At 40.6% G+C, this 57,671-nt stretch carries 49 protein-coding genes, 1 tRNA gene, 1 rRNA gene and 1 pseudogene (1 of these 52 running past the window's edge); 33 read left to right on the forward strand and 19 right to left on the reverse strand.

The features are described 5' to 3' along the window. From rrf to BVH04_RS17880, 8 genes are all read left to right on the forward strand, one after another. Nucleotides 1–91: ribosomal RNA gene (gene rrf / locus BVH04_RS17840) — 5S ribosomal RNA — on the forward strand; the annotation flags it as partial. 861 nt (nt 92–952) lie between these two features. After that, nucleotides 953–3,379, forward strand: coding sequence for a heavy metal translocating P-type ATPase (locus tag BVH04_RS17845; RefSeq protein WP_086542835.1), 2,427 nt, complete (start codon nt 953–955; stop codon nt 3,377–3,379). 1 nt (nt 3,380) lies between these two features. Next, nucleotides 3,381–3,569 (forward strand): cbb3-type cytochrome oxidase assembly protein CcoS, encoded by a 189-nt coding sequence (ccoS, locus tag BVH04_RS17850; RefSeq protein ID WP_086542836.1) that lies wholly within the window; start codon nt 3,381–3,383, stop codon nt 3,567–3,569. Continuing rightward, a complete protein-coding gene (gene ccoN / locus BVH04_RS17855; RefSeq protein ID WP_086542837.1) occupies nt 3,562–5,688 on the forward strand; it encodes a cytochrome-c oxidase, cbb3-type subunit I in 2,127 nt (708 codons plus the stop codon). The genes ccoS and ccoN overlap by 8 nt, the downstream gene beginning before the upstream one ends. 190 nt (nt 5,689–5,878) lie before the next feature. After that, nucleotides 5,879–6,811, forward strand: a complete 933-nt coding sequence (locus BVH04_RS17865) for a cbb3-type cytochrome c oxidase N-terminal domain-containing protein (RefSeq protein ID WP_086542839.1) — start codon at nt 5,879–5,881, stop codon at nt 6,809–6,811. Nucleotides 6,812–6,863: 52 nt separating this feature from the next. Beyond that, entirely contained in the window at nt 6,864–8,276 is a 1,413-nt protein-coding gene (ccoG, locus tag BVH04_RS17870) for a cytochrome c oxidase accessory protein CcoG (RefSeq protein ID WP_086542840.1), read from the forward strand. A 24-nt stretch (nt 8,277–8,300) separates the two neighbouring features. Further along, nucleotides 8,301–8,726 (forward strand): FixH family protein, encoded by a 426-nt coding sequence (locus tag BVH04_RS17875; protein ID WP_086542841.1) that lies wholly within the window; start codon nt 8,301–8,303, stop codon nt 8,724–8,726. Then, complete coding sequence (locus BVH04_RS17880; RefSeq protein WP_086542842.1) at nt 8,727–9,428, forward strand: sulfite exporter TauE/SafE family protein; 702 nt, start codon at nt 8,727–8,729, stop codon at nt 9,426–9,428. Here BVH04_RS17880 and BVH04_RS26500 read toward each other — a convergent pair. Together BVH04_RS26500 and hemN are read right to left on the reverse strand one after the other, a co-directional pair. Continuing rightward, the gene (locus tag BVH04_RS26500; RefSeq protein ID WP_317045507.1) at nt 9,425–9,667 is read right to left on the reverse strand and encodes a hypothetical protein; all 243 of its coding nucleotides are present in this window, start codon (nt 9,665–9,667) and stop codon (nt 9,425–9,427) included. The two genes, BVH04_RS17880 and BVH04_RS26500, sit on opposite strands and share 4 nt — an antisense overlap. A gap of 93 nt (nt 9,668–9,760) precedes the next feature. Beyond that, nucleotides 9,761–10,783, reverse strand: a complete 1,023-nt coding sequence (hemN, locus tag BVH04_RS17885) for an oxygen-independent coproporphyrinogen III oxidase (protein ID WP_317045508.1) — start codon at nt 10,781–10,783, stop codon at nt 9,761–9,763. Nucleotides 10,784–10,948: 165 nt separating this feature from the next. Here hemN and BVH04_RS17890 point away from each other — a divergent pair, with 165 nt between their 5' ends. Then, complete coding sequence (locus tag BVH04_RS17890) at nt 10,949–12,043, forward strand: alkane 1-monooxygenase (protein WP_086542843.1); 1,095 nt, start codon at nt 10,949–10,951, stop codon at nt 12,041–12,043. Here BVH04_RS17890 and BVH04_RS17895 read toward each other — a convergent pair. Genes BVH04_RS17895 through BVH04_RS17905 form a run of 3 tightly spaced genes read right to left on the reverse strand, consistent with a single transcriptional unit; the run spans nt 12,032 to nt 14,823 of the window. Continuing rightward, nucleotides 12,032–13,075, reverse strand: a complete 1,044-nt coding sequence (locus BVH04_RS17895; protein WP_086542844.1) for a vWA domain-containing protein — start codon at nt 13,073–13,075, stop codon at nt 12,032–12,034. The genes BVH04_RS17890 and BVH04_RS17895 overlap by 12 nt on opposite strands. Beyond that, nucleotides 13,056–13,952, reverse strand: coding sequence for a hypothetical protein (locus BVH04_RS17900; protein WP_086542845.1), 897 nt, complete (start codon nt 13,950–13,952; stop codon nt 13,056–13,058). Before BVH04_RS17900 ends, BVH04_RS17895 begins: the two co-directional genes overlap by 20 nt. Beyond that, entirely contained in the window at nt 13,945–14,823 is an 879-nt protein-coding gene (locus BVH04_RS17905) for a DUF58 domain-containing protein (RefSeq protein ID WP_086542846.1), read from the reverse strand. Before BVH04_RS17905 ends, BVH04_RS17900 begins: the two co-directional genes overlap by 8 nt. A gap of 106 nt (nt 14,824–14,929) precedes the next feature. On the opposite strand from BVH04_RS17905, the gene BVH04_RS17910 reads away from it, so the two are divergent. Together BVH04_RS17910 and BVH04_RS17915 are read left to right on the forward strand one after the other, a co-directional pair. Further along, entirely contained in the window at nt 14,930–15,280 is a 351-nt protein-coding gene (locus BVH04_RS17910; protein WP_086542847.1) for a DUF4296 domain-containing protein, read from the forward strand. Then, on the forward strand, nt 15,280–17,667 hold the full coding sequence (locus BVH04_RS17915) for an endonuclease MutS2 (RefSeq protein ID WP_086542848.1): 2,388 nt from the start codon (nt 15,280–15,282) through the stop codon (nt 17,665–17,667). The genes BVH04_RS17910 and BVH04_RS17915 overlap by 1 nt, the downstream gene beginning before the upstream one ends. A gap of 100 nt (nt 17,668–17,767) precedes the next feature. Here BVH04_RS17915 and BVH04_RS17920 read toward each other — a convergent pair whose 3' ends face one another. From BVH04_RS17920 to BVH04_RS17945, 6 genes are all read right to left on the reverse strand, one after another. Continuing rightward, nucleotides 17,768–18,256 (reverse strand): hypothetical protein, encoded by a 489-nt coding sequence (locus BVH04_RS17920; RefSeq protein ID WP_086542849.1) that lies wholly within the window; start codon nt 18,254–18,256, stop codon nt 17,768–17,770. Between the two features lie 59 nt (nt 18,257–18,315). Beyond that, complete coding sequence (locus tag BVH04_RS17925) at nt 18,316–18,933, reverse strand: ABC transporter ATP-binding protein (protein WP_086542850.1); 618 nt, start codon at nt 18,931–18,933, stop codon at nt 18,316–18,318. A gap of 97 nt (nt 18,934–19,030) precedes the next feature. Continuing rightward, entirely contained in the window at nt 19,031–19,810 is a 780-nt protein-coding gene (lpxA, locus tag BVH04_RS17930; protein ID WP_086542851.1) for an acyl-ACP--UDP-N-acetylglucosamine O-acyltransferase, read from the reverse strand. Beyond that, nucleotides 19,807–21,201, reverse strand: a complete 1,395-nt coding sequence (locus tag BVH04_RS17935) for a bifunctional UDP-3-O-[3-hydroxymyristoyl] N-acetylglucosamine deacetylase/3-hydroxyacyl-ACP dehydratase (protein WP_086542852.1) — start codon at nt 21,199–21,201, stop codon at nt 19,807–19,809. Before BVH04_RS17935 ends, lpxA begins: the two co-directional genes overlap by 4 nt. A 39-nt stretch (nt 21,202–21,240) precedes the next feature. Then, the gene (gene lpxD, locus BVH04_RS17940; RefSeq protein WP_086542853.1) at nt 21,241–22,263 is read right to left on the reverse strand and encodes a UDP-3-O-(3-hydroxymyristoyl)glucosamine N-acyltransferase; all 1,023 of its coding nucleotides are present in this window, start codon (nt 22,261–22,263) and stop codon (nt 21,241–21,243) included. 18 nt (nt 22,264–22,281) lie between these two features. Next, on the reverse strand, nt 22,282–23,514 hold the full coding sequence (locus tag BVH04_RS17945; protein WP_086542905.1) for an HD domain-containing protein: 1,233 nt from the start codon (nt 23,512–23,514) through the stop codon (nt 22,282–22,284). Between the two features lie 59 nt (nt 23,515–23,573). Here BVH04_RS17945 and porX point away from each other — a divergent pair, with 59 nt between their 5' ends. Genes porX through BVH04_RS17960 form a run of 3 tightly spaced genes read left to right on the forward strand, consistent with a single transcriptional unit; the run spans nt 23,574 to nt 26,771 of the window. Continuing rightward, nucleotides 23,574–25,130: a T9SS response regulator signal transducer PorX gene (porX, locus tag BVH04_RS17950; RefSeq protein ID WP_086542906.1), complete on the forward strand. Its 1,557-nt coding sequence runs from the start codon at nt 23,574–23,576 to the stop codon at nt 25,128–25,130. Nucleotides 25,131–25,138: 8 nt separating this feature from the next. Then, complete coding sequence (gene tsaE, locus BVH04_RS17955) at nt 25,139–25,570, forward strand: tRNA (adenosine(37)-N6)-threonylcarbamoyltransferase complex ATPase subunit type 1 TsaE (RefSeq protein WP_317045509.1); 432 nt, start codon at nt 25,139–25,141, stop codon at nt 25,568–25,570. Beyond that, complete coding sequence (locus tag BVH04_RS17960; protein ID WP_086542854.1) at nt 25,560–26,771, forward strand: alanine dehydrogenase; 1,212 nt, start codon at nt 25,560–25,562, stop codon at nt 26,769–26,771. Before tsaE ends, BVH04_RS17960 begins: the two co-directional genes overlap by 11 nt. Before the next feature lies 1 nt (nt 26,772). On the opposite strand, the gene BVH04_RS17965 is transcribed toward BVH04_RS17960, so the two are convergent. Continuing rightward, nucleotides 26,773–27,246, reverse strand: coding sequence for a response regulator (locus BVH04_RS17965; RefSeq protein ID WP_086542855.1), 474 nt, complete (start codon nt 27,244–27,246; stop codon nt 26,773–26,775). Nucleotides 27,247–27,623: 377 nt separating this feature from the next. Between BVH04_RS17965 and BVH04_RS17970 the strand changes: the two genes are divergently transcribed. From BVH04_RS17970 to BVH04_RS17990, 5 genes are all read left to right on the forward strand, one after another. Further along, complete coding sequence (locus BVH04_RS17970) at nt 27,624–28,721, forward strand: ThiF family adenylyltransferase (RefSeq protein WP_240510975.1); 1,098 nt, start codon at nt 27,624–27,626, stop codon at nt 28,719–28,721. Then, on the forward strand, nt 28,705–29,412 hold the full coding sequence (locus BVH04_RS17975) for a hypothetical protein (RefSeq protein WP_086542857.1): 708 nt from the start codon (nt 28,705–28,707) through the stop codon (nt 29,410–29,412). The genes BVH04_RS17970 and BVH04_RS17975 overlap by 17 nt, the downstream gene beginning before the upstream one ends. After that, on the forward strand, nt 29,409–31,538 hold the full coding sequence (locus tag BVH04_RS17980) for a sensor histidine kinase (protein ID WP_116116592.1): 2,130 nt from the start codon (nt 29,409–29,411) through the stop codon (nt 31,536–31,538). The genes BVH04_RS17975 and BVH04_RS17980 overlap by 4 nt, the downstream gene beginning before the upstream one ends. Beyond that, on the forward strand, nt 31,531–32,616 hold the full coding sequence (locus BVH04_RS17985) for a hybrid sensor histidine kinase/response regulator (RefSeq protein WP_086542858.1): 1,086 nt from the start codon (nt 31,531–31,533) through the stop codon (nt 32,614–32,616). Before BVH04_RS17980 ends, BVH04_RS17985 begins: the two co-directional genes overlap by 8 nt. Before the next feature lie 90 nt (nt 32,617–32,706). Further along, nucleotides 32,707–33,246, forward strand: a complete 540-nt coding sequence (locus tag BVH04_RS17990) for an inorganic diphosphatase (RefSeq protein WP_086542859.1) — start codon at nt 32,707–32,709, stop codon at nt 33,244–33,246. 128 nt (nt 33,247–33,374) lie between these two features. Here the strand turns inward: BVH04_RS17990 and BVH04_RS17995 are convergent, their stop codons facing one another. Together BVH04_RS17995 and BVH04_RS18000 are read right to left on the reverse strand one after the other, a co-directional pair. Continuing rightward, entirely contained in the window at nt 33,375–33,830 is a 456-nt protein-coding gene (locus BVH04_RS17995; RefSeq protein WP_086542860.1) for a hypothetical protein, read from the reverse strand. Then, nucleotides 33,817–34,422: an acyl carrier protein phosphodiesterase gene (locus BVH04_RS18000; RefSeq protein ID WP_086542861.1), complete on the reverse strand. Its 606-nt coding sequence runs from the start codon at nt 34,420–34,422 to the stop codon at nt 33,817–33,819. Before BVH04_RS18000 ends, BVH04_RS17995 begins: the two co-directional genes overlap by 14 nt. Nucleotides 34,423–34,484: 62 nt before the next feature. On the opposite strand from BVH04_RS18000, the gene BVH04_RS18005 reads away from it, so the two are divergent. The 3 genes from BVH04_RS18005 (at nt 34,485) to BVH04_RS18015 (ending at nt 38,076) form a co-directional block, all read left to right on the forward strand. After that, the gene (locus tag BVH04_RS18005) at nt 34,485–36,413 is read left to right on the forward strand and encodes an AAA domain-containing protein (RefSeq protein WP_086542862.1); all 1,929 of its coding nucleotides are present in this window, start codon (nt 34,485–34,487) and stop codon (nt 36,411–36,413) included. A gap of 126 nt (nt 36,414–36,539) precedes the next feature. Beyond that, nucleotides 36,540–36,755 carry a hypothetical protein gene (locus BVH04_RS18010; protein ID WP_086542863.1) on the forward strand — a complete coding sequence of 72 codons (216 nt, stop codon included), beginning with the start codon at nt 36,540–36,542 and terminating at the stop codon, nt 36,753–36,755. Between the two features lie 130 nt (nt 36,756–36,885). Beyond that, a complete protein-coding gene (locus BVH04_RS18015) occupies nt 36,886–38,076 on the forward strand; it encodes a 6-bladed beta-propeller (RefSeq protein WP_086542864.1) in 1,191 nt (396 codons plus the stop codon). A gap of 24 nt (nt 38,077–38,100) precedes the next feature. Here the strand turns inward: BVH04_RS18015 and BVH04_RS18020 are convergent, their stop codons facing one another. Continuing rightward, complete coding sequence (locus tag BVH04_RS18020; protein WP_086542865.1) at nt 38,101–38,640, reverse strand: DUF4924 family protein; 540 nt, start codon at nt 38,638–38,640, stop codon at nt 38,101–38,103. Between the two features lie 653 nt (nt 38,641–39,293). Between BVH04_RS18020 and lepA the strand changes: the two genes are divergently transcribed. The 6 genes and pseudogenes from lepA to BVH04_RS18050 all read left to right on the forward strand — a co-directional run bounded on the left by lepA (nt 39,294) and on the right by BVH04_RS18050 (nt 46,399). Continuing rightward, nucleotides 39,294–41,087 (forward strand): translation elongation factor 4, encoded by a 1,794-nt coding sequence (gene lepA, locus BVH04_RS18025; RefSeq protein WP_086542866.1) that lies wholly within the window; start codon nt 39,294–39,296, stop codon nt 41,085–41,087. Nucleotides 41,088–41,480: 393 nt separating this feature from the next. After that, a pseudogene (locus BVH04_RS26185) lies at nt 41,481–41,843 on the forward strand (four helix bundle protein). A 62-nt stretch (nt 41,844–41,905) separates the two neighbouring features. Continuing rightward, entirely contained in the window at nt 41,906–42,790 is an 885-nt protein-coding gene (locus tag BVH04_RS18035) for a bifunctional 5,10-methylenetetrahydrofolate dehydrogenase/5,10-methenyltetrahydrofolate cyclohydrolase (RefSeq protein ID WP_086542867.1), read from the forward strand. Between the two features lie 126 nt (nt 42,791–42,916). Next, nucleotides 42,917–43,000: transfer RNA gene (locus BVH04_RS18040), tRNA-Leu, on the forward strand. A 294-nt stretch (nt 43,001–43,294) separates the two neighbouring features. Next, on the forward strand, nt 43,295–43,837 hold the full coding sequence (locus BVH04_RS18045; protein ID WP_086542868.1) for a DsrE family protein: 543 nt from the start codon (nt 43,295–43,297) through the stop codon (nt 43,835–43,837). Nucleotides 43,838–43,882: 45 nt separating this feature from the next. Further along, nucleotides 43,883–46,399, forward strand: coding sequence for a hybrid sensor histidine kinase/response regulator (locus BVH04_RS18050; protein ID WP_086542869.1), 2,517 nt, complete (start codon nt 43,883–43,885; stop codon nt 46,397–46,399). On the opposite strand, the gene BVH04_RS18055 is transcribed toward BVH04_RS18050, so the two are convergent. Continuing rightward, the gene (locus BVH04_RS18055; RefSeq protein WP_086542870.1) at nt 46,396–47,805 is read right to left on the reverse strand and encodes a sigma-54-dependent transcriptional regulator; all 1,410 of its coding nucleotides are present in this window, start codon (nt 47,803–47,805) and stop codon (nt 46,396–46,398) included. The two genes, BVH04_RS18050 and BVH04_RS18055, sit on opposite strands and share 4 nt — an antisense overlap. A 704-nt stretch (nt 47,806–48,509) precedes the next feature. Here BVH04_RS18055 and BVH04_RS18060 point away from each other — a divergent pair. The 5 genes from BVH04_RS18060 (at nt 48,510) to BVH04_RS18080 (ending at nt 54,463) form a co-directional block, all read left to right on the forward strand. Beyond that, nucleotides 48,510–50,393: an amidophosphoribosyltransferase gene (locus BVH04_RS18060; protein ID WP_086542871.1), complete on the forward strand. Its 1,884-nt coding sequence runs from the start codon at nt 48,510–48,512 to the stop codon at nt 50,391–50,393. Between the two features lie 140 nt (nt 50,394–50,533). Continuing rightward, nucleotides 50,534–51,586: a M42 family metallopeptidase gene (locus BVH04_RS18065; protein WP_086542872.1), complete on the forward strand. Its 1,053-nt coding sequence runs from the start codon at nt 50,534–50,536 to the stop codon at nt 51,584–51,586. A gap of 33 nt (nt 51,587–51,619) precedes the next feature. Next, nucleotides 51,620–52,657, forward strand: a complete 1,038-nt coding sequence (locus BVH04_RS18070) for a phosphatase domain-containing protein (protein ID WP_086542873.1) — start codon at nt 51,620–51,622, stop codon at nt 52,655–52,657. Between the two features lie 16 nt (nt 52,658–52,673). After that, nucleotides 52,674–53,573: a diacylglycerol/lipid kinase family protein gene (locus BVH04_RS18075; RefSeq protein ID WP_086542874.1), complete on the forward strand. Its 900-nt coding sequence runs from the start codon at nt 52,674–52,676 to the stop codon at nt 53,571–53,573. 89 nt (nt 53,574–53,662) lie between these two features. Next, a complete protein-coding gene (locus BVH04_RS18080; protein WP_086542875.1) occupies nt 53,663–54,463 on the forward strand; it encodes a 3-keto-disaccharide hydrolase in 801 nt (266 codons plus the stop codon). Nucleotides 54,464–54,654: 191 nt separating this feature from the next. Here BVH04_RS18080 and BVH04_RS18085 read toward each other — a convergent pair whose 3' ends face one another. The 3 genes from BVH04_RS18085 to BVH04_RS18095 form a co-directional block, all read right to left on the reverse strand. Next, entirely contained in the window at nt 54,655–55,758 is a 1,104-nt protein-coding gene (locus tag BVH04_RS18085) for a Gfo/Idh/MocA family protein (protein WP_086542876.1), read from the reverse strand. Nucleotides 55,759–56,002: 244 nt separating this feature from the next. Beyond that, nucleotides 56,003–56,773, reverse strand: a complete 771-nt coding sequence (locus tag BVH04_RS18090) for a 3-ketoacyl-ACP reductase (protein WP_086542877.1) — start codon at nt 56,771–56,773, stop codon at nt 56,003–56,005. Beyond that, nucleotides 56,770–57,671, reverse strand: the 3' portion of a protein-coding gene (locus tag BVH04_RS18095) for an oxidoreductase (RefSeq protein WP_086542878.1). Its footprint extends 544 nt past the window's final position; 902 of the gene's 1,446 nt are visible here — the last part of the coding sequence; the start codon falls outside the window, past its right edge; the stop codon is at nt 56,770–56,772. The genes BVH04_RS18090 and BVH04_RS18095 overlap by 4 nt, the downstream gene beginning before the upstream one ends.

The following is a 57,671-nucleotide window of genomic DNA, read 5'->3' on the forward strand; positions in this document are numbered from 1 at the left end:
TTCCACCTCTTCCCATCCCGAACAGAGAAGTTAAGCCCTGCAGCGCCGATGGTACTGGGGTTACACCCGGGAGAGTAGGTCGCCGCCTCATTTATTACAAAGCCTTTCAGGAAACTGAAAGGCTTTTTGGTTTTATAGACTTTTTGGCAACGTATCCATCACCCATCCGAGCAGCCACCGACAGTAATCGGGAGCCGGCTCTTTTATTCTATAGCATTTTCAGGAAACTGAAAGGCTTTTTGGTTTTATAGACTTTTTGGCAATGAATCCATCACCCATCCGAGCAGCCACCGATAGTAATCGGGAGCCGCCTCATTTATTCCAAAGCTTTTCAGGAAACTGAAAGGCTTTTTTGGGTTTAAACCCACTTTTTCCAGCACTCTATAACTCACCCACTCGAACAGCCCACGATGGGAATCGGGAGCCGGCTCTTTTATTCCAAAGCCAACTTTTAGAGAAGGCTGTCTTGGTTTGAAGTACAGGGATGATCATTTCATACTCAGAGATGACCATCATGTGTAAGCTGAAGAAAAGGCAGTCACCAATTTTGATCTTTTCGATTACATAATTGATGAGTTGTATTTTTTATAAAAAGCTTTTGCCTTCCTATTTCAGAGTTCATTTTTCATTTTTACAACTGGCTAATATCCATGTAAACTTTTCATATTGACCTTTTATACTTTGGATCATTGGTAACCTATTAGTGCCTTCTTTTTACCGCTAAAAACATGATTTTTGTCAGTAATTGATAAGACTTGCCTCAACTATTCCTCGGTTTTCCGCTAGTAGTTTTGCCTATTCAAATGAGAAGATAGATAGTGTTTCTGAAAAGATTTGCGCTTTATTCAAATTGTTATTTGAAAGTAACCTTATTGCTAAATTGTGTTTCAAATATGATTTTATTTATGATTTTTAGTGTAATTTAAAGTTTGATTTAGTAAAATTAATATTAATGGATCCGAGGTTACCTGCTCAAGAAATAATCACCTGCTTTCATTGTGGTGAAGAATGTGAAGGTGTGCAAATAGTTGTAGATGAGCAGAACTTTTGTTGCCAAGGATGTAAACTCGTATATGAGGTTCTTTCGGAAAATGAGCTTTGCACTTATTATGATATTGCTAATCACCCTGGAGAAAGTCAGAGGAGAAATAAACGCCATTCCAATCGATTTGATTATCTGGAGGATGAGGAGACTGCTAATCGTCTGCTAGATTTTCAGAGTGAAACTGAAAGTCATCTCACTTTTTACATTCCTCTAATTCATTGTGCATCTTGTATTTGGCTTCTTGAGAATCTACATCAGATTCATTCCGGTGTTTTTCATAGTCGAGTTGATTTTATTAAAAAGAAGGTTCAGGTTAAGATTCTTCATGATAAGATCAGTATAAAGGAGTTGGTTATTCTACTATCAACCATTGGATACGAGCCAAAGATCAATTTTTCAGATCTTGATAAGAAGCAAAGTCCGGGACTGGATAAGCGCTTAATCCAACGACTCGCTGTAGCTGGCTTTTGCTTCGGAAATATGATGCTGTTTAGTATTCCAGAATATTTCTCCGAAGCTGAGTTAATTGATTCTTCTTTTCGTGGCTTATTCAGTTATCTGAATGTGATTTTGGCGTTTCCAGTGGTGTTCTATTCAGCTAGTGATTATTATCGGTCAGCATGGAATTCGCTCAAGCAAAAGCAGATCAATATGGACGTTCCGATTGTGCTTGGGATCATCGCGTTGTTTGTTTATTCACTTTGGGAAATATTCGCTTTTCAGCGATCAGGCTATATGGATAGCCTTGGGGGACTTTTGTTTTTCTTGCTTCTGGGGAAAATTTATCAGCAAAAGACATTTTCAACACTTGAGTTCGATAGGGATTACAAGTCTTATTTTCCAATAGCCGTTACTAAAATAGTGAAAAATCAAGAGGACGTGATCCCTCTATCAAAGCTCCAAGTTGGAGATGTTATTTTGGTGAGGGATGAGGAATTAATACCTGCAGATTCTCTTTTGCTAAGCGGCCAAGCTAATATTGATTATAGTTTCGTGACAGGTGAGGAAGTTCCAGCGCCTAGGCAAAAGGGAGAATTGATCTATGCAGGCGGTCGACAAAAAGGCGATGCAATCTTATTAACTGTTCAAAAGTCGCCTTCTCAGGGATATCTTACGGATTTGTGGAACAACGAGACTTTTGAAAAGGGTAAGGGGCGCTTGCTTGAACCGCTATCCACCAGGATCAGTGCAGCCTTTACCTGGTCTGTTTTAGTTATTGCAGTAGCAGGTTTTGCATATTGGGCAGTGACAGATTTATCTATTGCTATTAAAGTTTTTGCCTCAGTGCTGATCGTAGCTTGCCCATGTGCTCTAGCAATGTCTACGCCTTTTACCTTGGGAAATACACTCAGGATTTTCGGGAAAAGTCGGTTTTACCTAAAAAATTCAAATGTGGTAGAAAGACTTGCGCTGATTGATGCTGTCGTTTTTGACAAAACGGGTACACTTACAGATCCGGCAAATGCCAAGATCACCTACATTGGGGAGGAACTTTCGCATGAAACCCAAGCGATCTTGAAATCCATGGTGGGGCGATCTACCCATCCATTGAGTAATAGAATTAATCATTGGCTAGTGAACCAAAGTGGAGTATCTCTTGACCAAGTAAAAGAGATTAAAGGAGCAGGAATTCATGCATTTTATAAAAATCAAGAATTCAGACTTGGATCAGCTGAGTTTACTGGTTATAAAAATTCTATCAAAAACCAAAATGGAAATATCGTTTGTTTGACAGTGGAAGGGCAGGAACTAGGCTATTTCCTGATTGAATCTGGACTTAGGGAAAAGGCTTCAGAAGTAGTGGAGCAACTCAAAGAGGACTATGATCTTCATGTTTTGTCTGGAGACTTTTCTCATGAGCAAAAATACCTAGAGGAAAAGTTAGGTAGCAGTATCAAATTTAACTTTAAGCAAAGTCCAGTAGATAAGCTTACTTATTTAAAGGGTTTGAATGCTACTCACCATACCCTAATGATAGGGGATGGTTTAAATGATGCCGGTGCATTACAAGAAAGCGAGGTCGGTGTAGCTATTTCAGACCGGGTCAGTCATTTCTCTCCAGCTAGTGATGCTATTATGGATTCTGAAGTATTTGGTATGATTCCGAATTTCTTAGGTTTTGCGAAATCTAGCAGACTTATTATCAAAGCGAGTTTTATACTCAGTTTATTATATAACTTACTTGGCCTAGGGCTAGCAGTTCAAGGACTTTTGAGTCCTGTGATTTGCGCTATTTTGATGCCGTTAAGTAGTATTTCTGTGGTGGTATTCACGACGTTGACCACGAATTTTGTAGCCTGGAAAAAGGGCTTGTTAACCTCAAAACTATTATAGCATGGAAGTCATATTTCTATTAATCGCAATCAGTCTACTATTGGCAGGTACATTTCTGTTTTTGTTTTTCAAAGCAATGAAAGACGGCCAGTTTGATGATAATTACACTCCTTCGATAAGAATTCTTTTTGAAAATAGTCCTAAAAAATCTAATAAAAATCAACCAACAAAACCGAAATCCTATGAATGACACTACTCTGGAGAGGTTCCAATATGACAATAAAATTGTCAAGTATTTTGGAGCCGCGACAATTATCTGGGGCGTAATAGGGATGCTGGTCGGCTTACTTGCAGCGACACAGCTTTTCTTACCTGAAGCCAATTTGGGTAATCCCTATACTACTTTCGGGCGAATAAGGCCACTGCATACGAACGCTGTGATTTTCGCTTTCGTTGGAAATGCGATCTTTGCCGGGGTTTATTATTCCATGCCTAGGCTGCTGAAAGCTCCAATGTGGAACAAGACACTTAGCTGGTTTCATTTCTACGGCTGGCAACTGATTATCGTTTCAGCAGTGTTGACTTTGCCCTTAGGACTAACTTCATCTAAAGAATATGCTGAATTAGAATGGCCTATTGATATTGCGATAGCAATTGTTTGGGTGGCTTTTGGAGCCAATATGATCGGTACTATTCTCAAACGTAGAGAGCGCCACATGTACGTAGCTATTTGGTTTTATCTAGCTTCATTCATTACAGTTGCTGTTTTACATATTGTAAACTCTTTTGCATTGCCAGTTACTTTGTTCAAAAGTTATTCTGCCTATGCAGGTGTTCAAGATGCCTTAGTACAGTGGTGGTATGGTCACAATGCAGTTGCATTTTTCCTGACTACACCTTTCTTGGGATTGATGTATTATTTCCTTCCAAAGGCTGCGAATAGACCAGTATATTCTTACAAACTTTCTATTATTCACTTTTGGTCGCTGATCTTCCTATACATGTGGGCGGGTCCTCACCACTTGCTTTATACTTCGCTTCCTGAATGGGCACAAGTACTAGGCACGGTGTTCTCGGTGATGCTTTTGGCTCCGTCTTGGGGCGGTATGGTGAATGGACTACTGACTTTGCGTGGAGCATGGGATAAAGTGACAACAGATCCAGTGCTGAAATTCATGGTCGTAGCAATCACTGCCTACGGTATGGCTACTTTCGAAGGTCCAATGCTTTCATTTAAGAATGTCAGTGCGATTGCGCACTATACCGATTGGATTATAGCTCACGTTCACATAGGTGGATTGGGATGGAATGGCTTCTTGACCTTCGGTATGCTATACTGGATGTGGCCAAGATTATTTAAAACCACTATTTATTCTACCAAAATGGCCAACACACACTTTTGGCTAGGTGTGATGGGAATCATTTTCTATGCATTGCCAATGTATGTGGCAGCATTGACTCAATTCTTGATGCTAAGAGAATTTGATGAAATGGGTAAATTGGCTTATGGTAATTTTCTGCAAACTGTAGTAGAATTAGTGCCAATGTACATGTTGAGAGCATTAGGTGGTTTGATGTATTTAAGTGGTGCTATCCTGATGATGTATAACATGTTTAAGACAGCACAGCAAGGAACTTTTGTAGCCACTGAAGAAGATTCTGCCCCTGCATTAGCCAAGAACTACAATCCTAAAGGGGAATTCTGGCACAGAGCATGGGAGAGAAAGCCTATTTTCTTTGCGGTATTGGCTACCGTAGCGATTTTAATTGGGGGTGTAGTCGAAATAGTACCTACTATTTTGATCAAGTCAAATATACCGACTATCAGTTCTGTCAAACCTTATACAGCGTTAGAATTAGAAGGAAGAGACATATACATCCAAAATGGTTGTGTAGGATGTCATTCTCAGATGATTCGACCATTTAGGTTTGAAACTGAGCGCTATGGTGAATACTCCAAAGCAGGTGAATTTGTGTATGATCGCCCATTCCTATGGGGATCTAAGAGAACAGGCCCTGACCTTCATAGAGTTGGCGGGAAATATCCGGATAGCTGGCATTATTTCCATATGGAAGATCCTCGCAGTATGTCTCCGGGTTCATTAATGCCACCATATCCATGGTTGGCGACTAATGACTTGGATTATTCAGATTTGCCAGCAAAAATCAGGACTATGCAGAAGCTTGGCGTTCCATATCCTGAGGGATACGACCAGCAAGCATCTGCCGATCTAGAAGCCCAAGCAGCACAGATCGCTGAGAATTTAAAGGATGCAGGAGTAGCAGTAATGCCACAAACTGAGATCGTAGCATTAATAGCGTATCTGCAGCGATTGGGTACGGATATCAAAGTTTCATCAGCTAACTAATCAGAGAAATCATGTACAAAGAAGTATTAAGATCAATCGAAAATGTAGAGGTGTTTCCCATAGTTTCACTGATAATATTTGTCCTCTTTTTCATAGGTATTACCATATGGACGATGCGCGTTCCTAAAGATGTCATCGACCATATGAGTTCTTTGCCGATGGATGACAATGAGTTAACCGACAAACAGCCATGAAAAAATATTTAACCTTTTTTGCTTTAAGCTGTCTTTTGTTTTTCAATCCAGTTTTGGCGCAGAACACTTCTGTGTCTGAAGGATTAGGAGCTTTGGACTCTAATCAAATGGCTCTTTTGATTATCATAGGAGTCATCATAGGAGTGATTATTCTGCTCTTGATTCTCATGATCTATCTGATGTCGTTTATTTCGGCTGTCTTCCGTAAGGAAAATCCTGAATTGGTGGAGGAGCCAAGCTGGTGGGAAACCTTTAAACAGCGGTTTGTCACAGGTGACATCAAAGAGGAGCAGACAAAAGATAAGTTGATGGAAGACCATTCTTATGATGGAATTCAGGAGCTGGACAACTTTATGCCACCTTGGCTTCAATATGTCTTTTCCGGGACAGTTATTATTGCAATAGTTTATTTCGGATACTACACCGTTTTGGGCTTTGGTAAGACAGGTGTAGAAGAATATCAAGAAGAAATTCGCATTGCAGCGATTGAAGCTGAAGAGCGAGGTACTAGCGCACTGGCATCTATCGATGAGACCAATGTGGAATTTGATAAGTCTGACGTAGGAATAAGTGCTGGCAAGACGATTTTCGGAGCTAATTGTGCTGCATGCCATGCCGCCGACGGTGGTGGTGGAGTAGGTCCAAATCTGACCGATCAGTATTGGATACATGGAGGTGACATTAAAGATGTGTTCAAAGTGATAAAATATGGAGTCATAGAGAAAGGAATGGTACCTTGGGAAGATCAGTTGAATCCACAGGAAATTCAAGAAGTATCAAGCTACATTCTCAGCATACAAGGAACGAGTCCTGCTGTCGCTAAAGATCCTCAAGGTGAATTGTATTCTGGAGAAGATGAAGCTGCTCCTGCTGATGATTCATCAGCTCCAGCGGATAGCACTGCGGTTGCCGCGGCTGTTACTGAATAAATTAACACTGCCGGGAATTTCATAATTCCCGGCAGAAAATAAGCCTACGATTATGGCCAAGAAGAACCCCCATTTAAATCCTGATACATTCAGAGATTCATTAGCTACTGTCCAAGATGATGGGAAGCGAAATTGGGTCTATCCCAAGAAAGTCAAAGGCTATTTTTACAAATACAGAACTTACTTTTCGTGGCTTTTATTAACCATTTTATTTGCAGGACCATTTATCAAGGTAGATGGAAGACCATGGCTTTTGTTCAATATTTTTGAGCGGAAATTCATCATTTTCGGAGCCGTATTCTGGCCTCAAGATACATACCTGCTCATTTTTCTTTTATTGATTTTCTTTGTTTTCATCATACTCTTTACCGTAGCATTTGGCAGAGTTTGGTGTGGTTGGGCATGTCCGCAGACTTTATTCATGGAGATGGTGTTTAGGAAAATTGAATATGCAATTGAGGGAGATGCCAATCAGCAAAGAGCATTGAATGCTCAACCTTGGACCAGCGAAAAGATCACCAAGAAAACTGTCAAGATCACTATTTTCGCAATAATATCTCTTTTGATCGGACATTTGGTGATGGCTTATCTGATAGGAATAGATGAGGTGATAGAGATCGTATCCTCACCTCCGGCTGCTAATATGGCCGGTTTTCTAGGTCTTTTAGCATTCTCCGGTATTTTCATGTTTGTGTTCACTTGGTTTCGGGAGCAAGCTTGCTTGGTGGTTTGTCCCTATGGACGACTTCAGGGAGTAATGCTGGATAATAACTCCATAAATGTGATGTATGATTACGTCCGAGGAGAGCCAAGAGCACCAATCCGCAAAAATGAAGCTGAGAATATTGATAAAGGGGATTGTGTCGATTGTAGTCTATGTGTTCAGGTTTGCCCAACTGGGATTGATATTCGAAATGGAATTCAGATGGAGTGTGTGAACTGCACCGCCTGCATAGATGCCTGTGATGAGGTGATGGTGAAGGTAGATCGACCAAAGGGTTTGATCCGCTACGCCTCCGAAAATAGCATCAAGGAAGGCTTTGAGAAGCTATTTACTAATAGAGTCAAAGTTTACATCGTCATACTTACTTTGTTGATAGCTGCCTTTATCGCCTTATTATCGACTCGTGATGATATTACTGCCACAGTTACCAGGTTCCCAGGAATGACGTATCAAGAGCGGGAAGATGGTATGGTGACTAATCTTTACCAAATTACGTTGATCAATAAAACTTATGAGCCACAGGAAGTTTCTTTAAAGTCATTGGCTGAAGGAATGGATGTGGAAATAGTCGGAGAGCAGCAATGGGTATTAGAGCCTCAGACTAAGTTTGAAGGAAGATTCTTTCTCGTGAGGAAACAAGATGAGGTCAAAGTAAATCAGGAAAAAGTAGAACTATCAGTTCTTCATTTAAGCAAAGAAATTGATCATATCGAAACTAATTTTACAGCACCGATCAAGTAAGTTGAATGGTTAACTAGGGAAATTATGGATTGGGGAAAAGGAATAACACTTACAATAATAGGCTTCGTAGTATTGATTATGACTATGGTAGTGATATCGGTACGAATGGATGGGATTGAGTTGGTAACTGAAAATTACTATGAAGAGGAAATAAAATATCAGGACAGAATCGATGAGTCGAACTCTGCAATGAAATTGGATAGAGAAGTGATCTCTTACGATGCTCAATCCAAAGTAATCGAACTTGATCTTCCGAATGGGACGGTAGGTACTTTGCAGCTTTTCAGACCTTCTGATTCATCTTTGGATCAGACAATTAAAGTCGAAGTCACCCACTCAGGAAAAACTGCAGTTCCCGTGAAGCAGCTAAAAAGCGGTTATTGGAAGGTTCAACTCAATTGGTCTGAAAATGGAGTGGATCATTATCAGGAGAAAAAAATCACCATATAAATGCTCTGGACTGCCTTTTTACTTGGTTTTTTAGGCTCATTTCATTGTGTCGGAATGTGCGGGCCGATAGCATTGGCCGTTGGTGGCAAAAAAGGCAGATCTTATTTTTCTCATAAAATCCTTTATAATCTTGGAAGAAGTGTGACCTACGCTGTCCTTGGGTTGATAGTAGGTAGTATTGGGTTTTCATTGTCACTTGCTGGTGTTCAGCAGGGTTTTTCTATTGCCATGGGAGTGATAATCTTGATTTTTGCGCTTTCGTATAAGCGGGCAGATCAATTCTTGGCAATTCCCGCTCTTTCAGAGATTGTTATTTGGGTGAAAAGACAACTTAACCGATTTCTGAAAGCAGGAGGATCCTTCGCTTTTTTTGCAACAGGTCTAGCCAATGGACTACTTCCCTGCGGGATGGTATACATGGCTTTAGTAGCCGCTCTAGCTTTGCAAAGCCCATTATTGGGAGCTACTTATATGTTCTTTTTTGGGATAGGGACGATTCCTTTGCTCTTAGTATTGATGTATTCGGGGAATATTTTTTCTGTTCAGGCGAGGCAAAAATTCCAAAAAGCCATTCCTTACCTAGGTGTGCTAATAGGCATGCTCTTTATTTTCCGTGGTCTTGGGTTAGGGATGTTTCTTAGTCCAGATCTGCAAGTGTTTGATTATGGCAGCGAGCAGATTGAAATTACCATGTGTCGTTAAATCGTTTCGCTGAATAGCGCTTTTTTGGTCTGATTTTCAGCCAGCCTAAGGTCAAGTTGAGAGCATATATTTCTAATGACTTTCATTCCTTTCTCTGATACCAAGATTTCATCATTTGTAGTGGAAATAAGCCCGTCTGTTTCCATTTCTTTGAGATTCCATAGCTGATTTTCAGATAGTTTTTCAGAAATTTCTGCTGGGATCACGGCCTGCTTTCTGCAGATTAAATCTAAGATCACCTGTCTGACGGTTATATCCAACTCAGTTTGAATATGTCCTTTTTGGATTGCAAAAGCATCTTGTTTTGCCAGTGACTCATACTTCCCTATGTTCTATTCATTTTGACCATAGGCATAGTACACATCACTAATACTGCTGGCCCCAAGTCCAATGAGGATTTTGGATGGCACAGTCGTGTACCCCATGAAATTTCTGTGTAGTACTCCCTCAGTTTTTGCTACCGTGAGTGCATCCTTTGGTAGAGCGAAGTGATCCATTCCCACTTCTTCGTAGCCCATTTTCACCAACAGATGCCTTCCAAATTCATACAATTCACTCTTCTCTGGTGCAGTTGGCAGGAAATTTTCGAAGCTTTTCTGCGCTGGGAATGCACTTGGCAAGTGAGCGTAACTATAGAATGCAATGCGATCCGGTCTTAAATCCTGTACCTTTTTGAAAGTGTCTTCCATGGTTTGGACAGTTTGATGAGGCAAACCATAGATTAAATCGAAATTAATAGAGGTGTAGCCAAGAATGCGGGCAGAATCTGTGGCATGTTTTACTTTTTCAAACGGCTGAATTCGATGAATTGCTGTCTGAACTTTTAGGTCAAAGTCCTGAATACCATAACTCACGCGATTAAACCCCAAGTCACTTAGAGTTTTCAGATGCTCAAAGCTCGTATTGTTAGGGTGCCCTTCAAAGCTAAACTCAGCATTTGAAGTGATATCTGCCCCTTCAAAAATAGATGAGATCAAATGCTGAAGGTAAGATGGCTCAAAGAATGTGGGCGTTCCCCCACCGAGGAGTATTCCTGCAATCTTCGGCTTTCCGTCAAAAACCTCTTTGTATTTGTTCCACTCGGCGAGAAGTGCCTGGATATATGGGTCTTTGACTGCGTTGTTTTTTGTGATCCGTTTGTTGCATCCGCAATAGGTACATAAACTCTCGCAAAAGGGCAAATGAATATAGATGGATATGCCTTCTTCTTTGCCAAAGTCCTGAAATGCCTTCCTTACAATGCCTTTCCATGTGTTGTTGTCCAGGTTGTTTTCCCAAAGTGGAACTGTAGGATACGAGGTGTATCTGGGGGCTGGAGTATTGTATTTTTGAATCAGAGGGGCAGAAATTGACATGTTTTTTTCTTTCCTCAAAAATCTGAATTTTTATTAAGTAGGGTGGTGATGCAAGCCAGTCAGGGAACTGACAAAAATCATTTTTGCTTTAGCATAATAGAAGTTTAGGATAGTTTTCAGAAGCAAAATTCTATTTAAATTGATGCAGTTTAAATAAAAAATCAGATGTCCATCTTCAAGAAAATCGGTTTTTACTCTGTCCTAATCTTGCCCATATTGCTGATGCTCGGAGTGTATTTGGGCGGGGTAACCTTGTTTTTGATTCATGGTTTTGTATTTATCCTGGTCCCAATTATGGATTATATGATCAGTACTGATCGGGCAAATGTTCCCAAGGAAGCAGTAAGTCAAGTTACTCAAGAGAAGTTCTATAAGCTTGTCACCTTCTTTTGGGTTTATGTACAGTTTGGGATCTTAATTTGGGGATTTTACATCATCAGCGTCAGTGGGTTTTCGTGGTGGGAATGGCTTGCTTTTGCCAGTGGAATGGCGTTGATTACTGGCGGGATTGGAATTACAGTAGCACATGAATTGGGGCATAAACAAAATTCTCTCGAACAATTCTATTCCAAAATGCTCTTAATGACCGTTTCATATATGCATTTTTTCATTGAGCATAATCGAGGTCATCATGTACGTGTCGCAACACCCGAAGACCCAGCCACAAGTAGGTTTGGGGAAAGTTTTTATTCCTTTTGGTATCGATCAGTAGTGCATGGCTACCAAAGTGCTTGGGAATTGGAGCGAGAAAGGCTTTCTAAAAAAGGAATTTCCTTTTGGTCAATAAAGAATCAGATGATTCAATTCACCCTAATGCCATTATTATTTGTGGGGCTAGCCTTTTTGGTTTCTTCGCTAGTTCTAGATCGCCTGGTTTGGGAAGTGCCTTTATTTTTTTTGCTGCAAAGCTTTCTTGGTTTTTCCCTGTTGGAATTGGTAAACTACCTTGAGCATTATGGAATGGAGCGGAAGAAATTAGAATCCGGTCATTATGAGCGAGTGACTCCTATTCATTCTTGGAATGCTAGTCAAGTGGTAAGTAATTTTCTGCTCTTTCAACTGCAGCGGCATTCTGACCATCATGCGAATGCACACAAGCGTTATCAGGTCTTGAATCATTATGATGAAAGTCCTCAATTACCAGCGGGCTATTCAGCTATGATAATTTTGGCATTGTTTCCACCACTTTGGTTTGCGGTCATGGATCCGCGATTAGCACAATGGAAAAAACAGACTTTCGGCGAGGAATTAATCCAATAGGAAGTTATTCAAGAAACTACTCTTCAAACCTAGCCATACAAAGAAAAGTATAAGACCCCAGAACATATAAACCCTATAGTAATCTGCTGTCTCTTTGTAGCGATTTTCGATCACTTCGGTTTTCTCAAGTGTATCAATCCTGTCGAAAATTGATTCTAAAGTCCCACCATCAGCAGCTCTGAAAAACTCCCCGTTTCCGGTTTTGGCAATCTCGCGCAGGGTGGATTCATCCAAATAACTCTCTACCATCTGTGGTCTTCCAAAGAAATCAGTTCCATAAGGAACCAAGCCGTCCTTACCCATAGCGATGGTATAAATCTTAATGTCCAAAGCAGAAGCGAGATTTGCCGCAAACAGCGGATCTACGTTTCCGGCGTTGCTCTCTCCATCACTTAATAAAATCATTACTTTGGATGTTGACTCAGATTCCTTCATTCGGTTGGTTCCTGCAGCGAGCGCAGATCCGATGGCAGTTCCCTTAGCTTCCATCATGCTGAAAGAAATCTCTTCCACTAGATCCGTGAGCAATTCGTAATCATTAGTCAACGGAGCTAATGAATAGGCCTCACCAGCGAAAACCACCATTCCTATGCGATCACCAACACGCCCATTAATAAATTCAATGGCTGTAGCTTTAGCTGCTTCCAGGCGATTTGGAGTGAAATCTTGCAAGTCCATGGATTCCGAAATATCCAGTACAAGCATGATATCTATTCCCTCAGTAAACTGCTCAACACGCTCATTGCTACGCTGAGGTCGAGCCAGAGCTACTACCATCATGATAAGGAAGAGGTAGAAAAAACCTGCTGGAATTAGGCGCAAGTAAGTCCAAGGGTTGTTGTTTGCTATCCGTTTTGGAAGAGAAAGTTCTAGGACTGGATTTTTCAAAAATTTTACAAAATTTCTGAAAAGTATGAAGACTGGAATAATCCACATCAAATTCAGCAAAAGCGGATTTTCCCATTCGTAGCTTTTGAAGGTCTCAGGCAGAAACCAGGACCAGCTAAAGAATTCAGACAGCTGCTCTCTCATGCTTGATTTTGGTTTGTTTTTCCTGATATTTTTCTCTTGCCACTTCTAGTAGGTAAGTAGTTGCTTCTTCACTTTTCGAAGATTCTCCAGCATAGATGATCAAATCTATAGCTCGAAGTGCTTTGAAGATCTCTGGGTTGTCCATTCGCTCTCCTATTTCACTGGAAGTCCATTCTCTCACTGGCAACTTGGTGATGCTTTCCATATAGCCTTTCCACAGACCAATTACCTCATCTGCAGCCCCAATAGATGGGCTTTCAGAAAGAAGTGCAGTTTGAGTCTTCCACCTTTTCTCAAATTGTGCCCAGCGTCTTTTCTCTCTTCTTTCCTTCCAATATTCTTGAACCTTATCTGCGAAAAGGAAATAAAGAGCTCCTAGTAAAAGAAGAATGCCGCCAAGAATAATTCCTATAATTATCCAGTTTAAAGACTTTTCGAGTGGTTGATAGATGTTGTTTTCCTGAAATACCAATTCCTCAGGTATGCTGTCTAAAGTAAATTTTAACTTTAGCTCAGCCTCAAGAGGATAATGCACTACGCTATCGTATCTCGCCAGTTCATATACTGGCAAAGTCAAAAACGAACTCGGGTCCAGTGAGAAATTGGAAAGGTAATAGATCGTACTATCTTGAGTAACGCTGTCCTGAGTATAAGAAATGAAGGTCTTCTTTTCCAGTAATACCAGCGGAGAGAAATCAAAGGTAGAATCTGGGAAAATCAGCTGGGACGATTGTGGGTAGGTTGCTTTCAGGACATAGCCCACACGCTCACCTAGCTTGGCAGAATCTTGCATGAAATAACCATCCACGCTGATCTGCTGAGCATTGCTCAGAAATGGAATGAGTAGAAAGAAAATGAGTTTGAGCGTTTTAGCCACGTTTCATGCTTTTGTTTCGGTACTTAAATAGCTCGAGAAGCGGACCTACGATATCTTGGGTGGTATCGATTGACAGGTAATTTATTTGGTTCTTTTTGCAAATATCTTTCAGATGCTCCCGCTCGGAGGTAAAGGTATCTGCTATTTTTTTAGAAAAGCTTCCAAAGGCAGTGTTCACCCAAGTTGTTTTCCCTTTTTCTTTATCAAAAACAGGAATAATGCCCAGTGAAGGCAAAGCGGATTCCCGTGGATCTGTTAGCTGAATAGCGACTACATCATGACGCTCAGCAAGCGCCCGGAATGGTCTCTCGTATCCTTCGTCTATAAAATCAGAAATTATCACGATCACCGCTCGTCTCTTAATGAGATTGAGTGCAAACATGAACATGGAGTTCAAATCTGTTTTTAAAGAGTTATTCTCATGATTAAATATCCCACGGATCATTTTTACGCCTTGCTTGCTGCCTTTGGATGGTAAAATCAGTTTTTCCTTTTGATCTGAATAACTGATCAGTCCGACTTGACTTCCCTCAAACACAGCCGCTAAAGTCAAAACACCTGCAATGATCTTTCCCTGATCTATTTTCTTGTTGCCCGGCTGACCGATATCCTGACTGCCGCTGATGTCCAGAAGGAAGAAAACTGATTGTTCTTTATCTTCACGAAACGTTTTGACAAAAGTCCCGTGTCCCTTAGCAGATACTTTCCACTCTATCGTACGGATATCGTCTCCATACTGATAAGGACGGAGATCATCAAACTCCAATCCTGACCCTTTGAAAAGTGACTGGTATTCTCCCTGTAGGTGATTATTAGCCACCTTTCGGATCATGATTTCGTATTTTCTGAGCTTCTTGAATAATTCGTTCATGAATGGTGATTTGAACGGCCTAAGTTATGCTTCTAAGCTGAATTATAAAATTTCAGTTACATGAGGGGTGGGGAGATTTTCCGTTAAAAAAACCTAATTTTGACCTGTGAAAAGATTACTGATACTAAGTTTTTGCATCCTTTCCCTTTCAAGTTGTGATTCTGACAATAAGCCAGATGGATTATTATCTCAGGACAAGATGGTAAAAGTGCTGATAGATATCCATCTAACTGAGGGGCTTACAAGCGCAATGCCTGTAACCTATGATTCATCTAAGGTGCTCTATAATTTGCTCGAAAAGGACGTTTTTCTCAAACATGCGGTGAGCGATTCTGTTTTCACTCAAAGTATGTTGTACTACCTCCGCGATCCTGCTGAAATGGAGCAGATTTATTCTCGTGTAGTTGATTCTCTTGTGGTAAGAGAGTCTTCAAACGGAATCATAGACCAATTCTAATGCTATACCCACGCAATCTCGAACAAAAAGTAAATTTCATAAAGATCAAAGAACTGCTGAAAGTGGAGTGTACTTCGCCGCTAGGAATGCAGTATGTGGATCGCTTGCTTTTCTCATCAGATTATAATCTGGTCACCAAGTTACTTGATCAAACGGAGGAGTTTCGTCAGATTCTGATATCTGGGGAGCTTTTTCCCTCTTCTAATTTCACCAATCTTAATCCTTATTTAGAGAAAGCTAAGCTGGAGAATTCCTTTTTAGATGTAGAGGATTTTTATGAAATAAAGCTTTCACTTGACACACTGAGAGGTTGTGTTTCATTTTTTCAGAAAAGAGAAGAAGAATATCCGGTTTTGAGCCAGTTGCTTGGTTTGCTGATGGATCTCGATTTGAGTTTACTCAAAGCCATTGAGTTGATTATCGATGAAAAGGGGAAGATGCGCAGCAATGCAAGTAAAGATTTGCAGCTGATCCGAAGTCAGATTATTTATGAAGAAGGCCGCTTACGCAAAGTAATGGAGCGAGTTTTCAAAGAAGCAAGAACAAAGGGACTTACGCCAGAGGATTCTGCGATTACCGTGCGTTCAGGCAGATTGGTGATACCTGTGGCAGCTGAGAATAAGCGTAAACTTCGTGGCTTTATCCACGATGAATCGGCTACTGGCCAGACGGTGTACATGGAACCTGAGGAAGCGTTGGATATCAATAATGAGATACGAGATCTCGAATACATGGAGCGTCGGGAGATCATCAAAATCCTGACCCAATTGACCGATAGAATTAGGCCTGCTATTCCAGCGTTGAGAAAGGCTACCAATTTCCTTGGCTTGATGGATTTTATTCGTGCCAAAGCAAAATTTGCACAAAAGACTGACAGCTGTAGGCCAGAAATCACCAAGGAAAGGCAACTCATCTGGACCAAGGCTCGACATCCTATTTTGGAAATGGCGCTGAAGTCCCAAGGAAAGAATGTTGTCCCACTTGATGTCAAACTTAGCGGTCATGAGCGATTGCTTGTTATCTCAGGTCCAAATGCCGGTGGAAAGTCTGTCACACTTAAAACTGTTGCTTTGCTACAGTATATGCTACAATGTGGGATTTTGATTCCTGTTCATCCTGATTCCAAAAGTTCGCTTTTTGACAACTTCTTTATCGATATTGGAGATGAGCAAAACTTGGAAAATGATCTGAGCACCTACAGCTCGCACTTGATGAGCATGAAGCATTTTTCGCTTTTTTCGAATAAGAAAACTATCCTTTTTATAGATGAATTTGGTACAGGAACAGAGCCGCAATTTGGTGGAGCGATTGCTGAATCCATCCTATTGGCTCTGAATAAACTGGGAGCATACGGCGTGATTACCACTCACTACGGTAATTTGAAGCAGATAGCCAATAAGAACCAAGGAATGGTGAACGGAGCGATGCGCTACGATGTGGATAAATTGGAACCGCTTTATCAGCTTGAGATAGGTAAGCCGGGTTCTTCTTTTGCTTTGGAGATTGCTTCGAAAATCGGGATTCCAAGAGAAATTTTGGATTATGCCAAAGAGCAAATCGGTGAAGAGCGCGTGCGCTATGATAGACTGCTGACGCAGGTAGAAAATGAGAAGAATCAATATTCGACTTTGTTGGCTGATGTCAAAGCAAAAGAGAGTCTGCTGAAAACTCGACTTCAGGAATACAATGAACTTAAGGAAACGATGGAGACGACCAAAAAGCGCTATCTCCAAGAAGCAAAGCAAGAGGCGAAGCAGCTGCTAGATCAGGCTAATAAGAGAATAGAAGCTACTATACGAGAGATCAAAGAAGGCAAGGCGGAGAAGGAAGCCACTAAGCAGGTACGTAAGGATTTGGAAGAGTTTAAGGAGAAAGTCAAGCCAGAGAAGAACATTATCAAAAGCCCGGAGATCAAAGTTTTGGGAGGGAAGATTGCTGTTGGTGACTGGGTGAGGGTGAAAGACAACGGAGCTATCGCAGAAGTACTTCAGGTCAAAACCAATGAGCTTGAGGTTTCTATAGGCGAGCTAAAATCAAAAGTGAAGCTTTCGAGATTGGAAAAAATATCTCAAGGTGAAGTCAAAAAAGAGAAAAAGGCGGCTGTTTCCAGAAGTGGATATAATAGCAACGAAAAGATGATGGAATTCTCTATGAATCTGGATCTTCGGGGCAAAAGAGGCGAGGAAATACTGTCGCTGATTCAGACATTTATCGATGAAGGATATATGCTTGGTTTGAAAGACCTGAGAATAATCCACGGCAAGGGCAATGGGATCTTGAGGGATTTGACTCGTAATTTCCTGCGAGACATGAGCCAAGTTCGACATATGGAAGATGAACATGCAGATCGGGGTGGGGCAGGAGTTACGCTGGTGACTTTGAAGTAAAGTCTGTGAGATCACCCCGCTTAAATATCAAGCGTAAACTAAAAACAGGCAAGGTTAAGGCAACTTCGGTCACCTGTCTTTTGTCTACCAAAGCAAAGCCCTATTTCTTTACCAGGTTAAAAGTATAATTTCCTGCGACAGCCATAACTCCGTTCACCCTAGCTCCAGGAGCTGGAATCGTAAAAGTGAGTTTCAGATTAGTATTATTCTGGGTGAAGGAGATCTCTCTTCCAGCTGCTGGTTTGGTGCCAGATAGTATAAACTTATCGAAGTTGCTACCTGCAAAACTCCAATTTCCAGAGGCATCGAAAAGGTCATTATTATTTTTGGAAGTGTATGTTTTGGCAGAACCGGATTTCAGAACCAATTCAAATCCTGAATACAATTGTGTCACCGCTACCCCGTCGCGCTCCACGGATCCGCCTCCATCAATGCCCCAAGTTTGAGAGCCTGCGCCAGTCAGGGCTTCAATTGCGATCTCTTCAGCTGTTTTTACTGGTGGATCAGGAACTGGATCGTCACCGCCACAGCCTTGAATTGCAATCACTACGAAAATCAGTAGAAATAATCTAAAAAAAAGAGATTTCATATGCTTAGTAAGTAACACCTGTAAAATTAAAGGTAGGAATTTAAGTTCAAAGCTAATGTTTACTTAAAGTCTTCCAATACTATTTTTTGCTCGCAAAACTCATACTCTCTGGGCTCATTGGAGCAAATCACCAAGATCCTATTCTTGCCATATAGTTTTATCATTTCCTGATACCAGTCTATTCCTTTCCTGTCAAGATTGGAAGTAGGCTCATCTAGAAATATCAACGGAACATCAGAAAAGAGTGCCAAGCCCAGCTTTAAACGCTGCTTCATTCCTGAGGAAAACTGTCCTACTGGCTTTGCAGCATGCTGTGTAAGGTAAAGCTGTTCGATGATTTCTTTTGAGGAAATCCCGTTAAGCGGTTTTTTGAATTTGAAATGGAAATTGAGCAGTTCCTCCAAGCTGAATTCTTCAGGCACTTCCATATAGGGAGCAGAAATAGTCAAGTATGAAAACCAATCAGTTTCTGAGATTAATTTTCCATCAAGCAGATAATCTATTTTTCCTGAAGTGATTGGTATAGCACCGCTAAGACATTTCAGTAAAGTAGATTTTCCCGATCCGTTACTTCCAGTAATAGCCAGGGAATTTCCTTGAGATAGATCAAGGCTTAGATTTCTAAAAATCCATTCGTATTGGAAGCGTTTTGAAGCTTCTTCTAAGTGGATTTTCATGTGTTGAAAATTTGTTTTTTTAAGGTCACATGGAATCTCGCAGTGCTTTTATTCTTCCTAGTTTGCGATGAATGCGTCATGCTCGATTTCAGCATTGTTAATTGATGTAGCCTTTCATCACACCACGTTCGGAAGAGCGAATGAAATTCAGGATTTCATCTCTTTCTTTGGTGGCTGGAAGATTTACTTCGATTTCTTCTAGTGCACGACTGTTGTTCATACTATTGAGGAATAGGTAGCGATATACTTCCTGAATGTGGGAAATAGATTCGCTGGAAAAGCCTCTTCTTCGTAGTCCCAGAGAATTTACCCCTGCATAAGAAAGTGGCTCACGTGCAGCTTTAGTGAAGGGAGGTACATCTTTTCTCACCAAAGAACCACCTGAAACCATGGCGTGCATTCCGATTTTCACAAATTGATGAACCGCACTTGATCCTCCTACAATAGCCCAATCATCTATGGCCACGTGTCCGGCGATTTGCACAGAATTAGCGATGATGACATGACTTCCAATCACACAATCGTGCGCGACGTGTACATAGGCCATTAGCAAGCAATGACTTCCGATGACGGTAGTTTGCTTTTCTACGGTGCCTCTGCTGATTGTAACACACTCTCTGATCGTCGTGTTGTCACCGATCATTACTGTAGAGTCTTCCCCTTGGAATTTCAAGTCTTGAGGAATACCCGCTATCACGGCTCCCGGGAAAATCTTGCAGTTTTTTCCAATATTAGCTCCAGAAAAAATAGTGACGTTTGGTCCGATCCAAGTATTATCACCTATAGTGACATTTTCGCCAATAGTTGTGAATGGTTCAATAGTGACGTTTTTTCCGATTTTTGCTTTCGGATCAATATGGGCTAAAGGACTGATCATGATTCTTTTCGGGTTATGCTTGCTGTCATTACGGCCTCACACACTAGCGTATTACCTACATAAGCTTCACCACGCATTTTCGCTATACCTCTTCTTATCGGGGCCAAAAGTTCACATTTAAAAATTAGAGTATCACCAGGAAGAACCATTTTTCTGAACTTACAGTTTTCGATTCCCAGAAAATAAGTCCAGTAATTTTCCGGATCATCTACTGTACTCAATACTAATATCCCACCTGTTTGAGCCATTGCCTCTACCTGTAATACGCCTGGCATAACGGGATTGGCAGGAAAATGTCCCATAAAGAATGGTTCGTTGATCGTTACGTTTTTCACTCCTGCTACTACAGTATTATCCAGATAGATAATCTTATCGAGCAATTGGAACGGATATCTATGCGGCAAAATGCTGCTGATTTGGTTGATATCCATTACTGGAGGAAGTCTTGGGTCATAATATGGAATATGGGAAGAGCCAGACTTCTCCATAGCACGTTTTATTTTTTTTGCGAAAGCAACATTGGCTGCGTGACCAGGTCTTGCCGCCATAATTTGTGCTTTCAGAGGACGACCCACCAATGCCAAATCCCCAACTACATCAAGTAATTTATGTCTTGCAGGCTCATTGCGGTAGCGTAAGTCCACATTATTTAGAATGCCTTCTTTCTTTACTTCTACTTTTGGCTTGTTAAACATCTTAGCCAAATTAACTAACTCCTTTTCTTCTACAATTCTGTCTACCACTACGATTGCATTGTTCAAATCCCCACCTTTAATGAGGTTTGAATTGTAAAGCATCTCTAGTTCATGCAAAAAGCAAAAAGTACGACAGGAAGCGATTTCTGATTTGAATTGGCTGATGTCGGTGATTGATGCATGCTGGCTACCCAATACTGGCGAGTTATAATCCACCATCACTGTCACTCGATAGTTATCTGTAGGCAAGGCCACCATTTCTACCTCACGAGCAGAGTCTTTGTACTGTATGCTTTCTTGAACTTCAAAGAATCTACGAAGTGCATTTTGCTCTTCGAGCCCTGCTTCTTCCAGTACGTCAATAAATTGAATAGATGATCCGTCCATAATTGGAGGCTCAGGACCGTCTAGTTGAATGAGGACATTGTCTATCTCCAATCCAACTAATGCTGCCAGAACATGCTCTACCGTATAAACACGTGCACCATTTTGCTCTAAAGTAGTACCCCTGGATACATCTACGACCAAGTCGCAATCTGCATCTACAGTTGGTCTACCTTCAAGGTCAATTCGCTGAAACTTATATCCGTGATTTGGGGGGGCAGGGAGAAATGTCATGTTTGAAATAACCCCGGTGTGAAGTCCCACTCCGGATAATTCCACCTGCTTTTTAATGGTGTGTTGTTTTACTTTCATCTGATTTTTGAACCGTTCAGCATGCTAAAGGCTGCAAATTTACTGCTTTTTTTCTAGTTCTCTTATGCGCTCCTCTATTGAGCCTAGCTTTTTAAAAATAGAGTAAGATTTTAGAAAGTTTTTCATTTCGAATCCAATGTATCCAAATAAGGTAGTACCTGATTTTGTAATGGACTTACTTACACCTGTATTGGCACCTATTGTGGTATTATCTGCAATAGTTATGTGACCTACAATTCCCGCTTTGCCTGCGATTACACAGTTTTTTCCAATTGTAGTTGATCCGGATATTCCAACTTGGGATGCGATCACAGTATTTTCTCCTATGATGACATTATGTGCTATTTGCACCAGATTGTCGATTTTTACGCCTTTTTTAATCAAAGTGGATCCCATCGTAGCACAATCTATCGTGCTGTTAGCTCCTACACTTACATTGTCTTCAATGATCACATTGCCGATTTGCGGGATAGTCTTATAGCTGCCGTCTTCCTGAGGAGCAAAACCAAATCCGTCAGAACCAATGACAGCCCCAGGATGAATTTCGCAATTATTGCCAATAACGGTGTCAGTACAGATTTTTGCACCAGTATGGATGATGACATTATCGCCAAGCTTCACCCGGTCTCCAATGTGTACATGACTGTGGATTTTGACAGAATCTCCGATCATACAGTTTTTCCCCACATAAGAAAAAGCTCCCCTGAAAGCCTGCTCACCGATATGAGAGCTGGGATCAAAAAAACAGGGCTCTTCGACTCCCACCATACTGCTTTTCATCATCATGGAATAAGCTTCCAGCAGTTTCGTGAAACCGTTATAAGCATCATCAACACGAATTAGATTGACTTTAAGTGGTTTTGTGGCGACAAAGTTGTTGGAGACGATCACGGCCGTTGCATCTGTTTCATAGATAAATGAAGTGTATTTCTCATTGGCCAGAAAACTTATTCCTCCTTGCTTACCTTCTTGGATTTTGTCCAATCGGGATACTTTTTGGTCTTCATCGCCTTCCACTTTTCCCTGAAGGATCGCCGCAACTTGTCCGAGGGTAAATTCCATAAATAATATAAAACGAAGTTAATAATTCAAATTTAGGCTTTTGGCATTACATACGTAATGTTTCTCCACGATTTTACTCATGACTTTTATATTGGGTAAGTCCGCCGCCTGTGCTACATCAATTACCTTTCCTTTTTTTGTCAGAATGTAAATTTTGTCCTTAACCAGGTAACCATAATTGCTCACCGCCCCATGGGAAAAGAAATAATTCAAATCTTCTATTGGTATTTGCAGTTTTTTAATTGTTTTCTCTTTCAAATGTGTTATTTCTTCCGCAGAAAAAGGTTCATTAGTCAAATTGATTTTGAAAAGATTTCGTGTTAAAAACATCTGAGAAATATTCCTAAGCACATAATCCGGATGATTTTTCCAGAGTTTTATCGCTCCCCAAATATCTAAATCGTCCATTTCAAGGAACAATTGCAAAAAGTCAGGATTAGTTCGAAAGTCCTCTAATGATAAGTTTTGATTCAAAAAGAAATCAAATTCTTCGGTAACCGTAAAATTAGTGCCTGACTGGCGTAGAAATTTTGCCCGCTGGATGAGTTTGATAAGCATTTTCTCTGCGCTTACAGTTGTCTTATGCAAGTAAACTTGCCAGTACATCAAGCGACGGGCGCTCAGGAAATTTTCTATAGAATAAATTCCCTTTTCTTCGATGACCACTTGATCATCTTTCACATCCATCATTTTGATGATTCGGTCTGCACCAATCGTTCCTTCAGATACTCCGGTGAAAAAACAATCGCGTTGTAAATAGTCAAGCCTGTCAATATCCAATTGGCTGGAAACCAGCTGGTGAAAGAATTTTCGCTCGTATTGATTCTTAAAAATTCTTAAAGTAAGGTCTAGTTTGCCACCAAACTCCTGATTGAGGAGTTCTATAGTCAATAGAGATAGTTCTTCATGGGGTACGCCCTTGAGTAAGCTATATTCTAAGGCATGAGAAAAAGGCCCATGCCCAATGTCATGCAAAAGAATAGCGATTAGCGCGGCTTCATATTCCTCTTCTGTGATTTCAGTGCCTTTTATTCGTAGATTGTCTAGTGTAATGCTCATCAAGTGCATTGCCCCGATCGCATGATGAAATCGGGTATGTAGAGCTCCGGGATAGACAAAATCAGTTAGTCCCAGTTGTTTTATCCTCCGCAATCGTTGAAAATAAGGATGGTCGATAATCGTAAAAATCAACTCGCTTGGGATCGTGATAAATCCGTAAACCGGGTCGTTTAGTATCTTCTGGCTTTTCAAGGAGGCCTTTTTTGTTTGGCTCAAAAGTAATTATAATTTTAAAAGAAACGGAACCTGAAATGTCTCAAAAATTCAAGATACTCTGGGCAGACGATGAAATCGACTTGCTCAAACCACATATTCTTTTTCTCGAACAGAAAGGATACGCTATCACTACAGTCAATTCCGGTGTAGATGCTATCGAAGAAGTAGAGAAAGAAAACTTTGATGTAATCTTTTTGGATGAAATGATGCCTGGAATGACGGGTCTCGAAACGCTCCAACAAATCAAGCAGATGAAACCTCAAGTGCCGGTGGTGATGATCACCAAAAGTGAGGAAGAGCATATCATGGATGATGCGATAGGAGGAAAAATTGCAGATTACCTTATCAAACCGATTAACCCCAGCCAGATTTTGCTTTCGGTGAAGAAACTTCTTCAAAACAAGCAGTTGATTGACGAGCGGACTACTCAAAGCTACCAGCAGGATTTCATGAATATCAGCATGGCTTTTGGTGATGCAGAAGATCATCAAGATTGGGCAGACATCTATCGAAAGTTGACGTATTGGGAGATGCAGATCGATGATACAGAAAACAAAAACATGCTTCCCGTACTGGAATCGCAGAAAATAGAAGCAAATGCCAATTTTTGCAAATTCATAAAAGAAAATTACCTGGACTGGATGGAAGAGAAAAATCAGACCAAACCTCTGCTTTCTCATCAGGTGATGAAGAAAAAGGTTTTTCCTCAGCTCAAAGAAAAGAAGCCTCTATTCTTTATTGTAATAGATAATTTCAGACTAGACCAATGGGAAGATATTGAGTCCATCATAGCCCCTTATTTCAATATAAAAGACAAGGATACCTATTATAGCATCTTGCCGACTACCACGGCTTTTGCGCGGAATGCGCTCTTCAGTGGCATGATGCCCATGGATATGGCCAGATTTTATCCCAACTTCTGGGAGGATGAAGATTCTGACGGAGGGAAGAACAACTTCGAGGAAGATTGGCTAAAGATCAACCTGGAGAAAAACCGACTTTCAATCAAATCCAGCTATAATAAAATTATTCAAGCCCATCAGGGGAAAGCAGTTCTGGAACAATTTCACACATTTCTTCAAAATGACCTGAATGTATTGGTCTATAACTTCGTGGACATGGTCTCACATGCACGGACGGATATGAAAATGATTCGGGAATTAGCTCCTGATGAGTCCGCTTATCGGTCGCTGACGACAAGTTGGTTTGAGCATTCATCTTTATTTGAATTATTGAAAAAGATCCATGATGCGGGAGCGGAGGTGATCATCACTACCGATCATGGTACCAAACGAGTGAACAGACCTTATAGAATCATCGGAGATAAAAATGTGACTACAAATCTCCGATATAAGCAGGGGAAGAACTTGAATTTTGAGCAAGGAAAAGTTTTTGAGATCAAAAAGCCTGAAGATGCGAAGTTGCCGAGATTGAATGTGTCCTCTACTTATGTGTTTGCTGTGGAGGATTATTTCTTTGCCTACCCTAATAATTACAATTATTATGTGAACTTCTATAAGGATACTTTTCAGCACGGAGGTGTATCTTTGGAGGAAATGATCATTCCGATCGTTCATTTGTCACCAAAATAATTTAGCATTTGACCCTGTTCACATACGAGCTAGATGAGGTAGAAAAGGCTGCACAGGCTGTGATAGAAGCCGCCGCTAATGAAAAAGTATGGGTGTTTCAAGGCGATATGGGAGCGGGGAAGACCACTTTGATTAAGGCCGTGTCCAGAGCTTTTTCAGTCACTGATCAAGTGAGTAGTCCTACTTTTGGGATTGTAAATCACTATGAAAATCAAAGTGGGGAGATTTTTTACCACTTCGATTTTTATAGAATAGATGATCCCACCGAAGCCTTGGATATCGGAATAGAAGAGTATTTTTATAGTGGAAATTATTGCTGGCTAGAATGGGCTGAAAAAATTGCTGCATTTTTGCCTGAGAAATTTTTCCTCATTCGGATCACCAATGATTCCGTAACAAAACGAATCCTGACCTTACAACACATCGAAAATGCCAGCTGAAATCGATCAACTTACTGCCGTGGGACTGATCCCTAAAGAATTGCCATCGAAGGTGAGGAAAAGAGACCATTCTTTGGTGATTGGCTTGCCAAAGGAAGTCTCAACTCAAGAGAAGAGAATAGTCATCACTCCCGAATCCGTTGGTTTGCTTTCAAACAACGGTATTAGTGTAGTGGTGGAGGCGGGAGCCGGCTTGAAATCCAAGTTCACTGATCAGGATTTTTCTGATGCAGGTGCAAAAGTCACCAGTTCTAAGAAAGAGGTTTTCGAGTCAGAGTTGGTTCTAAAGATTGATCCACCTACAGAGGAGGAGCTGGGGTACATGACTACTGGAAGCTGCTTGATGTCAGCTTTACAGCTCGAACGACAAAGCCAGGAGTTTATACATACGCTGAATCAAAAGAAAATCACGGCTGTAGCATTTGAATACCTGGAAGATAAGGTGGGTGGAATGCCGGTCGTCCGAGCGATGTCAGAGATCGCTGGAAGCACAGTCATGCTTATTGCAGCGGAGTATCTATCTAGCGAAAATGACGGAAAGGGTCTGATTATGGGGGGCGTGACAGGCGTGCCGCCTACTCAAGTCGTGATCATCGGAGCAGGGACTGTGGCGGAATATGCGGCTAGAACAGCTTTGGGATTAGGAGCAAATATTAAGATTTTTGACAATCATATTTACAAATTACGAAGACTGAAGCAACTACTTGGTCAGCAGGTTTATACTTCTACTATTGATAATTTTAGTCTAAATCAGGCTTTATCAGAAGCGGATGTAGTAATAGGTGCCTTGCGAGCAGAAAAGGGTCGAAATAAGATTGTCGTGTCCGAAGAAATGGTAGCAAATATGATGCATGGAAGTATCATTATCGACGTAGCCATTGACCAAGGCGGATGTATAGAGACAGGAAGGATGACTTCACATGATCACCCGGTGTACAAAGTTCACGATATTACGCATTATTGCGTGCCGAATATAGCCTCGCGTGTGGCGCGAACTGCCTCTTATTCTTTGAGTAATATTTTCACTCCTATCATTCTTCAAATGGCAGACTTAGGAGGAGCTGAGGAAATGATATTCAATTACAAATGGTTTTTGAGGGGAGTTTATACCTATCGAGGAAGCTTGACAAATGCTTACATGGGCAGGAAATTTGGCATCAGCCACAAGGAATTGCAGCTTTTGCTAGCGGCGAGGTATTAACTTAAGAAAGTAGATTTTGGCGAAGTAGAAACTCCAGTTGATCATTGGATTTGATCAATGCTGTAGTAAGTTTCTCATTTTCAATGCGGAGCTGATGGATTTCAAATGCATTTTTGATGACTGTCCGTAGGTAGTCTTCCTCCCAGGGTTTTGTAAGGTAATGATAAACCTGCCCTTTATTAATCGCATCAATGACAGCCTGAATATCCGTATATCCGGTGAGTAAAATCCTAATTGGATGGGGGTAAAGTGGAATTATGGATTCCAGAAATTCCACACCAGTTTCCCCTGGCATTCTTTGGTCAGTAACAATGACATCTACCTCTTCTTTTTCAAGAACCTCACGCCCTTCGCTGGCTGATATAGCGATAAAAATCTTATAATCTCTTCTAAATGTAGCTTTAAAGGCCTGAAGGTTATTTTCTTCGTCGTCTACATAGAGAATTCTAATTTTTTCTTGAGGTTTATTTTCCATAGTTCAAAAATCTAAAAAAAACTTCAATTTTGAAGGATTATTCCTTCATTTCCCAAAATGCTTTTATTCATTTTCCTCATTAAGTTAAATTAAAATTACTTTCTAAGCTAACGCAAAGAATTCAATTCATTAATTCTAGTCAAAAGATAATTAGTATTAGTAGTTTTACAGTTCGTAAGATCGTCCTGATGCAAAGTGAATAAGCTTGTCAATTCACTGGAAATCAGCGATAAAAAAGCTGGATTGCTACAATGAATGATAGTGATATGAAAATAAAAGAATATTATTCATTTATCATTAGCTGATTTATTGCATTTTAGTGAATTATTACTCACCCAATAATAAAGCCATTCAGGTATATTTCGATGTCAAAACTAATGGATACTTCTACTAGGGAAGTGTATAGGCCATTGATAATAAATGCTTCAGACGATTTATCAAAAAGTGCACTACAGGAGCTTAAACGAGACACCACCTTACTTATCCACGATGAGATCAAGACACAGGTAGGTGATTTGATCAAGCTCAGAAATCCTCAAAAGAAATTCAGTCCAAGTGAATTGGATGAAGCAATTTCAGATTTCTTTGGCAGCCAATCTCCTTCAAGTTATGGGAATTGGGTTTATTATCCATGGCGCCATTGCCTGGTTCACCTGCTTCCAGAGGATGAGTTTGTTACCGTACGAACGATTAGGAACAAATATGTGATCACAGAGGAGGAGCAAAAGACCTTAGCGCGCAAAAAAATAGGAATAATAGGTTTATCAGTAGGTCAGAGTGTAGCTTTAACATTGGCTTTGGAACGAGGATGTGGAGAACTTCGATTGGCTGATTTCGATACGCTGGAGCTTAGTAATCTGAATAGAATACGCACAGGGGTTCATAATTTGGGAGTTAAGAAGTCGGTAATTGCTGCTCGGGAAATAGCAGAGATAGACCCCTATCTGAATGTTGTGTTATACAATGAAGGCGTTCACGATGATAATATCCATGAATTTTTTACACACGGAGGCAATTTGGATTTATTAATAGAAGAGTGTGATAGTTTGGAGGTGAAAATCAAAAGCAGGATTAAAGCAAAAGAACTAGGAATCCCTGTGTTGATGGATACCAGCGATAGAGGAATGATCGATGTAGAAAGGTTTGATTTAGAACCGAATCGTGCAATTTTCCATGGGATGCTTTCCGGTTTTGGAGCAGAAAATCAGCTACTAGAAAATCTAGAGGAAAATCGGACTAAGTTGATGATGTCCATATTAGATTTTGATAAGCTTTCTGAAAAGGCGAAATTCAGCATTAGTGAAATAGGCAAAACCATAACTTCCTGGCCTCAACTAGCATCTTCGGTAATAATGGGAGGAGCAATGTGTGCCTATTTCTCAAAAAGTATTCTTTGTGGTGAGAGATCATATTCTGGAAGAATATATGTGGATTTAGATAAATTCTTGATAGCAGAACATGAAAGTAAAAATTAGAGTGGTGAGAGCAGTTTCTTCTCCGGATGTAACTGAAAAATACATTGAAGGCCACTTTAACGTTTTAGAGACTTATGGTGTGACCAAAGTTACCTCTGCGGATCGCTCTTGGGTAAATAATCCGAATGTATATCTTCTTTTGGTAGAATCCATGGATGGAGAAAATCGGATTCTAGGAGGTGGCAGAATCCAGCTTCGGAATACCAGTTTCCCTCTTCCTCTAGAAGGAGCAATCTTCGAGAAAGATGTCAAGATCGTAGAATATATGAAAAAATATAAGGATTTGGAGGTTGCGGAGTATTGTGGATTGTGGAATTCCAGAGAAGTTTCAGGTTTTGGACTAGGAAGTATTTACCTTATTAGGATTGGAGTTGCTATTACTTCATTTCTTAATTTAAAGTGTCTAATGGCATTTTGCTCTCCTTTTACAGTTAAAAACTCTCAATCTGTGGGTTTTGAAATAATTTATGGACTTGGAGATAATGGTTCTTTTTTATACCCAAAAGAAGGATTGGTTGCTACTATTATGGAAATACAAGACGTGACAAACTTGCCTCTTTCAGTTCCCGTAGAGAAGGAATATATTGATAATTTAAGAAATAATCCGAAGCAAATTTCATTGGATGAAAGTCCTAAAGGACCACTGGAAATTCATTTCGACTTAAACATTAGCGACTTAACGATAATATGAAGGGGGACGCGAAATTAGGAAGCTTGTATTGGGGTATATTGTTAATGGTGTCATTTTTTTTATTATCTATTATTTTACTTCAAAACAATCTGTTCAATGAAGAATATAAAGTAGAAAATATTAGTTTCTATAAGAAAGAAAAGGGAGAGTTTCAATCTGTTGATTTTACTTCAAATACTGATGGTAAAAGTTATTCATTAGGATTTGTATCAGATACCGTTTGGGCAAAAATTGATCTAACCAATTTTGAACAAAATCAAGTTAATTCTATCCTTGAGGTAGGAAACCCTACCTTCCGCATTGTTGAATTGTATAAGAGTGGTGATGGTGAATCAATTAATCAAATCAAGAGAATCTCAATTGATCATCTCGGTAAATCCAATCCCTTTACTTACCCTTATCCAATTTTCAAAGTAAAAATAAATAGAGGTGATGCTTATTATTTAAAAATATTCTCCACTGAGCCGGTTAATTTTTCGGTAGGAATTGACTCTGAAGACGCATTCTATCATAAATACACAAAGATTATATCTCTCGTGAGTGTGTATATAGGTGTTATGATTGCCTTGTTATTGTATAATCTTTTTCTTTATTTTTCTGTAAAGGACAAAGTCTATTTTTTCTATTGTCTATATATTTTATTTATTTCTGCTGCTCAACTGTCCCTGTTAGGCTATAGTTATTTCTTAATCTTTTTTCAGAATTCAATATGGTATGAGAATAGTATTATCATATTCTCTTCGCTCTCTGGCATATTTGGGGTTCTGTTTTTAAGGAATTTTTTACAAACTAAAAAGCATCTTTCTGGCATTAATAAAGGTTTAACGCTTATTGTGATAGTATACTCTTTTGGAGCAATTTTCAGAGTACTAGGTTTTGTGTCATTGAGTTATAGTTTTACCGATGTAGGTGGGTTGCTAGTAGTGGTATTTTTTATGAGCACTGGTATAATTATGGCCAGAAGAGGATATCGCCCTGCATTTTACTTCTTAGCAGCCTGGGGATTCTTCCTCTTCGGACTTTTGTTATTTGTTTTTCAAAATCAGGGAGTAATTAATTTCGGTTCTTTTTCCAATTTACCGATGCTCGTGGGGACTGCTTTTGAAGCAATTTTGCTTTCACTCGCTTTAGCTGACCGTATAAATATTCTAAAAAAGGAAAAAGAAGATGAACAGAATGAGAAACTTCGAGTTCTCCATGACAATAGGGAGCTGATCAAGCAACAAAACACCATGCTTGAAGACAAGGTTAAAATCAGGACTGATGAATTGGAGCAGGCGCTCCGCAATCTTCAGAATACCCAAAGCCAACTGGTGAATCAAGAGAAAATGGCTTCACTTGGTCAGCTGACTGCAGGTATCGCCCATGAAATCAACAACCCGATCAACTTTGTAAGCTCCAATATTATGCCGTTGAAGCGTGATATTAAAGATATCATGGAGGTGATCGCATTTTATAGAATTACTGGGGCAAAGGAATTTTCCCCTGATTCACAGAAAGAAGCAAAGCAATTAGAGGAAGACTTAGAACTTGATTATGTGCTGGATGAAGTGAATCAATTGCTGAAAGGCATGGATGATGGTGCGAGGAGAACGGTGGAAATTGTGAAAGGACTTCGACTTTTTTCACGTGTAGATGAGCAGGATATGAAGAAAGTGGATATCCACGATGGGATCAACAGTACAATTATCTTGCTGAATAGCACCATGTCTACCAAAATCCGTATAATCCGTGATTTTGAGGAGCTGCCATTGGTTGAGTGTCTTGCTGGTAAAATAAATCAGGTATTTATGAATATCATCAACAACGCGATCCATGCCTTGGCAGATCACATCGATTGTATTTCTGATCCCAAGATTGAGGTTAGAACCAGGTCATTGGGAGAATTTATTACGATTGAAATCATAGATAATGGCTGGGGAATGCCTGAGCACGTGAAGCAGCGGATTTTTGAACCTTTCTTTACCACAAAGGCGGTGGGAAAAGGCACGGGTTTGGGGCTTTCAATAGTTTATTCTATTATTGAAAGTCACAAAGGAACGCTGGAAGTAATTACGAAGGAGAGCCAGGGAACTACATTTAAAATAACGCTTCCAATACATCAAAGTACTCAACGCTATGAATGATAAAATTCATGTCCTCTATATCGATGATGAAGACAACAACTTAAAGTCATTCAAAGCTACTTTAAGAAAAGACTTTAAGATTTTTACAGCCATAGATGCTGACGAAGGATTGAGAATAGCCAGAGAAGAGGAAGTTCATGTCGTAATTGCCGACCAGAGAATGCCGGGTATGACCGGTACTGAGTTTTTTGAGGAGCTGGTGAAGTTCAATCCTGATCCGATCCGTATTTTGCTTACGGGCTATTCAGATATTGCTTCCGTAATAGACGCCATCAATAAGGGGGAGGTATATCGATTTATTGATAAGCCCTGGAATATCGAACAGATCAGAAACTCGATTAAAAATGCTGCTGATATATATTTTATGCGGCGCGAATTAAAGGATAAAAATGTGAAGCTTCAAAAGCTTCATTCAGAGATGAACCAATTTGTTTACAGTTTGTCTCATGAATTAAGAGGGCCTTTGATGAGTATTTCCGGTGTGTCGAAGTTGGCCCAAATGGAACTCAAAGATCAGGAAGCGATGGAGTATTTTGATATGATAGATACAGCAACTGGTAAATTGGATGATTTTATCCACAAAATGCTGGATTTCTATAAATCCACAAAAATTGAAAATAAAATTTCCGAGATCAGTTTTAATGATGTAGTCGCACAACAATTAAGTGCGTGTAAAGCAAAGTTTAATATTGATCATATTCAAGTCGATATCCAGATCAATCAGCAGCATGCATTCTACTCGGATGATTCTAAAATCCGGGTGATTATCAATAACCTCTTTAGCAATTCGGTTCAGTTTCAGAAGTCAGACCAAAGTGATCAGAGGATAAGTTTGACCATTGATGTTACCGAGTCTGAAGCTATTATTACCCTAGCAGATAATGGGATTGGAATAGAAGAAAAGCATCACCCAGATGTGTTTAATCTGTTCTCTCGTGCTACGCAGAAGAACGTAGGCACAGGTTTAGGGCTTTATATGGTGAAAGAAGCGGTAGAACAAATGGGTGGAAAAATTGATTTGGAATCTGTATTTGGAGAAAGAACTACCTTTAAAGTCACCTTGCCAAGTATGAAATAAGAGGAGGTTTCTGGGCATTTACGGGTTAAACCTTATCTTTGCTCGGCCTTTGTGAAAAGCTCAACTTTTTATCAACTAATTCAAAATATTATGATTAATCCCTGGCATGACGTCAACATTGGGAAAAATGCCCCTGAAATCGTAACGGGTGTAATTGAAATACCCAAGGGTAGCAAAGGAAAATACGAGCTGGACAAGACAACGGGGATGCTGATGCTAGACCGTGTACTCTTCTCTGCAGTACATTATCCTGCAAATTATGGCTTTATCCCACAGACTTTCTGTGAAGATCATGATCCATTGGATATTCTGATCATTTCTCAAATAGATATTCCATCGATGTGTTTGGTAGAAGCCAAGGTGATCGGTGTGATGAGAATGATAGATGGTGGTGAAGCTGATGACAAGATTATCGCAGTGGCGGCTGGAGATCAGTCCGTGAATTACATCAATGATATTGACGATCTTCCTCCGCATTTGATGAAGGAAGTTCATAGATTCTTTGAAGACTACAAAAAGCTGGAAAATAAGGAAGTAAAAGTTGAAGACTTTCTCGGCAAAGAAGATGCGATGCGAATCATTAAAGAAAGCGTCGATCTTTATGATGCCAATTTCCGAACTAGAAAATAAACTGAAAGCCTGAGATCGATCTCAGGCTTTTTTTGATTTTAACCACAAAGACCACAAAGGTTTCGCGGAGAGCGCATTTTGTTGGTTCATGCCTGTTTTCTAACTGACAACTGACCACTTTTTACTTACTACTTCTTACTTTTCACCTTCTGCTTCCCAGCTTTTTTAGCCAAATATTCGACTAGATCTTTATAGGCTTCATGCTCATGATTGGATACTGAGATGGATTGCTTATCTGTGAAAGCTATAGTTACCTGACGGAATTCTTTTTTGTTTGCTAGCACGATTTCTTCTTCCCAAGCCAGTATCTGAGAAACGGGATACGTCTTAGTATATCCTCTCAAGGGCAATTTGACGATGATCTGATCCCTTCCTGCGGTGATAAATCTATATCCTGCCAGCATTTTCACCAGTAGCATCAGTATAACCAGCGTGATGAGTGTGCAGGCAATCAGATAAAACCAGATCCCAAAACTCCCTTTATAGGCAAAGTCCCTGAGGATAAATACTAAACCCGAGATGAGGATGAGTAGCACTAGGCTCAATGAAATGTAAGTGGATACTTTTGGTTTAATGACCAGCATTGGAATCTTGAATTTCTAGTAGTTTCTCTCGTGCAAAAGTCTCCAAATCCTCGAAAAAAGCGAAGAATATCACCTGATATTCCTGTTCCTTCTCTACCAAGTCCAGATGGGCCATTTCCATTTTGGATGGAAAGCGGGTTCGGCGTGACATCCCAGTGAGCGTTTTGCGAATACCTTCAATCTGCTTGTATTGTAGAAGCCAATTTTCCTGCTCCATCCACATTAACATGTTTGCGAAGCGATCAGGAAAAAGCAGATGGTAATGTTTTAAGGTAGTAAAGGTTTTTTGTGTAAAATCCAGTAGGGTGATTTCAGAATATCTATCCCAGTTTTTTGCCAGGAAATAGTCAAAATAGATGTCGGTAATTACAGAAGAATAGAGTCTGTATTTTGGTCTCAAATAGCTTTGCCCAGCTCGCACCAAAGGATGTGTGTCAGTGAATTTGTCAATCTCACGATGAAGTTTGATGCCATTCTGGACTTGTTGTGGAAAAGTGTTCATCATTTTTCCTTTCACAAAGTCTCCAATAAAATTACCCACAAGCACTTCGTCCTGACCAAAAGAAAGATATGCGTGAGCTAGGTAGTTCATAGGAGGTGTCGAATTGGGGAAACTCGAGAGGTTTTCATTAGTTTCGCCTAAAATACGGATAGATGCCCAATATCACGGAAGAATTAAAAAATGGATTGAAACTGCTGAAGCAAGAATGGCAGGAAGATCTAGCTCAGTACAAGCAAAAGTTTCTCAATACCTCACTTGCCGATAAGAAAAAGGAAGGGATTACCTGGCATCCCATCCAACTCAAAAAGAGCAAAATCGGTATGGGCGAGCGCATTTTGGTGGAGGTGGAGCGACTCGATCAGGGAAGTTCTTCGGCTTTTGGATCTGGTAAATCCGTTGCTTTTTTCACCACACAGGATAACTATCAATCCAATGATGATCGCATTCATGGCGTGATCAATCAGGTACGCAAAGATTCCATGGTGGTCACCCTCCAATCCGATGAAATCCCGGATTGGATGCACGGCAATCGACTCGGTGTGGATTTGCTTTTTGACGAGGCCAGCTATCGAGAAATGGAATTTGCTTTAAAAAGGGTTATTTCATCAGAAGATAAGCGAGTTAAGGAATTGGCTGAGATTCTTCTGGGAGAAAAAGCTCCTCAAGTTTCTATTCGACAAATTCCCGCAAAACCCAATCTCAATTTCTCCCAAAATCAAGCTTGTGCACTTATCGCGAATGCCAAAGATGTCGCTATTGTCCACGGGCCTCCGGGAACTGGCAAAACCACTACATTGATCGAGGCGATTCAGGATGCAGTGGAAGCAGGCCAAGCGATTTTGGTTTGTGCGCCAAGTAATGCTGCCGTCGATTTACTGGTGGAAAAGCTAATCGATCGGGGAATAGAGACACTTCGAATCGGTCATCCTGCCAGAGTGGAGGAGAAGATTTTGAATCAGACGCTGGATGCCAAGATAGCTTTTCATGACAGTTATCGAGACTTGAAGAAGCTTCGCAAAGAAACTGACCAATACCTGAAGCTGGCGAAACAATACAAGCGAAATTTTGGGCACGAAGAGCGGATGCAGCGAAAACTGATGTATGAGGAGGTTTCCCGACTTCGAGATGCTTCAAAAGCGCTGGAGGAATACATACAGTTTGATATTTTCCAAAAGACAAAAGTTTTTGCAAGCACCTTGGTGGGTGCTTCGTCCTACCATCTGAAAGGAATGAAATTCGATGTGGTATTTATCGATGAAGCAGCTCAAGGACTGGAGGCAGCCACTTGGATTCCGATTTTGAAATCAAAGAAGGTAGTTTTTGCTGGTGATCATTTCCAACTTCCTCCTACGATCAAGTCAAGACAGGCAGCCAAGGAAGGTTTGGCAGAGACACTTTTTGAAAAAGTGATCAAACGCAAGCCGCAAGCCGCGCACATGCTGGAACTTCAGTATAGAATGCCTGAGAAGATTATGGGCTTTTCGAATGAATGGTTTTATCACGGAAATCTGAAAGCGGCGGAAAATACGCTAACTCATACGTTCGAAGGTGAAGCTGCGATAGAGTGGATCGACACTGCTGGTTCTGGCTATACTGAGCAAGTGGAGGAGGAAAGCTTAAGCACCTTCAATCCCGAAGAGGCAAGATTTGCCTGCACGCATCTCAATCGTCTGATTACTTCCATTGGGTTAGCAAAATTCAAGGAGGAAGGCTGGACGATTGGGCTGATTGCACCCTACGGAGCGCAGGTGAGACTAATTCGGAGTTTGGTTTTTGAGTCTTATGATTTCCCAAACTTGAAGTCTCTGGGTGAGTTGATCACGATCGATACGGTAGATGGCTTCCAAGGTCAGGAGCGTGATTTGATGTTGATTTCCCTGACTCGATCCAATGACCGAGGGGAAATAGGTTTCCTGTCCGAAGAGCGTAGAATGAATGTGGCTTTAACCCGCGCGAAGCGCAAACTAGTTCTGATCGGGGATAGCAGCACCTTAGCTCAAAATGCCTTTTTTGATGGATTGCTTGGGTACTTCGAGGAGCATGAAGGGTATAGATCTGTGTGGGAGTTTTTGTTAAATTAAATCTACTGGTTGTCAGGAAGTTGGGGCCATTAATTAGTTTTTCAACTAAGATTAATTTGTAAAAAAAAAAAAAAATTACTTATTATTGATAACTATTATTTTATTAAAAATTAACAACTAAAAATTATGAAAAAAGTAATGATTTTAATGTGTTTATGCATTTTTGGTCTAATTAGTTTTCCAAGTGAAATCCAAATTAATGCAAATGCAGAAGTGCCTTTGCCTTATGAACCATCAGTGATGATGCCAGAGGCAAAACTTTGTCCAAGTAAGATGTCATACTATACAGCATGTGTCCAATATGGTATGGGTTGCAACCCAGATGGATGCCACGATGATTAAGTGACATTGGTTGTTCAAAAAAAATGTAAAAAGGTTAGAGTCGAACTCATCTATCCCTAACCTTTTTTAAAAGCATTAGAACATGTGTCAATATTATTAATTTTTAAATCCATTTTTCAAAAAAAACACGGTGAATAAGCTTAATACCCATTTACATTTCTTCAATTGGAATTTTACAATTGTATTAATTATTGCTTTACTTTCATGTTCCGGAAAAAAAGTTGACGATATCGAAAATGATTCTATAAGGATTATTTCGATTGATGACCCTGATACATTTAGTGAACTCGATTTTCTTGAAATATTTGAATTAATTGACGTGAAGGAACTTGAGAATGATTTAGAGTTCTTTTTAGCAGAAGCAAGTAAGTTGGTGATTTCAGAGAGTGGATATATAGTTCTTGATAATGATTTAGATGCATTGTTAAGGTTCAATGTCAATGGTGAAGTTGAAAATAAGGTTTGCACACTGGGCGATGGGCCTACTGAAATGCAAGCAATTTCTGATTTTGCTTATGATCAAAAGAAAGATGAGATCTATGTAATCGGTCCAGGGAATATGCAGGTGAAAGTATATAAGCCTGATGGCACATTTGTCAGAAATTTTAAAATAGGAAGCCAAGCGGATCATATTGCCTTGCTTGGCGATCAGCCGGTCTTGACACTTACCTACTTTAATCCTTACAACAAATATTTAAGTGTATTAGAACATAATGGAGACACGTTAAAGACTGTTTTTCCTTTCCCAAAAGAGACTTTTCCGATTGGGTTACACCATATTTCAGGGAATTTGACAAACTCTAATTCTGGTGGCATATTGGTCAATGAACCTGCCTCGTCTACGGTTTATGGCATGGATAGTAAGATGAATTTGAAGCCTAAATATAAATTTGTAGCTATAGATGACTTATGGCCAGAGGAAGACCGCCATGAACTAAATGCATACTTCGAAAAGCTTGCTACAGGAGATCTAACTTTTTTGTCAAAATATTACGAGGAAAGTGAATCGTATTTTTTCTTTAACCTCAATGCTAAAAAGAAGGGTGGAAGACTTTATGTGGTAGATCCTAGAATTGGGTATTACGATATTAAGGCAGGAAAAAGTTATTTAGCTAAAAGTGAAAAGTTTCTGATGGAAATGAAAGGTCCATTAGCTGTGGACGGAGATTCCTTTTACGTCTATATTTCTAAAATGGAACTGTCTGAACTTTTGGAATCTGATGATAAATGGAAAGCGATCATGGCTGATTTTCCAGAAATTGAGATTATGGAAAAGGCTGATTACGATACTCCTGTTTTGCTAAAGTTTGGTGTGAAGTAATCTTCCAATCTTCCAATATAAATATCAATTCTTCGAAATCGTATCCTTCACCTGATAATGATAGCTCAGCGTACTGAGAATATCTCCATAAGCTTCGGCAGACTTCAGTTGTTCATCAGATACTTTTCTGCCCAGCAGTCTGCAAAGTAATAAGCCATAAACACCATTCAGGCATATTTGAATCTCATTTCCAAGATCTTGACCATCCGCTTGCATCACCGCGTCAATTATAAATGGCTTGGCTTTGCTATAAGCTTCAAAGTACTTAGGATCGGTCTTGAGTTGACCCCAATGAATTTGCGCCAGCTCCGATACCAAGGAGTTTAATTCTTCCAAGTGCCCTTTTTCCAGAATACCCTGAGTTTTCATCTGATCTAAAAGTGTCAGGTACCATTCAGCAATTTTATTTTTGTCGGCTTCCGAAACAGGATATTTCTCGACTATGAAGGTTTTGATTTCATCGGGATTTCCCTGATAGGATCTGATCAAATCCTCCATTTGATACATATAGATAATGTATTCGGCGATATTATCGTACTTCTTATTTTCGGCTACTGACTGCATGGAACTGGGTTTTGATCCTGCAATTTAGCACATACTATTGGTTCAGGACTTCAGTCTTGGACCCAAAATAATACAGTCTTCAGACTGCCGTTTTGGAATAGTTGGTTTTAAAGTGTTTAGGTATTACTTCTTTGATTCAAAATTTCAAGATATTAAAGAAGCAGTCTGAAAACTGCAATAAGAAAAGTCACAAGTCTGAAGACTTGCGCCAAATGAGTTGGAGAAATTTTCAATGATCAATTAACGATGATCAATTTTCAAGTGGGCTACTGGGAGGTATTTTTCCTTGAACATTGAATTTGAACATTGAGACTTGATTATTTTTAACCTGGCCTTTAGGTGCAAACTATGGGTAATAAATTAATAGGGGTTGTTTTTTTTAGCTGAGGCTTTAGGTACAGCCCTATCACAAACTCTCGATTTCCAAGTTGATGTTTGGGATGATGCTACTTGAGGATTGAACCTTAATGATGACTGCAATAAGGTGTAGTCAATGAACAATTGTCAATTTTTAATTGAATTTACGCTCTTTGTCAAAACTTGTAAATTGAGCATTGAGTTTGACTAGTAAGAATTGATTATGAATTTGAAACTTGATCATTGAGTTTGAAAATTCTCTTATCTCCTAGTTATTTATTACTTTTGCGCCCAGAATGGATATGAAAAATATAAGGAATTTCTGTATCATCGCCCACATTGATCACGGGAAGAGTACATTGGCAGATAGGCTACTGCAGGAAACTGACACGGTCGCCGACCGTGACATGCAGGCTCAGTTGTTGGACAATATGGATCTGGAGCGCGAGCGTGGTATCACGATCAAGTCTCATGCGATCCAAATGAAATATACTCATGAGGGCGAGGAATATACCCTCAATCTGATTGACACCCCAGGTCACGTGGATTTTTCCTACGAGGTTTCTAGATCAATTGCTGCCTGTGAAGGCGCTTTGCTGATCGTGGATGCTTCCCAAGGAATCGAAGCTCAGACTATTTCCAATCTTTATTTGGCCCTAGGTCATGATTTGGAGATTATCCCAGTCCTGAACAAAATTGACCTTCCCGGAGCAGATCCAGAAGCTGTTGCCGATGAGGTGATAGATTTGATCGGTTGCGACAGAGAAGATATTATTTTGGCCTCTGGCAAAACAGGTATTGGTATAGCCGATATCCTGAAAGCTGTGATCAATAGAATTCCAGCTCCAAAAGGAGATCCGGATGCACCACTTCAAGCGATGATTTTTGACTCGGTTTACAATTCATTCCGTGGTGTAGAAGTTATTTTTAGAATTTTCAACGGTACGTTCAGCAAAGGCGATAAGATCAAATTTGTCAATACCGGTAAAGAATACGAGGCGGATGAAATCGGGATTTTGGGTTTAAATCAAATTCCCCAGCAAACCATGAGCGCTGGTAACGTAGGTTACTTGATCTCTGGGGTGAAAGTAGCCAAGGAAATCAAAGTGGGTGATACCATCACGCACATCAAGAGACCTTGTGATAAAGCTATTCAGGGTTTTGAAAACGTAAAACCTATGGTTTTTGCCGGAATCTATCCGGTGGAGACTACGGACTATGAGGAACTTCGTTATTCCATGGAAAAACTCCAGTTGAATGATGCTTCGCTAGTCTGGGAACCAGAAACATCCATGGCGTTGGGTTTTGGATTCCGTTGCGGATTCTTGGGAATGCTTCACATGGAGATTATTCAGGAGCGTTTGGAGCGTGAATTTGACATGACTGTGATCACTACAGTGCCGTCGGTTCAGTTCAAGGCACTTATGACCAACGATACCTATCAGCTTATTAATGCACCTTCCGATATGCCAGATCCTACACGGATGAAGCATATTGAGGAGCCTTATGTGAGAGCTTCCATTATTACTGCGGCAGAATACGTAGGCGCGGTGATTACACTTTGTATGGACAAGCGTGGTCAGATCAAAAACCAAGTTTACCTGACTTCTGAGCGAGTGGAGCTAACATTCGATATGCCGCTGGCAGAGATTGTTTTTGACTTCTTTGATAAATTGAAAACTATTTCCAGAGGATATGCTTCTTTGGATTATGAGTTGAAAGGATACGAAGTGTCGCACATGGTGAGACTTGACGTGATGCTAAACGGTGAGCCAGTTGATGCACTTTCCGCGGTAGTTCACAGAGATAAAGCATACGATTGGGGTAGAAGACTTTGTGAGAAACTCAAAGAACTGGTGCCGCGCCAAATGTTTGAAATCGCTATTCAGGCCGCGATTGGTCAGAAGATCATTGCCAGAGAAACGGTAAAAGCCTTGCGCAAAAACGTATTGGCGAAGTGCTATGGTGGGGATATTTCCCGTAAGCGTAAACTCCTAGAAAAGCAGAAAAAAGGCAAGAAGCGAATGAGACAAGTCGGAAACGTCGAGGTTCCTCAGGAGGCATTTATGGCGGTTTTAAAATTAGATTAAGTTTTGTTTACGAAGCTAAGAAGCTTCGCTATTCATCTTTCAAGTGCTATGGTTGGATCAGGAGAATTAAATCTGGATTAATCAATTTTGCGGGTGTTTGAAAACTTCGAACTTCACCATTCATCATTCGGCGTTCGTCATTCAAGTGATATCGTCTGATTAGGAGACTTTTATCTAGATTAGTCAAGTTTGTGAGATTTTGAATCACTTCGAAATTCAAAATTCATCATTAGACATTCATTACTAAAAAATTAATTTCGAATGTAGAGTGAAGAAGTTCGAATAATGAAGTATGCGCCCGGTTCAAGAGCTTTGGAGTATAGAAGTTAAAAAGTATAATCACGAGGTCTCGAATACTTAAGTGCTGAGAGTTCAAAACTATATCTAGTTGCTATGGAAAGGAAGTACGATCTAGAGGCTCGACTAATCAAATTCGCTGCGGATATTATTTCTTTTACTGATTCCATGATAAACGCCAAAGCTGGAAATCACATGAGCAACCAGCTTCTCCGAAGCGGAACTTCGCCAGCTTTGAATTATGGGGAAGCTCAATCTGGATAATCTAGAAAGGATTTTATCCATAAGATGCAAGTGGTTTTGAAGGAATTGAGAGAAAGTGGAGTAGCAATAAAGATTATAGAAAAATCTAAACTTCATCTCGACATCGAAGCAATAGCTTATCTTCAAAATGAATGCTATCAGTTTATTTCAATCTTTGTCAAAAGTGTTGAAACTGCTGAACGAAATAATAATTGAATAATGAATGTCGAACATCGAATGTTGAATATCGAAGTTTGATTTACAAAATCAGAAAAACAATGCCTACTCTAATAGACGGAAAACTAACCTCATCACAAATCAAATCAGAAATAGCTATTCGCGTAGCCGAAATAAAAGAAGAAGGTGGGAAAACTCCTCATTTGGCAGCTATTCTAGTAGGAAGCGACGGAGCTAGCCAGACCTATGTGAGCGCGAAAGTGAAGGCCTGTGGTGAATGTGGTTTTGAATCCACTTTGGTGAGATTGGAGGACAATGTCTCTGAAGAGGAACTTCTGAAAGTAGTAGCAGATATCAATGATAATCCTTCAATCGATGGATTGATCGTACAACTTCCGCTTCCCAAACATATTTCCGTAGAGAAAGTGACTGATATGATCAAGCCTGAGAAAGATGTGGATGGATTTACTCCTGCAAACGTTGGTCGTATGGCATTGAACTGGCCAGCTTACGTAGCGGCTACTCCTTACGGGATCATAGAATTGATCAAGAGATACAATATCGAGACCTCAGGCAAGCATTGCGTAGTGATCGGAAGAAGTCATATCGTGGGAAGTCCGATGAGTATCTTGATGGCTAGAAATGGCTACCCAGGAAATGCCACAGTCACGTTGACTCACAGCAGAACTGCCAATCTTCCTGAGATCGCCAAAACAGCTGATATTCTTATCGTCGCTTTAGGAAAGCCTCATTTTGTGACTGCAGATATGGTAAAGCCTGGCGCAGTTGTGATCGATGTGGGAATTCATAGAGTCGAAGACGCTAGCAAGAAGTCAGGTTTCAAGTTGGTAGGAGATGTGAAGTTTGACGAAGTGTCGGAAATAGCTTCAGCAATCACGCCTGTACCGGGTGGAGTAGGGCCGATGACGATAGCTTCTTTGCTTTACAATACGCTCTTGGCGGCAGAAGGGAAAGTTTACGGGTAGTGGCTAAGTCAGTTCGTGAGACACGAACGGAGGCATAGTTTATGGGTACCCTGAAAATAATCGTAAAAGGTTTGCATCGGGTTTGCATGGAATAGGCAAGTCTGATACTTTTGCAAACTGTTAACCGCGCACGTGGTGAAACTGGTAGACACGCCAGCTTGAGGGGCTGGTGCTTTAAGTAGTGTGGAAGTTCGAATCTTCTCGTGCGCACATGGAAGCCTTGATCGTTTATTCGGTTGAGGCTTTTTTGGTTTAACCGAGGTGAACGCTGAGTTTTTCGCGGAGTACGCTGGGTTGTCCTTCTTCTACAGAAGCTTGACTTAGTTAATTCGTGCGCCTCGGTGTTTGTTCACAAACCGAAATTGGATATTGCTGTTTCCCATTAGTGATGACTCGAACAGCACCATAGATATCCAACTGATAACTCGATAGTGTATTCTTTTCCACCAATGGCCTCCCTCCTCCCCAAAATTTTCCCTACATTTTCACCCAAATTGAAATTCTATGAACCGACTACTTAAAGCAGCTTTATTCTGCGCTGCGATTTTTACTGCACAATTTTCCTTTGCCCAATCTGCCCAATTTCCTCTCGTAAAGGGTTTTGGAGGCATTTACGAAGTGCCTGAAGCTACCGAAAGGCCTGATGGGAGTTTGGAATATTTTATCTTAATAGATATGTCCACTGCCGCAGACGAAAACGCTGAGGTCAGCCGCTGGGTGGACAATGTAGCCCGTTTGATGAATCTTCACGCGCTTGCGGGTGTTTCCAAGGATCGTTTGCATGTGAAAGTAGTAGTTCATGGTGGTGCTATCTCCACTGTAATGAGTAATGAAGTCTATCAGAAGCGATACAATGTTGATAATCCGAATATCGCTGTATATAAAGCGCTGGAAGCTGCTGGAGCAGAAATACTAGTTTGCGGTCAGTCGCTGCGTGCTAGAGATTTGCAAAAAGCTGATTTGTATGATAGTGTCAATGTTGCGCTTTCAGCCTTGACCATGGTGACTACGTATGCACCAAAAGGATACACGGTCTTAAAATTTTAATACCTAGTTGGAATAATTTTTGGTTCCTAGGGTAATGTGTTTTTGATGAAAAGAAATTCCCCAAGTTCCAATACAGCAGGGAAAGTCGTTACCGGCTTTTTCATAGCCGCTATTTTCCTGATCGGAATGGCAGGGTTGACTTACTATACCCAAAATAGGCTCCTTGAAACGATGAAGGAGCTAGCTGAGCCTAATCAAAAGCTCAATCTCCTGAACGAGCTTCAGTCAGAAATCATTCAAATTACTCAACTGGATAATTCTGGGGTAGACGAGGACTTTAGAGTTCAGGACTCAAGTGTGGTTTCTCTCAAGCAAAAGCTTCAAGAATTAGGCTCAATGGCAGAAGACTCGCTGGAAAACACCTACATCCAAAGCATACAGAACAACCTAGATACACTTGTAGTTGGCTATGTGAATTTGTTTGATGTGAAGACGAGTTTGGCTAGTCGGAATTTCACCCAACAAGCGCTGAACAAAGTCGAACTGGGAATACGCAGACGAGCAGCTACTATAGAACAACAGCCTATAGGTAAGATCAATCCAAAGGATCAGCTTTTTAGTGACCTGGAGAAGGAGATATCTTCGCGTCAGGAGGCGAAGTCTAATCTAACAATCATCCGCAAGGACGGAGATAAGCCCATTGACTTTCTGCGTGATTTGCAAAAGAAAAACCTCAAAGATCCCAATTTACCGGAGGTGCAAACATTAGATAGCGTTCTCCATAATATCAAAGGAGTAATAAATAGGGGCAATCGCGAAGAGGCTTTTCAGAGACAGAAACTTGCCAAAATGGAAGCTGAAATATCTATCAGCCAAAGCAAGATCATCAATACAATTCAAAATCTGGTAATTACGCTGCAGCAACGCGCACTGGAGAAATCCGACAGTCAAAATGACTCAGCCTATAAGCTGACCTATGACATGACGTATTTCTTGATAATGATTGTGATTTTGGCAGTAATAGGTGCTGCTATCATGGTTTATTCGATTTTGAAAGAGATCAAAGTCACCAAGAAGTATCAGGAGAATCTGGAAATTTCCAGACTGAAATCTGAGCAGTTGGCGAGATCCAAGCAGGAGTTTTTGGCTAATATGAGTCATGAGATTCGAAATCCTCTCCATGTGATTCAGGGGTATAGATCGGTTTTGGAAAAATCTGAACTTGATTCTAGCCAACAATCGCACCTCAGAATGATAGGCTTTGCATCAGATACATTGATGGAAATCGTGGATGAAGTCCTGGACTTTTCAAAATTGGAAGCAGGGAAGTTGAAGTTGGAGGCGCATCCTTTTGATCCACAGTCACTTTTTTCCTCCTTGCAGAATTTCTTCGAATTGCAGGCTGCCGAAAAGAAAGTCGATTTTGAATGGTCACTGGACCTTCCAGAAGATAAATGGCTCATAGGAGATCAACTCAGGTTAAAGCAAATCTTAAACAACCTCCTCAGTAATGCTTTTAAATTCACTTCCGAAGGTTCTATTTGTGTAAATGTGGGGTGGGGGAAAGGTATGCTAACTGTGGAAATTAAGGACACTGGAATCGGGATGTCCCCTCCGGTCTTGGAAAAGGTATTTCGCGAGTTTGATCAGGCAGATACATCTATTTCTAGAAAATATGGAGGTACCGGTCTGGGCTTGGCGATTGTTCAGCGTCTCGTAACTTTGATGGAAGGCGAGATCATGGCGTCTAGCGCTGAGCACGAGGGCACCACCATGCTGGTGCGACTGCCGATGACAGCCACAGAATCTCAGCGAGTGGAATTCAATCCTGACGAAATTGTCTCCCTTGATCTTTCTGGACTGAAAGTTCTTCTTGTGGATGACGATAAGGTGGGACTCCGATATTTGGAGACTATTCTTAGTTACTTTGGAGCTTCGATCATCGCATATACTGGAGGAACCAACTTCAGAGATGAGTTCCTCGCGCTTGATTTTGATCTTGCGATTTTGGATATACAGATGCCTGAGTTTTCTGGTTTTGATGTAGTTAATAGATTGAGATCCATTGACATGTACAAAGGGATTCCGATTCTGGCTATGACGGCAAATGTCTTTGTGGAGGAGCGGGACAAAATGATGGAAAGTGGCTTTACCGAGATTATTTTCAAGCCCTTCCAAGAGCGTGTTTTGATCGATTGCTTGGGTAAGTTTTTTCCAAATCATGTAGTGAAAGACACGCAGAAGAATCAGAAGATCAGCGAATCTGATAGTACACTGTTTCAGTTGAAAGACTTGGCGAGATTCTGTATGGGAGATGAATTATTGCTGCAGGATATCGTGCGGGAATTGGTAGTGGAGACACGGAATGATCTCAGAAAGATGAAAAAGGCGAAAATGAACGATGATTTTGACCAGATTCTAGAGATCTGCCATCAGCTGGGAAGTCGACTGGGACAAATCAAAAGCTCGGCAGGTCCCACTGCCCGAAAGGTGGAAAACAGTTTGAAAATAGGCAATAAAAACGGTCTCGGTGATACACTGAATCAGCTGGATGAAGAAATAAGCATCTTGCTGGCAGCACTTACCGAGACCATCGAAAAAACGGCAAACGTGGAAAACTAATCTAGTCCGTATTTTTCCATTTTGCTGTAGAGGGTTTTGCGATCCATATTTAGAATTCTGGCTGTTTTCGACTTATTGAATTTGGTATCCATCAGTACTTTCTGGATCAGCTCCTTTTCCTGCTCCACCCATTGGGATTTATAGTCTTTGGGAGAAGGTAAATCAGCTGTACGAGAAATGGAGTTCATACCTCCTTTTGTGCCCACTATGCTAGCAGATGGCTCATACAAATCTGCAGGCAAAGCGTCTTTCTCTACATGTGATCCTGAAGAAAGAAGTACTGCACGTTTAATGATATTGCGTAATTCCCGCAAATTTCCCGGCCAGTCATAGGCAAGGAATATCTCCCAGACTTCCGGAGAGAAGCCTTTGACGCTTTTTTCAAGTCGCTCATTACTTTCTTCAAGGAATTGATCTGCAAAATCTTCCAAGTCCTCCTTTCTGCTTCGTAGTGGTATAGCACTCAGTGTAAACTCATTCAATCGATGATATAAGTCTTCGCGGAAATGCCCATCTCCAGCTTGTAATAGTAGGTTGTCATTCGTAGCCGCGATAATCCGCACATCGATAGAAATCTCCTTATTTCCGCCGATTTTTCGAATTGTTCTCTCCTGAATTGCTCTGAGAAGTTGGATCTGAACTTCATAGCTGAGGTTTCCGATTTCATCAAGGAATATTGTGCCGCCGTTGGCCATCTCGAAGTGACCTGTTTTATTTTCCAAGGCTCCTGTAAAAGCTCCTTTTACGTGACCAAACAATTCACTTCCAGCAAGTTCTTTAGGCAAAGCACCACAATCTATTGCGATAAATGGACCGTCTTTTCTGGTGGATAAATCATGAATTCTTCTGGAAACAAACTCTTTTCCCGTTCCTGTCTCCCCTAAAACGAGCACACTCAGATCCGTGGGCGCGACTAGTTGAATATGTTTTTCGAGTTTTTTTGCCTCTATTGATCCACCAACTACATAACTGCCTTTGAATTTGGCCTTAGGCGAAGAAGATGGAGTGACTGGAGCTTCTGCTGAAGCTGAAGCAGGTTCAGTTACTATAGCTGAAAGAGATTCTTTTACAGTTGCCAAAAGCTCATCAGGATTGATCGGCTTAGTGATGTATTCGAAAGCCCCTAATTTCATGGCTTTGATGGCAATCCGGATATCGGAGTAATGCGTGATCAGGATCACCTGAGTTTGCGGGTAGTTGCTTTTGGACCACTGCAGCAGCTCCATTCCCGTGCCGTCAGGCAGCCTGAAGTCGGCAATGATCAAATCAAATTTCGAATTACTAAAAAATTGCTGAGCTTCTTTGACTTTGATAGCTGTCTGAACTGTAAATCCATTTTTTTCAAGAAAGGTCTTAACGATCCTCGAATAAGTCAGATCATCCTCTACTAATAATATATGCTTCATGAATTGCTTTCTTTTATAGACCTAATTAACAAAAAAAACACCAGACAAGTGTTCAGCGCATTTTTACTTAGGAGTTTAAGCAACTAATCTAGGATTTCTTTGCCTTGTTTATTCTTTTTTTTGGAGATTTTCTCTTCAGATTCATCGTCAAAAATAACTTGGCAGTGAAATGAATCTTCGATTTTCGGTATTAGTCAAGTTTTAGTTTAATTATACCTGTGATAAAGTTCTTTGCTGCTTTGAGAGGAAATGTGAACGTTCAATTCCATTTCTTTTCTTACTGTGATTTTTCAGTAATATTCTCCGGGGCATTTGCAGGAAATAAAACACCAGCCAAGACTGAGTTCTTAATATATCGTAAAATTAAAACTACTTTGAAAATAACATGAAGGATCAAATTCAGAGAGAAGCCCTAGGCTTTAGATAGGTTATTTCTGTAAGCTATATTAGGTCATTATTATGGTGCCCACTTCAATTACCGGGAGATAGGACTGATTTGAGAGAAAATCAGCTATAATGATTTTGCAATTTCCGATTAGGTTGTACCAAAAATCTAACTTGAACTGTGCTGAAAGGGAATTTGAGTTAGATCAATAGAACGACGATATGCCAAATTTTTAGGAAGCAAAGAGAACTTATTTTGCGAAAAATATCTTCAGAAAACAATTACCTTTGATTCTTCAAAATAACATTTGCCCGACTCTATGAGTGACGCTATCAAACACGAATGCGGAATAGCAATGATTAGATTGCGAAAACCTCCCCAGTATTACATTGACAAATATGGTACGGCAGCTTTTGCATCTACCAGGCTTTATGTCCTGATGCAAAAACAAATCAATAGAGGTCAGGATGGTGCAGGGGTCGCCAATGTCAAAATTGACACAAAGCCCGGGACACGATATATCAGCAGATATAGGTCTATTGAGCCCTCAGCAGTCAATTACATCTTTGACAAAATCAATCGTAAATATAAGAAAGCCAAGAAAATCGGAGGTCATGATGCACTTACTGATGGAAATTGGCTGAAAGAAAATATTGCTTTTACAGGGGAAGTTTGGTTGGGACACCTGAGGTACGGTACTCACGGCGAAAACTCGATAGAGACTTGCCACCCTTTCTTAAAGCAAAATAACTGGAGAAGCCGTAACCTGGTAATGGCCGGTAACTTTAACATGACTAATGTGGAAGAGCTTTTTGATAAGCTTGTACAGCTAGGTCAGCACCCAAAGGAAAAAACCGACACTGTCACCGTAATGGAGAAAATCGGCCACTTCCTTGATGAAGAGAATCAACGCATTTTTGATAAATACAAGCACCAATTCTCCAACGAACAGATCACTCAGGTGATCGAGGATGAACTGGATATGGCTAGGATCCTCAGAAGATCCTGTAGAGATTTTGACGGTGGTTATGCTATGGCTGGTATCGTAGGCAATGGCTCTGCTTTCGTGGTGAGAGATCCTTCAGGTATTCGTCCTGCATATTATTATGCTGATGATGAGGTGATTGTAGTTGCTTCTGAAAAGCCTGCTATCAAATCTGCATTCAATATTAATTTCAATTCCATCAAGGAGATTCAGCCAGGGCATGCTCTGGTAATCAATAAGGATGGCTCGTATGCAGAATCAGAAATTATGCCTGCCAGAGAGAAGAAATCATGCTCATTTGAGCGAATCTATTTCTCTAGGGGAACTGATCCAAATATCTACCAAGAGCGAAAAAATCTTGGTAAAGCTTTGATCCCGCAGATCTTGAAAGCGATTGATTTCGATCTAAAAAATACTGTGTTTTCCTACATTCCAAATACTGCTGAAACTGCGTTTCTGGGTATGATTGAAGGTTTGGAGGATTATCTGGCAGCTAAAAGAAGAGAGGTTTTTGTAGATGGCAAGCCACACATGGGCGATCTCGATGAGCTATTGAGTTTCCGACCTAGAGTGGAAAAACTAGTCAGTAAAGATGTGAAGCTTAGGACTTTCATAGCTAATGACGAAGACCGTGATTCTATTGTCGCCAATGTATATGATACAACTTATGAAGTAATCAAGACTGGAGTGGATACACTTGTGGTGATCGACGACAGTATTGTAAGAGGTACTACGCTTGAGAAAAGTATCCTGACTACCCTTGATAAATTAAATCCAAAACGAATCATAATTGTGTCGTCTGCGCCGCAGATTCGATTCCCTGATTGCTATGGAATTGATATGTCAAGGATGAAGGAGTTTGTTGCTTTCAGAGCAGCTTTAGCTTTGCTGAATGAGCGGAAAATTTCCAATACATTAGATCAGGTATATGAAGCTTGCCTCAGTGCACCCTATTCTACAGAGAATTTCGTGAAAGGTGTCTATAGCGCATTTACTGATGATGAGATCTCTGAAAAAATCTCGGAGATCGTCACCAAGGAGGATATAAAAGCTGAAGTAATAATAATCTATCAGACTGTAGATAACCTTCACAAATGCTGCCCAGATCATTTAGGAGACTGGTATTTCACAGGAAATTATCCTACTACAGGTGGTGTGAGAGTAGTGAATAAGTCTTTCGTTAATTTTATGGAAGATAAAAATGTACGAGCATATTAAGTTCTTGAGAAATAGAATTTTCGACCTTTTGTAGGACAGAAAAATTCAATTATGAAGGCACATAGAAGTTTTTCTTTGTGCCTTTTTTCTTTCAAGACATTTCAAATTCTTAATTTTACCCAATAAGAAAAAACTAGATAATGGACATAAACGTAGCCCTTTTAAAGGAAATTTGTGAAATCGCCGGAGCTCCCGGTTTTGAGAAAAGAGTTCGTGATTTAGTGATTGGCTTGGTCACTCCACTAGCTGATGAAGTCAAAATAGATAATATAGGCAATGTCATTGCTATCAAGCGAGGCAAGAGAAATCCCGACGGAAAGCGAGTGATGATCGCCGCTCACATGGATGAAATCGGATTTATTATTACTCATATTGATGAGAATGGGTTTTTGAGATTCCATACACTTGGAGGATTTGATCCGAAGACACTTACTGCACAGCGCGTTATCGTGCATGGAAAAAAGGATCTAGTAGGAGTGATGGGCAGCAAGCCTATTCATGTGATGTCGGCTGAGGAGAAAACCAAGCTTCCGAAATCCACAGACTTTTTCATCGATCTGGGCATGTCCAAAGAAGAAGTAGAAAAATGCATCACCGTAGGAGATCCGGTGACCAGGGATCGGGAATTGATCGAAATGGGAGATTGTGTGAATTGTAAGTCCATCGATAATCGAGTTGCTGTTTTCATTTTGATAGAAACATTGAAGCAACTTGAAAACCCTGCCTACGATGTATATGCGACTTTCACTGTACAGGAAGAAGTTGGTCTAAGAGGTGCAAATGTAGCTGCACATGGTATTGATCCTGATTTTGGGATTGCACTGGATACGACGATTGCTTTTGATGTACCAGGAGCACAGGCTCATGAGAGAGTGACTGAGCTTGGTAAAGGCACAGCGATTAAGATCATGGATGCCATGACGATTTGTGATTATCGTATGGTAGAGTTTATGAAGCAAACCGCAGACAAGGCCAAAATTTCTTGGCAACCTGAAATACTGGTAGCTGGTGGGACAGATACCGCTGGCGTACAGCGTATGGGTAAGCAGGGAGCGATTGCCGGGGCGATTTCTATCCCGACCAGACACCTGCATCAGGTGATCGAAATGGCTCATAAGAAAGACATTGCTGATTCTATTGCTTTGCTGATAGCCTGTCTGGAGCAGATCGACGGATATGATTGGAAGCATTGAATGAAATTGTCCAAGTAACCTATTTCTCTCTAAATGAAAAATCTACTCATTGTAATCTGCTTGATTTTTGCCTTTATTCTTTTATATCAAATAGGAGGTAAATTAATGAGTATTAATAAGCAGGATAAAATCAAAGTAGAGCCTTTCTTGGCCTTTGGAAACGACAGAGATGTTTTTTTCAAAGGAAGAGTAATCAAGGCTTATACGCAGAAAAGACCTTCTTCCCGTAATAATTGGTTTTCCAATATCATCTCTGCAGCCAAGCGCTATTCCGGGTCATCTGTACCTCTGGCAAAAGTGGAAATTACTTTTCAGGAAAAAAGCTATACGGTGTGCACTGACGAAAATGGGGTCTTCGAGTTACAAATCGGGGATTCCAAACCCAGTACAGAACAGAACGAGTTAGTGACTTTTCAAGTGGTGGAGCCAGTGACCAGAAAGTCTCTCATCGCCCATATGGAAGTAACGAGGTATTCTGGAAGTATGGGAGTGATTTCTGATATAGATGACACGATTATCATTTCTCACTCTACAGACATAGGGAAAAAGTTCTGGCTTTCGATCTCAAAGAATGCATACACCAGAAGGCCTTTACCTGGGGTATCGGAGTTTTATAAAAAGATCACCGATGATAAGAGTTTGCCTATTTTCTATGTGTCCAGTAGCGATTGGTCACTCTTTGATTTGATTAAGGATTTTCTTCGTTACAGACATATTCCTGAAGGGCCTATTTTGCTGAAAGACAAGCATATCAACCTAAGAAATATCTGGAAGTCTGGTGGTGGTGATCATTCACACAAGCTTCAAAAGATTGAGTTGCTCATGGAGATGTTTCCCAAAATGCAGTTTCATTTGATCGGTGACAGTGGACAGCATGACCCTGAGATCTATGCGCAAGTTATTCAGGATTATCCTGGCCGAGTGAAGAATGTTTTTGTCAGAATTGTAGGCAAATTAGATGCATCCAGGGAGTCCGACTTGAAGAGTTTGCACGGATTTGAGCACTTCCATTTTTTTGAATCTTCGGAAGAAGCAATAGAAATAGTCGAAAAAGAATCAATTATCAATTAGTTCAAAGATCCATTAAATGTCTAAAAATTGTCTTTTGATTTATAATCCCATTTCAGGGAATGATTCTATTACTGATGTCGAACTTCTCGAAATGGTAAAAGTTGAGATACCTGATTTCTCAGTGGAACTTTGGGAGACTACAGGTGAAAATGATGAGGATAAAATCCTAAGTAAATACGAAGAATCTAAACCTGATTTAGTCTTGATAGGCGGAGGAGATGGGACTGTGAAACTAGTGGCCAAATGTCTTCATAAAAGGAAAGTCCCCATGTGCATAGTGCCTCTAGGCTCAGCAAACGGACTGGCAAAATGCATGGGGATCAATGATCTGGAGGGTTGTTGGGAAGCTGTCCGGGATTTTAAAATCCATGCAATCGATGCGATTCATATCAATGGAGAGCTTTGTTTGCATTTAGCTGATTTTGGGATAAATGCTAATCTGATTCAGAAATTTGAAGAAGAAGAGTCACGTGGTATGCTAGGCTATGTGAAGAATTCATTTTCAGAGATTTTTGGTACTGACGCAATGAAATTCCAACTTAAAACAGGAGGAGAATCATTTGATCTTATTGCCAAAATGATTGTAATAGCAAATGGTGACCGGTATGGCACTGGGGCAATTGTGAATTGCAAAGGGATTATGGATGATGGCAAATTTGAAATCATTGCTTTGAACCCTGAGACTGCTGAGGATTATTTGCGAATGACGATTGCTTTTATAAAGGGGGATTTAGATCAGGTGGAGGGAGTGAAAACTTGGACGGTGGAAGAATGTCAACTTTCAAACCCAGAGGGCGCAGAATTTCAGATCGATGGAGAAATGATGGAACCAACAGCATCTGTAGAGGCAAAAATAGAGAAACATGCTTTTCAATTTTTAACCGGAAAGACTTTTTCAGCTTGCCATACGTCTTAGAAACTGTTCACTCATCCCATACTGATTTTTTAAACTCCAAAATTCCTTACCTTACTTTTTGTCTTTTTACACTTAATGATAATCCCATGATGAATAAAATAGTGGCGCTAGCCTTGCTAGGAGGTTTTTTGATTTCCTGTAGTTCTGAGAAAAAGGAAGTTGTAATTGTTGACAATTCTGATTCTGAATGGATCGATATGTTTAACGGAAAGGATCTGGAAGATTGGACTCCAAAAGTCTATCATCATGAAACAGGTGAAAATTACAGGAACACTTTCAAAGTAAACGAAGGGACTATTGAAGTGAATTATGACGATTACAATGAAGGGTTCAATGATCGCTATGGACATTTGTTTTATAAGAAGCCCTTTTCGTCTTTCCATATGACCTGGGAATATAAATTCACTGATCAATGGCTGGAAGACGCTGCGAGTTACACTTATAGAAATAGCGGGGTGATGTTTCATTCTCAGGCTCCAGAGACTATTCTTAAAGAACAAGATTGGCCGATATCAGTAGAGTGGCAAATGCTGGCTGAAGAAGAAGAAGGCGTGCCTAGACCAACTGGAAACATGTGTTCACCAGGAACAGATGTATATTTTGAAGGTGAAAAAGATCCGCGTCACTGCATCAATTCCACTTCTCAGACTTTCAAGTGGGACGAATGGGTAAAGGCCGACTTGATTGTATATGGTGATTCTTTGGTGATCCATATGGTGAATGGCGATACCGTGTTGCAATACACTAAGCCACAAATCGGAGGCGGTGTTGCAAATAATTTTGATCCACAATATAAGGTGGACGGTAAAGCGCTGACCGAAGGTTATATTGGTTTGCAGAGTGAAGGTCAGGGAGTGATATTTAAGAATTTGAAGATTAGAGAATTGTAGGGACGAATAATTATTCGCCCGTCCTATTGATCCTAATCTACGACAATAAAGAAGCCGTTCGTGTTCTCACGAGCGGCTTCTTTAATAGGTATGAATTAATTGGTGCTTTTATAGAGGTTATGTGTGAAATACGCCTTAATGCTTGGCAAAACAACACTTCCGTCTTCCGTCAACGGTCTTCCCAATTCTATCTACTTCAAATAAACCGTCTTACCAGTTTTTGCGCTTTCTACAGCAGCAGATAAGATTTCCACCACGATCATGTTATTTTCCAGTGAAGGGAGCGCGTAGTCATCTAGTACAAGTTCTCCATGGATCACAGCCAGAAATAAGGTGAAAGGATCTTCGAATGGGGTGTTTTGATATTCTAATTCAAGCTTTTGCTCTTCAAATCCAGAATAACCGTCTGCCGATAAGATGCGGACATCTGTGGGATTATCCGCATATATCACTCCTTTCAGCCCGTAGATTTCCATGTCCTTTCTGCCAATAGGCCAGTTCCACGATGCTTGAATTATGGCCTGAGAATCGTCATAATTCAAGATAATGGTAGCTTCATCATCCACTTTTGGATTGTTTTCAGGTTGCAATTGCTGAGTCACTGCAGTGACTGATTTAGGACGTTTTCCATTTTCCAGCCAAGTGACCAAGTTTGCCCCATAGCAACCAAAATCGATGATAGCTCCCCCGCCATTAAGTTTTGGATCAGTTAGCCACTCCAGGAATTCGTCACTTACGCCAATTTTTTTCGGTCCTCGATGCCCATCCCGAACTACTACCTTTCGCAAGTCACCTACTTCCCCGCTATTGAGAATCTCATATGCTTTGAACGTGCTGGGATACCAAGTTGTCTCGTAATTTGTAATGAGGTGAATGTTGTGTTTCTCTGCAAGCGCCTTCATTTTCTGCGCATGTTCGAGGCTTACAGCCAAAGGCTTTTCCACCATCACATGAATGCCTCTTGGTGCACAAGCCTCTACCACTGCGAGGTGATCGTAGATATTGCCAAAAGCTGTCACTGCCTCGGGTTTCGTTTTTTCCAGCATCCCTTCCATGGTGTCAAAAACCAAATCCATGGAAATCCCGTGCTGTTCGGTTAGCCTTTTTGCCAATTCTCTGTTAGGCTCTGCAATGCCGACAATCTCCAAATCCGCGCGATCCTTTGCTCTGAGAATCCAGCCTACATGCCCATGCGTAAGGCCAGCGATTCCGATCCTTGTTCTTTTCTGCTGCGCAAAAGAGTGGGTGCTGACTAGTGATAAAATGAAGAAGCTGAGAATTATGCGGGTTATCATGGGGTAGAAAGGTTAGAGAGTAAAACAACAGAGATGTTAGATGATTTCGTAAGAGATGTTCTAATCGAACAGTGGCTTCATTAGGCAATTCCCAATTGTTTTTCAATTAAGAATTATTTATTCCTGTAAATTAATCAGTAAAGAGATAAGAGCATGATAAAATAAGCCCCACTCTAGGATTTAGGCTAAGTAATGCAAAGAGAATACAGCTACTGTAACCAATCTGGATAAAAGTATAATTCTCTTACATCCTCGCGATAGTCATACCCCCATCCACCGAAATGACCTGCCCAGTAGAATAGGGCAAATCTCCCTTAACCAAAGCTGCAACGACTTTTCCGATGTCCTCTGGAACGCCCATTCTCGGTTCTAGCGTCATTCCGTTTTTCACGCCTTGATGATACGTCTCGCGGACTTTCTCGATCATATCAGTTTCTATTACTCCAGGTCGAATCTCATAAACAGGAATCCCAAACTCAGCCATTTTCACAGCCAAGACTTTGGAAAGCATGGAGAGCGCGGATTTTGACATGCAGTACGAAGCGCGAGTGGTGGAGGCCACTTCGGCAGATATTGAGGTGATAGTTACGATGGAGATGTCAGAATCAGGTTTGTTCATCTTGAGTTCTGCCATCCATTTTGCGATAGCTTGAGTTAGGAAAAAAGTGCCGCGCAGGTTGATATCCATCAGGTGATCGAAATCCTCTTCCGTGATATCGAAAATATCACTTCTGGTTCTTGGTGCCACACCTGCATTGTTAACGAGTACGTCGATTTTACCAAACTTGGCTATTAACCCTGAAATGATCGATTCGCGATCTTCGCGAGAAGCAATATTTCCCTGAAGGTATTCCACCCGAGCACCTAAAGACCTCAAGCTTTCCAGAGCCTCTCTCACACTTGCCTCTTCACGAACGCCATTGATTGCCAGATTAAAGCCCTCTTCTGCGAGTTTTTTGGCGATACCCAAACCTATTCCGCGTGATCCCCCGGTGATTAATGCTACTCGACTCATGATGCTTTGATGGTTTTTAGTGTTTCGTGTATTTCCATTTTTTTGTAAAAAGGATCCAGTGGAAAACAGCCTGAAATCATCCCATTTCTAGGAGCAGTGGTGCAATCTGAGAATGTTCGGCAGATTTTCGCGCGCTTCATAGGAGTTCCTTCTAGGACATCCGCCGGTAATTCCGGATAGCTCAATACCATTCTTCCCAAACCAATAGAATCTGCTTTTCCTGCTTTCAGTACGTTTTGAGCGATATTTGGTAGCCACTCCTGTAGATAGGAGTATCCTGAACCTACTGCATAGAAATTAGGAAAAGCTTTCTTTACCTCACTTACCGCAGCTATTTGGCGAGCAACTCCATGCAGTGGATCTTCCGGTGGCATATAGCCATCTGATGGTGGGAACAGTGCTGGACGTTGAATATGCGGATTGTAATAGGGACTGCCAGCTGTAGTGCAAAGCAATTCTATATCGAGTTTTTCCAGTTCCTTGAGAAATTGAAATGATTCGCTCAGATCCACTTCTAAGCCAGTTTCATTTCCACCAAAAGCGTATTTATAAGGACCCTCGGTTGCTGGAATTCCCGTTCCTTCTGGGCCCTGTTTGAAAGGCATCCAGTCGAAAATGCTCATGCGAACACCAATGTCCAATCCCGGAGCTTCGGCTCTGATTCCCGCTACGATCTCTCGAATAAAGCGAGTGCGGTTTTCTAGTGATTTACCGTATTTCCCGTCACGGTCATAAGCACTTAGAAACTCATGTCCCAAATACCCATGACAATGTTTGATGTCAACGAACTTGTATCCGGTCTTCTGCGCACGAACGGCAGCGATCACATAGTCGTCGATCAACTCAGATATTTCTCCATCTGTCATCAACGGATAATCTTCCGCCAAACCGAACTTCT

This window comes from Algoriphagus antarcticus, from assembly GCF_002150685.1.
In the GTDB taxonomy this organism is placed as follows: domain Bacteria; phylum Bacteroidota; class Bacteroidia; order Cytophagales; family Cyclobacteriaceae; genus Algoriphagus; species Algoriphagus antarcticus.

Excerpts from the sequence above, each read along its gene's own strand:
- ccoN (WP_086542837.1), top strand. The coding sequence starts at position 3,562 with ATGAATGACACTACTCTGGAGAGGTTCCAATATGACAATAAAATTGTC.
- BVH04_RS17985 (WP_086542858.1), top strand. The coding sequence starts at position 31,531 with ATGAATGATAAAATTCATGTCCTCTATATCGATGATGAAGACAACAAC.
- BVH04_RS17970 (WP_240510975.1), top strand. The coding sequence starts at position 27,624 with ATGGATACTTCTACTAGGGAAGTGTATAGGCCATTGATAATAAATGCT.
- BVH04_RS17895 (WP_086542844.1), bottom strand. The coding sequence starts at position 13,075 with ATGAGAGAGCAGCTGTCTGAATTCTTTAGCTGGTCCTGGTTTCTGCCT.
- BVH04_RS17890 (WP_086542843.1), top strand. The coding sequence starts at position 10,949 with ATGTCCATCTTCAAGAAAATCGGTTTTTACTCTGTCCTAATCTTGCCC.
- BVH04_RS18085 (WP_086542876.1), bottom strand. The coding sequence starts at position 55,758 with ATGATAACCCGCATAATTCTCAGCTTCTTCATTTTATCACTAGTCAGC.
- BVH04_RS18020 (WP_086542865.1), bottom strand. The coding sequence starts at position 38,640 with ATGCAGTCAGTAGCCGAAAATAAGAAGTACGATAATATCGCCGAATAC.
- BVH04_RS17915 (WP_086542848.1), top strand. The coding sequence starts at position 15,280 with ATGCTATACCCACGCAATCTCGAACAAAAAGTAAATTTCATAAAGATC.
- BVH04_RS17965 (WP_086542855.1), bottom strand. The coding sequence starts at position 27,246 with ATGGAAAATAAACCTCAAGAAAAAATTAGAATTCTCTATGTAGACGAC.
- lpxD (WP_086542853.1), bottom strand. The coding sequence starts at position 22,263 with ATGGAATTTACCCTCGGACAAGTTGCGGCGATCCTTCAGGGAAAAGTG.
- BVH04_RS18045 (WP_086542868.1), top strand. The coding sequence starts at position 43,295 with ATGAACCGACTACTTAAAGCAGCTTTATTCTGCGCTGCGATTTTTACT.
- BVH04_RS18035 (WP_086542867.1), top strand. The coding sequence starts at position 41,906 with ATGCCTACTCTAATAGACGGAAAACTAACCTCATCACAAATCAAATCA.
- BVH04_RS17980 (WP_116116592.1), top strand. The coding sequence starts at position 29,409 with ATGAAGGGGGACGCGAAATTAGGAAGCTTGTATTGGGGTATATTGTTA.
- hemN (WP_317045508.1), bottom strand. The coding sequence starts at position 10,783 with ATGTCAATTTCTGCCCCTCTGATTCAAAAATACAATACTCCAGCCCCC.
- BVH04_RS17875 (WP_086542841.1), top strand. The coding sequence starts at position 8,301 with ATGGATTGGGGAAAAGGAATAACACTTACAATAATAGGCTTCGTAGTA.
- BVH04_RS17865 (WP_086542839.1), top strand. The coding sequence starts at position 5,879 with ATGAAAAAATATTTAACCTTTTTTGCTTTAAGCTGTCTTTTGTTTTTC.
- BVH04_RS17920 (WP_086542849.1), bottom strand. The coding sequence starts at position 18,256 with ATGAAATCTCTTTTTTTTAGATTATTTCTACTGATTTTCGTAGTGATT.
- BVH04_RS18055 (WP_086542870.1), bottom strand. The coding sequence starts at position 47,805 with ATGAAGCATATATTATTAGTAGAGGATGATCTGACTTATTCGAGGATC.
- BVH04_RS17975 (WP_086542857.1), top strand. The coding sequence starts at position 28,705 with ATGAAAGTAAAAATTAGAGTGGTGAGAGCAGTTTCTTCTCCGGATGTA.
- BVH04_RS18000 (WP_086542861.1), bottom strand. The coding sequence starts at position 34,422 with ATGAACTACCTAGCTCACGCATATCTTTCTTTTGGTCAGGACGAAGTG.
- BVH04_RS18065 (WP_086542872.1), top strand. The coding sequence starts at position 50,534 with ATGGACATAAACGTAGCCCTTTTAAAGGAAATTTGTGAAATCGCCGGA.
- BVH04_RS17905 (WP_086542846.1), bottom strand. The coding sequence starts at position 14,823 with ATGAACGAATTATTCAAGAAGCTCAGAAAATACGAAATCATGATCCGA.
- BVH04_RS17960 (WP_086542854.1), top strand. The coding sequence starts at position 25,560 with ATGCCAGCTGAAATCGATCAACTTACTGCCGTGGGACTGATCCCTAAA.
- BVH04_RS18060 (WP_086542871.1), top strand. The coding sequence starts at position 48,510 with ATGAGTGACGCTATCAAACACGAATGCGGAATAGCAATGATTAGATTG.
- BVH04_RS17880 (WP_086542842.1), top strand. The coding sequence starts at position 8,727 with ATGCTCTGGACTGCCTTTTTACTTGGTTTTTTAGGCTCATTTCATTGT.
- BVH04_RS18090 (WP_086542877.1), bottom strand. The coding sequence starts at position 56,773 with ATGAGTCGAGTAGCATTAATCACCGGGGGATCACGCGGAATAGGTTTG.
- BVH04_RS18070 (WP_086542873.1), top strand. The coding sequence starts at position 51,620 with ATGAAAAATCTACTCATTGTAATCTGCTTGATTTTTGCCTTTATTCTT.
- lpxA (WP_086542851.1), bottom strand. The coding sequence starts at position 19,810 with ATGATCAGTCCTTTAGCCCATATTGATCCGAAAGCAAAAATCGGAAAA.
- BVH04_RS17995 (WP_086542860.1), bottom strand. The coding sequence starts at position 33,830 with ATGCTGGTCATTAAACCAAAAGTATCCACTTACATTTCATTGAGCCTA.
- BVH04_RS17925 (WP_086542850.1), bottom strand. The coding sequence starts at position 18,933 with ATGAAAATCCACTTAGAAGAAGCTTCAAAACGCTTCCAATACGAATGG.
- BVH04_RS17935 (WP_086542852.1), bottom strand. The coding sequence starts at position 21,201 with ATGAAAGTAAAACAACACACCATTAAAAAGCAGGTGGAATTATCCGGA.
- BVH04_RS18080 (WP_086542875.1), top strand. The coding sequence starts at position 53,663 with ATGAATAAAATAGTGGCGCTAGCCTTGCTAGGAGGTTTTTTGATTTCC.
- BVH04_RS17845 (WP_086542835.1), top strand. The coding sequence starts at position 953 with ATGGATCCGAGGTTACCTGCTCAAGAAATAATCACCTGCTTTCATTGT.
- BVH04_RS18005 (WP_086542862.1), top strand. The coding sequence starts at position 34,485 with ATGCCCAATATCACGGAAGAATTAAAAAATGGATTGAAACTGCTGAAG.
- BVH04_RS18075 (WP_086542874.1), top strand. The coding sequence starts at position 52,674 with ATGTCTAAAAATTGTCTTTTGATTTATAATCCCATTTCAGGGAATGAT.
- ccoS (WP_086542836.1), top strand. The coding sequence starts at position 3,381 with ATGGAAGTCATATTTCTATTAATCGCAATCAGTCTACTATTGGCAGGT.
- ccoG (WP_086542840.1), top strand. The coding sequence starts at position 6,864 with ATGGCCAAGAAGAACCCCCATTTAAATCCTGATACATTCAGAGATTCA.
- lepA (WP_086542866.1), top strand. The coding sequence starts at position 39,294 with ATGGATATGAAAAATATAAGGAATTTCTGTATCATCGCCCACATTGAT.
- porX (WP_086542906.1), top strand. The coding sequence starts at position 23,574 with ATGTCTCAAAAATTCAAGATACTCTGGGCAGACGATGAAATCGACTTG.
- BVH04_RS18050 (WP_086542869.1), top strand. The coding sequence starts at position 43,883 with ATGAAAAGAAATTCCCCAAGTTCCAATACAGCAGGGAAAGTCGTTACC.
- BVH04_RS17990 (WP_086542859.1), top strand. The coding sequence starts at position 32,707 with ATGATTAATCCCTGGCATGACGTCAACATTGGGAAAAATGCCCCTGAA.
- BVH04_RS18010 (WP_086542863.1), top strand. The coding sequence starts at position 36,540 with ATGAAAAAAGTAATGATTTTAATGTGTTTATGCATTTTTGGTCTAATT.